General features: G+C 42.6%; 44 protein-coding genes and 1 tRNA gene (2 of these 45 only partly in view). 33 read left to right on the forward strand and 12 right to left on the reverse strand.

Annotation, left to right across the window (positions count from 1 at the left end; all coding sequences use genetic code 11):
- The 4 genes from FLL45_RS19305 to FLL45_RS19320 form a co-directional block, all read left to right on the forward strand.
- A protein-coding gene (locus tag FLL45_RS19305) for a tetratricopeptide repeat protein (RefSeq protein WP_185964556.1) crosses the window boundary here: on the forward strand, positions 1-283 show its end. 422 nt of this gene lie to the left of the window's left edge; 283 of the gene's 705 nt are visible here — the last part of the coding sequence; its start codon lies beyond the left edge, outside the window; it ends in the stop codon at positions 281-283.
- Positions 284-419: 136 nt separating this feature from the next.
- Positions 420-1121: a tetratricopeptide repeat protein gene (locus FLL45_RS19310; protein ID WP_142943694.1), complete on the forward strand. Its 702-nt coding sequence runs from the start codon at positions 420-422 to the stop codon at positions 1119-1121.
- A 207-nt stretch (positions 1122-1328) separates the two neighbouring features.
- Complete coding sequence (locus FLL45_RS19315) at positions 1329-2045, forward strand: tetratricopeptide repeat protein (protein ID WP_142943695.1); 717 nt, start codon at positions 1329-1331, stop codon at positions 2043-2045.
- A 110-nt stretch (positions 2046-2155) separates the two neighbouring features.
- Positions 2156-3103, forward strand: a complete 948-nt coding sequence (locus tag FLL45_RS19320) for an SDR family oxidoreductase (RefSeq protein ID WP_142943696.1) — start codon at positions 2156-2158, stop codon at positions 3101-3103.
- A 48-nt stretch (positions 3104-3151) separates the two neighbouring features.
- Here FLL45_RS19320 and FLL45_RS19325 read toward each other — a convergent pair whose 3' ends face one another.
- Both FLL45_RS19325 and FLL45_RS19330 read right to left on the reverse strand, forming a co-directional pair.
- Complete coding sequence (locus FLL45_RS19325) at positions 3152-4816, reverse strand: S8 family serine peptidase (RefSeq protein WP_246075860.1); 1665 nt, start codon at positions 4814-4816, stop codon at positions 3152-3154.
- A gap of 245 nt (positions 4817-5061) precedes the next feature.
- A complete protein-coding gene (locus FLL45_RS19330; protein ID WP_185964557.1) occupies positions 5062-8079 on the reverse strand; it encodes a response regulator in 3018 nt (1005 codons plus the stop codon).
- Positions 8080-8807: 728 nt separating this feature from the next.
- On the opposite strand from FLL45_RS19330, the gene FLL45_RS19335 reads away from it, so the two are divergent.
- Both FLL45_RS19335 and FLL45_RS19340 read left to right on the forward strand, forming a co-directional pair.
- A complete protein-coding gene (locus FLL45_RS19335) occupies positions 8808-10514 on the forward strand; it encodes a S8 family peptidase (RefSeq protein WP_142943698.1) in 1707 nt (568 codons plus the stop codon).
- A 51-nt stretch (positions 10515-10565) separates the two neighbouring features.
- Complete coding sequence (locus tag FLL45_RS19340; protein WP_142943699.1) at positions 10566-13790, forward strand: ligand-binding sensor domain-containing protein; 3225 nt, start codon at positions 10566-10568, stop codon at positions 13788-13790.
- A 15-nt stretch (positions 13791-13805) separates the two neighbouring features.
- Here the strand turns inward: FLL45_RS19340 and FLL45_RS19345 are convergent, their stop codons facing one another.
- From FLL45_RS19345 to FLL45_RS19380, 8 genes are all read right to left on the reverse strand, one after another.
- A complete protein-coding gene (locus tag FLL45_RS19345) occupies positions 13806-15056 on the reverse strand; it encodes a hypothetical protein (protein WP_142943700.1) in 1251 nt (416 codons plus the stop codon).
- A gap of 7 nt (positions 15057-15063) precedes the next feature.
- Positions 15064-17385: an EAL domain-containing protein gene (locus FLL45_RS19350; RefSeq protein WP_142943701.1), complete on the reverse strand. Its 2322-nt coding sequence runs from the start codon at positions 17383-17385 to the stop codon at positions 15064-15066.
- Between the two features lie 55 nt (positions 17386-17440).
- Positions 17441-18088 carry a cupredoxin domain-containing protein gene (locus FLL45_RS19355; protein ID WP_142943702.1) on the reverse strand — a complete coding sequence of 216 codons (648 nt, stop codon included), beginning with the start codon at positions 18086-18088 and terminating at the stop codon, positions 17441-17443.
- Between the two features lie 219 nt (positions 18089-18307).
- Entirely contained in the window at positions 18308-19597 is a 1290-nt protein-coding gene (locus FLL45_RS19360; RefSeq protein WP_185964558.1) for a glycoside hydrolase family 2 TIM barrel-domain containing protein, read from the reverse strand.
- Between the two features lie 630 nt (positions 19598-20227).
- Positions 20228-20303 (reverse strand) — tRNA-Phe (locus FLL45_RS19365).
- Positions 20304-20464: 161 nt separating this feature from the next.
- A complete protein-coding gene (locus FLL45_RS19370; protein ID WP_142943704.1) occupies positions 20465-20728 on the reverse strand; it encodes an oxidative damage protection protein in 264 nt (87 codons plus the stop codon).
- Positions 20729-20755: 27 nt separating this feature from the next.
- Complete coding sequence (gene mutY / locus FLL45_RS19375; RefSeq protein WP_142943705.1) at positions 20756-21799, reverse strand: A/G-specific adenine glycosylase; 1044 nt, start codon at positions 21797-21799, stop codon at positions 20756-20758.
- Positions 21800-21870: 71 nt separating this feature from the next.
- Positions 21871-23622: an SLC13 family permease gene (locus FLL45_RS19380; RefSeq protein ID WP_246075861.1), complete on the reverse strand. Its 1752-nt coding sequence runs from the start codon at positions 23620-23622 to the stop codon at positions 21871-21873.
- A gap of 351 nt (positions 23623-23973) precedes the next feature.
- On the opposite strand from FLL45_RS19380, the gene trmB reads away from it, so the two are divergent.
- Positions 23974-24657, forward strand: coding sequence for a tRNA (guanosine(46)-N7)-methyltransferase TrmB (trmB, locus tag FLL45_RS19385; protein ID WP_342778779.1), 684 nt, complete (start codon positions 23974-23976; stop codon positions 24655-24657).
- 17 nt (positions 24658-24674) lie between these two features.
- The gene (gene glpE, locus FLL45_RS19390) at positions 24675-24998 is read left to right on the forward strand and encodes a thiosulfate sulfurtransferase GlpE (protein WP_210247236.1); all 324 of its coding nucleotides are present in this window, start codon (positions 24675-24677) and stop codon (positions 24996-24998) included.
- 27 nt (positions 24999-25025) lie between these two features.
- Here glpE and elbB read toward each other — a convergent pair whose 3' ends face one another.
- Positions 25026-25676, reverse strand: coding sequence for an isoprenoid biosynthesis glyoxalase ElbB (elbB, locus tag FLL45_RS19395; protein WP_142943708.1), 651 nt, complete (start codon positions 25674-25676; stop codon positions 25026-25028).
- Between the two features lie 234 nt (positions 25677-25910).
- On the opposite strand from elbB, the gene tkt reads away from it, so the two are divergent.
- From tkt to FLL45_RS19475, 16 genes are all read left to right on the forward strand, one after another.
- Complete coding sequence (tkt, locus tag FLL45_RS19400) at positions 25911-27902, forward strand: transketolase (protein ID WP_142943709.1); 1992 nt, start codon at positions 25911-25913, stop codon at positions 27900-27902.
- Positions 27903-28010: 108 nt separating this feature from the next.
- On the forward strand, positions 28011-29009 hold the full coding sequence (gene gap, locus FLL45_RS19405; protein WP_142943710.1) for a type I glyceraldehyde-3-phosphate dehydrogenase: 999 nt from the start codon (positions 28011-28013) through the stop codon (positions 29007-29009).
- 163 nt (positions 29010-29172) lie between these two features.
- Positions 29173-30351: a phosphoglycerate kinase gene (locus FLL45_RS19410; protein ID WP_142943711.1), complete on the forward strand. Its 1179-nt coding sequence runs from the start codon at positions 29173-29175 to the stop codon at positions 30349-30351.
- A 105-nt stretch (positions 30352-30456) separates the two neighbouring features.
- Positions 30457-31521 carry a class II fructose-bisphosphate aldolase gene (fba, locus tag FLL45_RS19415; protein ID WP_142943712.1) on the forward strand — a complete coding sequence of 355 codons (1065 nt, stop codon included), beginning with the start codon at positions 30457-30459 and terminating at the stop codon, positions 31519-31521.
- Positions 31522-31867: 346 nt separating this feature from the next.
- Complete coding sequence (locus tag FLL45_RS19420) at positions 31868-32563, forward strand: RDD family protein (protein ID WP_142943713.1); 696 nt, start codon at positions 31868-31870, stop codon at positions 32561-32563.
- On the forward strand, positions 32560-33540 hold the full coding sequence (locus FLL45_RS19425) for a stage II sporulation protein M (protein WP_142943714.1): 981 nt from the start codon (positions 32560-32562) through the stop codon (positions 33538-33540). The genes FLL45_RS19420 and FLL45_RS19425 overlap by 4 nt, the downstream gene beginning before the upstream one ends.
- The gene (locus FLL45_RS19430) at positions 33541-35178 is read left to right on the forward strand and encodes a hypothetical protein (RefSeq protein ID WP_142943715.1); all 1638 of its coding nucleotides are present in this window, start codon (positions 33541-33543) and stop codon (positions 35176-35178) included. It abuts the gene before it with no gap.
- Positions 35171-36364, forward strand: coding sequence for a DUF4350 domain-containing protein (locus FLL45_RS19435; protein WP_142943716.1), 1194 nt, complete (start codon positions 35171-35173; stop codon positions 36362-36364). Before FLL45_RS19430 ends, FLL45_RS19435 begins: the two co-directional genes overlap by 8 nt.
- Positions 36361-37392 carry an AAA family ATPase gene (locus FLL45_RS19440; RefSeq protein ID WP_185964559.1) on the forward strand — a complete coding sequence of 344 codons (1032 nt, stop codon included), beginning with the start codon at positions 36361-36363 and terminating at the stop codon, positions 37390-37392. Before FLL45_RS19435 ends, FLL45_RS19440 begins: the two co-directional genes overlap by 4 nt.
- A gap of 22 nt (positions 37393-37414) precedes the next feature.
- Positions 37415-38758, forward strand: a complete 1344-nt coding sequence (locus FLL45_RS19445; protein WP_142943717.1) for a DUF58 domain-containing protein — start codon at positions 37415-37417, stop codon at positions 38756-38758.
- 198 nt (positions 38759-38956) lie between these two features.
- Positions 38957-39661, forward strand: coding sequence for an aspartate/glutamate racemase family protein (locus FLL45_RS19450; RefSeq protein WP_142943718.1), 705 nt, complete (start codon positions 38957-38959; stop codon positions 39659-39661).
- A gap of 376 nt (positions 39662-40037) precedes the next feature.
- Positions 40038-41390: a DegQ family serine endoprotease gene (locus FLL45_RS19455; protein ID WP_142943761.1), complete on the forward strand. Its 1353-nt coding sequence runs from the start codon at positions 40038-40040 to the stop codon at positions 41388-41390.
- 211 nt (positions 41391-41601) lie between these two features.
- Positions 41602-42687 carry a homoserine O-acetyltransferase MetX gene (gene metX, locus FLL45_RS19460; protein ID WP_142943719.1) on the forward strand — a complete coding sequence of 362 codons (1086 nt, stop codon included), beginning with the start codon at positions 41602-41604 and terminating at the stop codon, positions 42685-42687.
- Positions 42688-42998: 311 nt separating this feature from the next.
- Entirely contained in the window at positions 42999-43676 is a 678-nt protein-coding gene (locus FLL45_RS19465) for a response regulator transcription factor (RefSeq protein ID WP_246075862.1), read from the forward strand.
- Positions 43669-44940 (forward strand): sensor histidine kinase, encoded by a 1272-nt coding sequence (locus FLL45_RS19470; protein ID WP_142943721.1) that lies wholly within the window; start codon positions 43669-43671, stop codon positions 44938-44940. Before FLL45_RS19465 ends, FLL45_RS19470 begins: the two co-directional genes overlap by 8 nt.
- A 134-nt stretch (positions 44941-45074) precedes the next feature.
- The gene (locus tag FLL45_RS19475; RefSeq protein ID WP_142943722.1) at positions 45075-46145 is read left to right on the forward strand and encodes a type 1 glutamine amidotransferase domain-containing protein; all 1071 of its coding nucleotides are present in this window, start codon (positions 45075-45077) and stop codon (positions 46143-46145) included.
- A gap of 153 nt (positions 46146-46298) precedes the next feature.
- On the opposite strand, the gene FLL45_RS19480 is transcribed toward FLL45_RS19475, so the two are convergent.
- The gene (locus tag FLL45_RS19480; protein WP_142943723.1) at positions 46299-47492 is read right to left on the reverse strand and encodes a class I SAM-dependent rRNA methyltransferase; all 1194 of its coding nucleotides are present in this window, start codon (positions 47490-47492) and stop codon (positions 46299-46301) included.
- Between the two features lie 282 nt (positions 47493-47774).
- Here FLL45_RS19480 and FLL45_RS19485 point away from each other — a divergent pair, with 282 nt between their 5' ends.
- From FLL45_RS19485 to purH, 9 genes are all read left to right on the forward strand, one after another.
- Positions 47775-48671 (forward strand): GntR family transcriptional regulator, encoded by an 897-nt coding sequence (locus FLL45_RS19485; protein ID WP_142943724.1) that lies wholly within the window; start codon positions 47775-47777, stop codon positions 48669-48671.
- A 208-nt stretch (positions 48672-48879) separates the two neighbouring features.
- On the forward strand, positions 48880-49779 hold the full coding sequence (gene dapA, locus FLL45_RS19490; protein ID WP_142943725.1) for a 4-hydroxy-tetrahydrodipicolinate synthase: 900 nt from the start codon (positions 48880-48882) through the stop codon (positions 49777-49779).
- Between the two features lie 76 nt (positions 49780-49855).
- On the forward strand, positions 49856-51442 hold the full coding sequence (locus tag FLL45_RS19495) for an aldehyde dehydrogenase (NADP(+)) (protein WP_142943726.1): 1587 nt from the start codon (positions 49856-49858) through the stop codon (positions 51440-51442).
- A gap of 51 nt (positions 51443-51493) precedes the next feature.
- Positions 51494-52429 (forward strand): proline racemase family protein, encoded by a 936-nt coding sequence (locus FLL45_RS19500; RefSeq protein ID WP_185964560.1) that lies wholly within the window; start codon positions 51494-51496, stop codon positions 52427-52429.
- Positions 52430-52541: 112 nt separating this feature from the next.
- Entirely contained in the window at positions 52542-53432 is an 891-nt protein-coding gene (gene prmA / locus FLL45_RS19505) for a 50S ribosomal protein L11 methyltransferase (protein WP_142943728.1), read from the forward strand.
- A 124-nt stretch (positions 53433-53556) separates the two neighbouring features.
- Positions 53557-55164, forward strand: coding sequence for a zinc-ribbon and DUF3426 domain-containing protein (locus FLL45_RS19510; protein WP_142943729.1), 1608 nt, complete (start codon positions 53557-53559; stop codon positions 55162-55164).
- Between the two features lie 280 nt (positions 55165-55444).
- On the forward strand, positions 55445-56449 hold the full coding sequence (gene dusB / locus FLL45_RS19515; protein ID WP_142943730.1) for a tRNA dihydrouridine synthase DusB: 1005 nt from the start codon (positions 55445-55447) through the stop codon (positions 56447-56449).
- On the forward strand, positions 56446-56739 hold the full coding sequence (gene fis, locus FLL45_RS19520; RefSeq protein ID WP_142943731.1) for a DNA-binding transcriptional regulator Fis: 294 nt from the start codon (positions 56446-56448) through the stop codon (positions 56737-56739). Before dusB ends, fis begins: the two co-directional genes overlap by 4 nt.
- A 175-nt stretch (positions 56740-56914) precedes the next feature.
- A protein-coding gene (gene purH / locus FLL45_RS19525) for a bifunctional phosphoribosylaminoimidazolecarboxamide formyltransferase/IMP cyclohydrolase (RefSeq protein ID WP_142943732.1) crosses the window boundary here: on the forward strand, positions 56915-57671 show its 5' portion. 815 nt of this gene lie beyond the right edge of the window; 757 of the gene's 1572 nt are visible here — the first part of the coding sequence; its start codon is at positions 56915-56917; its stop codon lies off the right edge, out of view.

Here is a 57671-nt window from a genome sequence, read left to right on the forward strand (position 1 = left end):
CATCGATAACCGAGATCCGAAAGCGTTTACAGGAGAGTATATGGTGGTTACCACAGACACTCCAACGCTGACTGACTTTTTAGAATACTTGAGAGCATTAGGCTTCGGTAAAGACGGCCAAACGGGCTCTAGAATTAAAGGTCAGGGCTGTGCAAATTCCGCCTTTTCTTGCTTAACTTGGAACGTAAGTACTTCGTCGGGAAGAAAAAACTTTGACAATATGTTAATTCGTTTAAATGCATGGACTACCGCATTAGAAATGCAAGCACGTAATAGAGGATAAATAAAATTGAAGAATGGGATGATGTAAAAAATAATTAAATTTTATGCGACCATAAACTAACTTTAATGCTCTTTAATGATGATATTAGTTGGGCTTACTTTGGTAAGCCTCATATTTATATTTTTAGGGGGATTAAATGAAACTTATGAAAGTAATTTTAGTGTTAGGAATGGTCGCTTTGACCTTTAATCTTAATGCGATTGAATCAGAGCAGTCGGTTAGAGCGACATTATCAGAGCTGTGCGGGGAAAAAAGCTGTAAAACGATTTTCAAAAAGCTCCGTAAATACGCAAGAAATGGTAGCCCTCATGCGCAATCAGTATTAGCGATGATGTATTTGGGCGGTATTGGTGTCGATCAGGATCTTGAAGCAGGTTATAAATATATGCGAAAGTCGGCGAAGAATGGACTGGCCTTTGCTCAATATCACCTGGCGATAATGTACAGGGATGGCGTTGTTACAGACAAAGATGAAGAAGAATCATTAAAGTGGCTCACTAAATCGGCAAGTTCAGGATATCGTCAGGCCAAGGCTTTACTAAATGGTGAGGGTAAATCAACGGTAAATCCAGAAGATTTTGAAGGTGAACACTTAGTCGTTACAGCAGAATCGCCAACCTTGACAGATTTTATGGAATACCTCAGAGCCCTGGGTTACGGCAAAGACGGGCAAACGGGTTCGCGCATAAAAGGGCAGGGGTGTGCAAACTCGGCATTTTCTTGTTTAACTTGGGATGTCAATACCGGTGGCGGTCGAAAAAACTTTGATAATATGTTGTCACGACTTCACTCTTACAATACCGCATTAGAAATGAAACGTTTAGGCAATACCAAGTAAGTTACTGATTAAATAATTAGATCGAATATCAAGTTGAAGTAACAGAATTAATTTTCGGTTAGTTTGACTTGATTTATCTACTTTTTTAAACTGGTTAAAAAAATTTTGCTGCGAAAAAAAGTTCTATTGGTGGTTTGAAGTCTGAATTGTGAATTGTGAATTGTGAATTGTGAATCGAGAAGTGTGGTGAACAAAACGAGGTAAAACATGAAATTGATTAAAATAATTTTTATCGTCATCGCATTAATTATGTCGTTTAATGCTCAATCTGAATCAAATGAGCTACTTGCTAAGCGAGCAGAGATAGAAGCTCAATTATGCGGAGAGAAGAGCTGTAAATTTGTCTTCAAGAAATTGCGCAAGTTTGCACGAAATGGCAGCATGCATGCTCAGTCAGTGCTTGCGATGCTTTATCTCGGTGGTATCGGTACAGAGCAAAACATTGAAGTAGGCTTAAAGTTTATGCAAAAAGCGGCTCGCGGCGGCTTAGCCTTTGCGCAGTACGAACTAGGAATTATGTATCTCAAAGGTAGCGCTGTCGAAAAAAACGAATCCAAAGGGAGAGCCTGGATCCAAAAAGCAGCGGATGCAGGTTTTGATAAAGCGATTGCTTTTCTTAACCCTCAACAAGAGCGGCAGCAAGAGGTTGTTGTTGATCCGAAAGATTTTGAGGGCGAATATATGATTGTCCGATCAGATACGCCAAGCTTAACCGATTTTGTTGCCTTTTTGAGAGCACAGGGATTTGGTAAAGATCTTCAAACTGGTTCTCATATTCCTGGCAGAGGCTGCCACAACAGTGCTCAGTCCTGTTTGTCGTGGAATATTAACACCAACACGGGCGGAAACAATTTTAGGAACATGCTGACTCGGCTCGGTGCCTACAATACGGCGCTTGAAATGCAACAGCGTAACAGTGGCTAACTAGAAAACCGATTTTTCGATAGAAAGCTCGTTTAGTGCGTCTAAACGAGCTTTTTTATTTTTCAGAGCGTATATTATTGGAAGTCCAGATAATAAATGCAGGCATAAAAATGAAAGTTTCGTATTGGATAGTTTTTTTTTCGTTCATCTTATTTCACTCCGGCTCGGTAAATGCTAGTGAGCAAAAAGCAGTTTTAGTTACTGGCGCAACCAGTGGTATCGGTCTTCGAATTACCGAACACTTGTCTTCACAAGGATATTTTGTATACGCCGGAGCAAGAAAAGATGAGGATATGCAACGGCTCAACAAATTAAAAAATGTTCAAGCTGTTCGGCTCGATGTTAACAAACAAGCGCAAATTGATGCTGCTGTTAAAACGATTCAAACTGCAGGGCGAGGTTTATATGGTTTGGTTAATAACGCTGGCGTAGCGATATTAGGTCCGTTAACAGAGACTCCAGAAAATGATTTTGATTTTCAAATGCAAGTTAACTTATACGGTCCTTATCGCGTGACCAAAGCCTTTGCGCCAATGATAATCGAGTCAAAAGGGCGGATATCAACCATCGGCTCTATTTCCGGAATTTTGTCTGGCCCTTTGTTCGGCCCCTACTCTATGAGTAAGCACGCGATTGAAGCGTTTACCGATTCACTCGCTGCAGAAATGGCACAGTTTGGCGTGAAGGTCAGTGTTATTGAGCCAGGCAATTACAACTCTAAAATTGGCGAAAACCTGAAAAGACGGTTTAAGGGCAAAGAAAAACTGCTTGAGCAATCACGCTATAAAGAAGCGTGGACTGGCGTTATGGAACGAGTAGGGAGTAGAACGCAATATAAGGATCCTATTGATGTCGCAAAAGCGGTAGAAGAGGCATTGTTTAATGCTGCGCCTAAGAAACGTTATTTAGTGGTGCCCAATCAACGAGAGGCAGATATCACTGTGCGACAAGCCATTAGGGAAGCGGTTCAACTTAATTTTTCACATGAATATTCGTTAGATCAAGAAAGTTTAATGAAGGTGCTTGATGAGGAGATCAAGCGCGTAAGTAAAAAATAAAAAGCCAAAAAAAAAGCCAGCATTGCTGGCTTTTTCATTAAGGATTTATTAACCACACTTTTTAGGGCCGCCTTTACATGGCTCTGGGTCACCACCACCATCGCCGTCACCGCCATCAACTGCACCGGTACAAGCGTTAGCATTTAAGTAGTTACTCGCTGCTGCAGCTTTAGCAATACCATACCCAAAGTAGTCGTCTCTTCCGCTCGCCCCTTGGTCTTCGGCTGTTGCTTTAAGCGCCGTGCGAATTTCCTCGCCAGAGCAGGTTGGATGATTTGACCAGACTAGTGCCGCTACCCCTGCAACTGCTGGAGTTGCCATGGAAGTTCCTGACATGTAGCCGTAATCGCCTGCGCTAACGTCCACCGATGCAGCGGAAGCAGCTTCTAATGCTGGCCCGTCTGCTTGAGTTGCACCAACCGCAGGAATACTGGTGTTATTTGGGCTACCTAATGTGCCGTAAAGCATGCCTGGCTCATTATTGTAGATGATGGCACCAATCCCACCGCTATTTTCGCAATTGGCGACTTTATCTTGGAATGAAATGTTGCCGCGAGCAATAATACAAATTTTGCCATTAGCACCACTATCAGTGGCTTCTGCGGTGCCCATATTATAGGTAGCGCCTGCAGCGAAACCTTGGTTTTCCATAGCAGACGAAGCATATGCGGTGTTATCCGCTGACATCGAAGACAATGTTGCTCCACCAGCCGGGTAGGTAGATAGCGTATCAACCCCACCTGCAGTGACTTCAACACCGAAGCCATCATGTGTTTCCGTCGTTGCTCTTTTTCCGCGACCAGAGGTTTTAGTATTACTTGGGAATTGAGAGAAATCAGCAATATTATTGTCTGCGTCATTAGCCCCAATCATCATAACTGATTTGTAGCCCGCAGGATAAGAGCGCATATTGTTACCGTCGTTACCGGCTGCAGCCAATACTAATCCGCCGTTTGCTCGGAAAGTGTTAAAAGCATTTTCTTCAGTGCTATTAGCGCCACCGCCACCTAAACTCATAGTGATGATGTTTGCACCTGCGTTAGTACATTTTTGCGCAGCGAATGCGAGATCTGAAGAGTATCCCCAACCTGCCGCATTGAATACTTTGATAATATGCATTGGCACACCAGGAGCCATACCGATCACGCCGAATCCATTGTCAGCTGCGCCAACGGTTCCTGCAACGTGAGTACCATGAGGCCCACCATCTTCGTTCCAGTTGCCAGTGCCTGAGTCGTTATCGCCAGTGATCACGCTCCAGTCAAAGTCATAGTTGTAACCGCCTGTTTCGCCAGTTCCACCTGCGATCCCAGAATCGATAACACAAACTTTTTGACCGCTTTGTAAAGTTAGTTGGTTCGCTTGTGATTGGTAGTAAGCATAGGGTGCGAGCTGCTCAACCGCAGGATTACCTACATCATCTTGATAAGCCGCTAAAAGCACACGTCTAGGATCTTCCTCAATCAAACGAATGTGCGGATTATTTAAAAGACCTTTGACTTCGTCTAAAGATTTTCCATCAAATGAGGCTGCGATAAACCCGTCAGCGTCTACTTTGATTTCGCCGCCCATTTGATTGGCTAAAGCTTTAACGATGCCTTTTTTCCCTGGCTCAACTTGAATAACAAATCGACTGTCGTCGGCCATTACCGCCGTCGATGTTCCAAGTGCAAGCATGGTAGCAACAGAAATTTTTGAAATTTTAGATACCACTTTGACTCTCCCAATTGAGTTAATTTTGAGTTGTTTCGTCGTCGTAAGAGACTCTTCTAGTTTTGTTTTAAGTTGATAGAGTTCCGCAGGGGACAACCCTTAGACGTGCTAAGATTATTGGAATTATTTGCTTGCTGAGATAGTTAGAAAGCGACAAAGATTCGTACAAAACCGACAAATTTGGCTTGTTTGTGTAAAATTCACACGGAAAATGCGCCGCTTAATAAGAGGTCAGGCCAGCAGAGCTATGATTGCTGGGCGCGCGATTGCTGATAGGCTTTAGGAGTGATTTTGTAGGTTTCTTTGAAACAGCGGCCAAAATAGGACTGGGAAGTAAATCCACAAGTTTGTGCGACAAAGCCAATTTGATCACCACGATCGAGCATTGGTTTGGCTTGTTTCAAGCGAAATTGTTTTAGTGCTTCTAGTGGACTTAAACCAAGTACTGACTTTACCTTTCTTTGGACTTGGCGGTCACTCATCGCCAGGATTTTTGACATCGATTGCAGCGAGAATTCGCAGTCTTGGTAATGTGTTTCGAAAATTTCATTCAGTTTAGTGACAAATTGATCTTCGATTTCTGTGGTTGCTTCAATTTTTGAAGAGTCAGCTTGCCACTGGCTCGCGAGCTTTTGTTGGAGTTTCGCTCTTGAGTTTAGTTGGTTATTTACTCTCAACAGCAACTCCTTACTATTAAAAGGCTTGCTTAAGTAGTCCTCTGCTTCGGATTCTAAACCTTTAATCTTGCTTTCATCATCGCTTCTCGCGGTCAGCATGATAACTGGAATATGAGTCGTTAACTCGTTGTTCTTTATTGCTTTCAATAGCTCAAACCCATCAATACCGGGCATCATTACATCTGAAATAATAATATCGGGAAGGTAATCAAGCGCAAGCCGCAATCCCTCATTTCCGTCGCTTGCAACCAAACATTGATGATGTGATGATAAAATTGCTTCAATGTGTGCCTGCATGTCGTGATTGTCTTCCACGATTAGGACGGAAAATTTAGACTTTTTGTTTTGTTCAGCTTTGATAAATTCTTGTGATCGGATTATTTCTTCAGCTAAAGTCTGGCTATTTTTATCGCTCGTTAATCGGTCAACTTGTGCCTTGTTATCCGCGCTGCTGGGAACTGCCGCTGGCATAACGATATTAAAAGTACTGCCTAAATTAAGCGCCGAAGTGACATGGATAGTCCAGCCCATGGCATCGCAAAGTTCTTTGACTAACGCTAAGCCAATTCCGACTCCCTGGATTGCTTGAGTTTGAGCAGAATCTACACGATGAAAACGCTCAAATATTGATTCTATTTGTGATGTCTCTAGACCAATTCCAGAGTCTTTGACCGTCAGAGAATATTGACCGCCTAAGTGATTTAAAGTCACGCTAATTTTGCCATTTTGAGTGTACTTGAACGCATTCGATAACAAGTTAAATAAAATCTTTTCCAATGCATTTTGGTTGCCTTCAACCCAGGCCGATTGGCTGATGCTAACGGCAAATTCTAATGATCGATCAATCGCCATTTTTTCGAATGATTGACACGAGAATTTTATGGTTGGGATGATATCGATTGCTTCAACCGGCAGAGGTTCGTGACCAATTTTTGATAGGTCGAGTAGTTGGTCGACCATTCTTATCATTCTTAGACTATTACGTTTCGCCGTATTGAGCTGTTCAATATCCTCCGCATATTTATTTTTGTTGGATAAGTTATCTAAAACGCCATTAATGATGGTTAATGGGGTCCTGAATTCATGTGACATATTGGCTGTAAACTGGTCTTTCAAATGATGTGCTTCTTCCTCAGCTTTTTTCTGTTTACTAATGTTGATAACCGAAACCACCATTAACCCCTGATGATTGTTGATATCTTTTGATAAAGTGATATGGACCGGAATATGCTCATTATCACTGTTACAAATAGTTGACTCTAACTCGATACCATCATTCTCAACGTTAAGCTTCCGCTGATAGCTTTTGTAATTGAAGTAGCGTGATAATTCACCTTCTGCATGCGTTACTTGCAAGAATGACTGACCAATGATGTCGTCTTTGGTCAGTCCGAGAATACTACATGCGGCTGGGTTGCATGATTGCACGACATAGTCAGAATTAAGCGTAAAAATTGCGTTGTTAGTCGTTTCAAGAATTGATTTGTTAGACGCCGCTTGCTCCTTGAGGCTCTCGGTTTGTTGAAGTAAGCGTTGCTTCATGACATCAGTTTCGAGGCGATTGTCTGTAATTATTTTTTGCTGATGACGAAGTTGTTCGGTAAATAAATTCAATTGAACTATGGCGAGTAATAACAACAGCGAAAACCAAAGATAAAATATAGTCGATTGAGTTGCTGAGAGTGGGCTGAACCATTCATTAGTGTTATTAATTAAAATATATAAAATAAAGCACAGTGAAACGAAAAATAGCGGGCTATTCAACAAATGTGATTTTGAAAAAGTGAGGTTTTGGTTCTGTTCAATAGAACTACTTTGGCGCACTTTTAAGGCGGCTATCACTAATAAGTATGGTGTGTACCAAAGCCAGTCCTGCCATGTCCCAGAGTTAAGTTGATTGGCGTTGGTCACATGCAGGCTCTCGACAAAATCGGCTATTGCCCAGTTAAACATGGCAAGCGCCATCAAAAAGTAGCTCACCCAATAGAATTTACGGCAAACCCAAGCTAGCTGCAGCCAACGTAATGTCAGATAGATGTCCATCAGCAAGTAGAAGGAGAAGTCTGCACTGATTAAATAGATTGGTTGTTGAATTGTTGGTGCCGGTGCTAACACTAGAAATACAAAAGCACCTACCGCGAAAGTAAATGTGCTCACTAAAACTAATAAACTTTGTCCGCTCAAGAGCTCTCTAGCTTCTCGGTAGCTTTTGACTTCGATTGCCGCTGTCATAAGGGCATAAAACAAGAAGTAAGCCGTGTTGGTCAGCAAGCTTTGTGCTTGGGGGCTCAATTCTTGCCAGTAAAATAATCTTAAAAGGGTTAAAAGAAACCACGCTGAGAATGCGCCAGCGAGTAAGAGCCAATAGACCGGATCAACGATCGACTTTGCATCACGCACCTTTAAAAAGATAGCCATGATGACAAGCCCGAGAAATACAGGATCTGCGAACTGTCGGCTAAACAAGGCTTGCGAAAATAAACTATCTCCAGGCAGCAAATATCCAACAAAAATAACAAGAACAACGATAGCTGCAAAAATAGAGGTAAGATTTTCGCTATTTAAAGACTTACTACTTTGATTCAAAAGCAAACTCATTTTGTCTTGGTTACTTCTTATTATAGGTTGTTATTATAGAATGATAAGGAAACCGACAAACAGCTACTTGTTGACTGAAAAGTTGTAAAAAAAGCCACCCGAAGGTGGCGCAGCTGTGGACGAATTAGCTTCAAGGAGGTTTTTAGCATTTTTTATAAGAACAAAAATAGTACAAGAGCGACAGAAATTCTTACGACAGCGACAAGGTGTTCACAATCGCTAAAAATTCTATATTAATCATTCATTTATGGTTTTTCAGCTATAATAAAAGTAGTACACTTTTAATACTGAGAGTCGAATAAAGCCAAAAGTTGCTGTCTTATAAGTGTCGTAATGGCGTAAGGGGTTTTGAAGTCTGTTTACCAGCGGCTTTAGTGTGTAAACCTCGCTTGATAAAGCTTTTTGACCTACAGTTTTTTGATTTGAAGTCGTTTGTTTAAAAAAGCTGCGTTTTCGAAATGGCATAGAACGAGAACAAATGGACTATGCAAATCAAACCAAGCTTAGATCAAAGACTTAGAGTGAAAATGCGTGTTAACACAAGGTAATAGTTTACAAAGACACAAAAATTGGCTGCATTTTAATCAATTTGTGGTTAGTATCAGTGACTCTTGGAAGAAAATAATAAGAGCAATCTTCCAAATCAATTTATAAGATAATATTTCAAGTGTAGATGTGGCTTGAGATGGAGCTTTTGTCTTAAAACGAGGTGAATAATGAAATACCGATCAGGCCAGAGTGGATCGAACCTATTCACAAATACGATGTTGGCAGTGTTATTGATCACTGCTTCAGTTGCCGTCTGGATGACCGCAAAAGACAAAGCTGATATTGCCCACCCAACCGCCAGTTATATTGTTCAAGGTGACAAGGCGTTTGAAACTGTCACTCATTTAAATGCGTTAATCACACACCAACTTAAATTCATTAATTCGGTAGCTGCTAATCTCAGCAAAAAACAAGTTAATGACCTCCTCGTAAAGGGCTTTAAAGTCTCGCCGAATTACTCGGTAAAAGCTGACGGCTGGGCGGTAGGACAACGGCTTGGATTTACTCCAGCCTCCGCCTCTCGGATGACCAAGGCTAATCAACTTCATGAAATCGGTGTTTTTGGTAATGGAGTTACGATTGTCGTACTGGACACCGGGGTAAAAAGTATGAGCGGTATTCGTCATGATGCATACGGTAACCACCGGGTCTACGGTACCTACGATGCAACACGAAACAAAACATCGGTCAACGATGATGAGGCTAGCGGACATGGTACCCATGTTGCGAGTGTGACTGTTAATAGTGAGCGCGACCTCAACGGTGATTTTTATGGTATGGCACCGAATGCTCGACTGATAAGCGTTAAAGCTTTCAATAAATTTGGTCAAGGAAACTATGCCGATGTCATTCGAGGAATAGAATGGGCGATTACCTATCGTGAGACCTACAACATTCGAGTGTTGAATTTATCGTTTAGCAGCGAACCTAAATCCTATTATTGGCAAGATCCGTTGAATCAAATTGTCATGAAAGCTTGGCAGTCAGGAATAACGGTTGTCGCGTCCGCTGGTAACCGAGGACAGTCTCCTATGGGTATCGGCGTTCCCGGTAACAACCCATATATCATTACTGTCGGTGCTACTACCGATAACTATACGCCAGATGACTACAGTGATGACCGTCTCACCAGTTTTTCATCAGCGGGACCAACGGTAGAAAGATTTGTAAAACCTGACCTAGTCGCGCCAGGCGGACACTTAATGGGGTTGATGGAATCCAAAATGCAAGTAGCTAAGGATCACCCAGAATTTCATGATGGTGGCAAATATTTCACTATGTCAGGGACCTCTCAGTCTTCCGGAATAGTGAGTGGCATTGCTGCACTGATGATCAGTATTAACCCGGATTTGACACCAGACGATGTTAAATGTCGATTGATGGCGACCGCACAGCCCGCCATCGATGAAAACGGTGATTGGGCATATAGCGCTTTTCAACAGGGGGCTGGTGCGGTTGACGCCTACTCGGCTGTGTTGAGTGATGCAGTCGGATGTGCCAACGTTGGACTCGATATTAGTAAAGACATTGATGGTATTGAGCATTACGCAGGCTCAGTAAAAATCAGTGAGAACGGTGAATACTTCATTAAGGACCGCCCTGAATTAAATTGGAATGGCTCTTTTGATAGGAATCAAGGGTATACTTGGAATAACGCAATCACCTGGAACGATGCAATCACCTGGAATGATGCCATTACTTGGAACGATGCGATTACCTGGAATGACGCGATCACTTGGAACGATGCGATTACCTGGAATGACGCAATCACCTGGAATGATGCCATTACCTGGAATGACGCCATCACTTGGAATGATGCCATTACTTGGAATGATAACTATATATCGATTAACGTATGGGTTGAACAAGAGTAGCGCTGCTCGTCGATACTAACATAATAATTTAAGTTCTAGTTTTTCTTATTAATGAAAACATTTTATTTTAAAGCCCGATTAAAACTACTATTTTTCCTTACCTTCTTTACTTTATTTTCCCAAACACAGGCTAAGAACCTGTCGAGTTTAGGCTTTAAGCATATTTCGACAGAACATGGACTTTCGCAGAAAACAGTGCAATCGATTTATCAAGATAAGCATGGTTTTTTATGGATAGGTACACAAGAAGGCTTAAACCGATATGACGGAAAAAATATAGAAGTATTTCGTTACTTAAGTAGTGACAGTACTAGTATTTCCAATGATGTTATTCGAGACATTGTACAAGATAAAGCGGGGAATCTTTGGATAGCGACCAATGGGGGACTCAATCGTTTTATAGGTAGGTCTCAAACTTTCGATAGACTTTCTATACAAGATAAGAATCAAGCCGTCGAAAGACTCAATACTTTATTTAGCGATAGTTCGGGAAATCTGTGGATTGGTTCCGATGGCAATGGGCTCTTTTTCCTTAATTCAACTAATCCAACGACGATTAAAAAATTTACCCGCGTACCGCAACTTGAAAATGCAGATGTAAGAGCTATTTTCGAAGACTCGCGTGGAAGATTGTGGGTAGGAACAGACAGCCAAGGTTTGTTTTTGATTGAGGAGGGGGCGGATAACTTTCTCCATTTTCAAGCCAGCCAATCCAGTGAAAATAATTTATCTCACAATAGCATAAGAGCAATTCTAGAAGACCATAAGGGACACCTATGGATAGGTACTCGAGGGGGCGGATTAAATCGATATAATGAGCTATCGAGTTCATTCGAGCACTATAAAAGCTCACCCAGGGATTCTAAGTCTCTCGGTCATAACCGTGTTTACAAAATTCTCGAAGATGATCTGCAAAGACTATGGATTGCTACTGATTCTGGTGTCAGTGTATTCGACTCAGCAAGAAAAGAATTTCAACGAATTCGTCACTATTCATCTCAAAATTCTAGCCTTAGTCACAATAGAGTACTGTCCATTTTTCAAGATAAAGGCAAATTGATTTGGATAGGTACATCATCAGGATTGAATCAATGGAACCCGCATAGTGCTAGTTTTATCCACTATCGTAAGATTAGTGAGATATCTGAGAGTTTGTCTCATAATCATATTCATGGGTTCGCAGAAAATAAGCTAGGCACTGTATATGTCGCCACTTTTGGTGGCGGCCTAAATTATTTGAAAGAAGGCGAATCTCAATTTAACAAGTTATCTGTCTCAGGCAAAAACACTGATGAGATCATCGATGAATATTTAACTACCTTAATGGTTGACAACAATAATCAACTTTGGATAGGTAGTGTTTCACGAGGCGCTTTTGTTTACTCTGAAGATCATAAGCAACTTAATAATTTTAAAAAGGAGAATGGAAATCCACAGAGTTTATCCGATAACGGCGTTACTGATATCCTTCAAGATAGAGATGGAGAAATTTGGATTTCGACTTATCGGGCTGGATTGAACCGAAAAAATAAACAGGGCGATGGATTTAAACACTACCGTAAAAGTGAACAACCCAATGGACTCGTTAATGAAAATATTTTACAGATGATGGAAGATGACGATGGTTATATCTGGATTGCGACCTATGGAGGAGGGCTGTTTAAACTGGATAAAAATAGCAATACATTTACTAATTACGCGAACGATCCAGATGATCAAAAAAGTCTTTCAGGAAACAATGTAACCGTCATTTTTCAGGATAAGATGGGGCGCTTTTGGGTTGGTACTCAAGGTCACGGTTTGAACAGGTGGGAGCCAGAAGCAAGAAGAAGAGGAATAAACCAATTCAAACATTATACTACAGAGTCGGGTCTAAATAGTAGTACCGTCAATGGCGTCACTGAAGATCAGTTTGGATACATTTGGGTGAGTACAAACCGAGGTGTGAGTCGACTCAATCCAGAAACTAACCAGTTTAAACACTACAATTTAGCTGATGAAATTCACTATAATGAACTGAATCTTGGGGCGATGCTAAAGTCGTCTAGCAATAGAATTTTTCTTGGCGGATTAAACGGAATTAGTACTTTCTTGCCGGATAAAATTAGTGAAAACTTAGTTGTACCCAATGTCGTCTTGACCTCGATTGAAAGTGAAAACCGCATCTTGGAATTTGATAAAGCGCTCACTGATATTAGCCAAGTAACCTTTGACCATAACGACTACTTAATTTCCTTTGAATTTGCGTCTCTAGATTATGCGAGGCCATCGAAAAATAACTACCAGTATAAGCTTGATGGATTTGATCCTGAGTGGGTTAACAATGGGACTCTCAATCGTGCAACTTATACCAATCTACCCTCGGGAAGTTACCTTCTACGCGTGAGAGGGAGCAATAATAATGGTGTTTGGAGTGAGGATGAAATCAATCTGACTGTTAATATTTTACCTGCGCCCTGGCTATCTTGGTGGGCATTTACTTTTTATGCCGCAGGTTTCTGCCTACTGTTAATATTCTTAATTCGACTTCAGGCCAGAAGGCTTGCAAGTCAAGAAGTATTTCAGACGTTAGTTTCTGAAAAAGTCAGTGAAAAAACAGAGCTCTACAATAAAAACACGGACTTTCTTAGTGCGAAGTTAGAGCAACTTAAACTCAAGACTAATATTGATTTAGAAACAGGTTTATCCAATCAAAAGTATCTGAGTGAGCTAATATTTAACTTACTTCAGTGGATAAATTTAAATGATCTTTCTCAAATTAGACACCAGTTCTGTGTTCTTTTAGTTCGTCTTCCTGAACTCAATGATAATGAGAGTACAAAAAACGAAATTTATAGTAAAACTATCAAACAAGTAGCCCACCATATCCAAGAGAAGAATGACCCGAATACGATAATCGTTCGTTGGGGGATGCGCGACATGGGGATTTTAACACTTGTTACCGAGGGTCCTGATGAGCTTCATCGATCGTTGACTGTTCTCTCTGACGAAATTAAAACCATGTTTGAAATAGAGAGTGAGCAGAGCGAGAAACTATCGATCAAAATGAGCTTTGCTTTAGCCCCTATTTTAGGTGTCAATCAGCACTTCTTTGATGGTGATCGAGTACTAATGATGATTGAGCATTTACTCCATTTACAAGAAGCGAATTCTAGCTCAAAAATCATTGGTATTGAAAAACTGAATCAAATCATGAGCGAAACACTTTTCACTCAGCTATTAGAGTCAGAAGAGATGACTGATTTTGAAAAAGTCTTTGATATTTACAATGGCTAAATAACCCAGCCATTATTAAAAACGATATTGTAAAATCGCCTGCATTTGGTGCTGCTTTTCCCTTGCTGGCCAATTCCATAAGGTGCGGCTCTGATTAGTACTATCAACCCATAAACTTTCTATGCCGAATTGCGTTTGCGCAGTCAAATTATACCGCCAATTGATGGTCCACGCGTCTCCGTCACTGTTATTAGGATCTGATAGTGGATAAGCATCTTCATCCTCAACTTTAAATTTATCGTAGCGGATGCTAAATCGATGCTCACCTTGTTTGTGAGATGCCAAGAGATAAAATGCGTTGAATGGCGCTTGTACGACATAATCATCGCCTGTTTCAGACCAACCCATCACAGTTTCGCCGTTCATGTACTGGGTGAGAATTCTCGTGTGTTTATTAAATCGATATTGCCAGGCGATGGATACGAAGTTTGTTTCCCATGCATACTGACCTTGCGGACTTATTCTTTCTGTCTCGTCGGCGTTATTGTCATAGAAATAAACTCGTAACTCGCTGTTGGTTTTATATCGCCAGTGAGTACCTACGTAATAACCTATGTTATCATCGATCTCTTCAAATGGTTCAACCCATGGTGGCTGAAAAGAGAGAACCGTATCCAATGAAGGGTAATCAGCAAACTCAACCCTTTCACCCCAAAAGGTTTGTCGTTGACTCAATCCCCAACCGCGCCAACTGAGTATTGTTCCAATGGGGTCATTCGCGGTGTAAAGGGAAGCGACAAACTTGAACGTGTGCGGCGAACGAAATGCTTTTCCTGGACGAGTGAGGGACCATTCTCCGCCAAGTATACGAAGCTCTTCTGCAACCCAAGTATTGATTGCTGAGAACGAGTAAGTGTATGGACTATTCCATGCGGTATCTGGATTTTCGAAACTAAAACTGGGATAAAACAGACCGATACGGCCGCTATTTTTCCAGCCTTCGGCGATTGGATTTATGTCGACAAAAGCTTCCGTGATACCAAACCTTTCTTCTCCGTCCGGGTAATAGATCCCTGAAAGCTGGATACTGGTGCTGTCGCTAAAATCTGTCGTGTATTCGAGCGCAAGTAAGTTAATATCTAAACCGTCGTTTTCGCTATCAAATCGTGTGACACCTGTACCGTTTCTTAGCCAAGATACCAACCAGGGTTTGTCGGTATCACTATAACTTAACCCGACTTGTAACAGGCCATTAAACTCGTTGCTATTTGCCGAACAGCAAAATAATATTAATAGAAAAGATATTAACCCTCTGTGCTTTATCAAATTTTAGCTACCTCGGCCTGTAGTTTGAGTTGGAATACCACTCGTTAAAGTCATCGGCGGGCATCGGCTTGGCGATAAAATACCCCTGGGCTTGTTCGACATTGTATTCTTTCAATTTTTCTAAGGAGTCTTTGTCTTCGACACCTTCGGCGACAATTGTCATATCTAAGTTATGCGCGAGATCAGCAATTGATTTAACAATTGTGGCATCGTCTTCATTGGTTGCTAAATCAAGTACAAATGATTTATCAATTTTTAGTTCGGAAACAGGCATGATTTTAAGCTGAGCCATTGAAGAATAACCGGTTCCAAAGTCATCGATCGATAGTTTAATTCCCATACGTTTCAAAATATCGAGCGCGCGGATTGCTTGATCCGGCTCTGACATTATAGCACTTTCGGTGACTTCTAAAGTAATCGCTGTTGTATCCAAAGAAAGCTCAGAGAGTTGTTGAGCGACGTACGCTGGTAATGACAAGTCGATTAGGTCGAGTGCCGAAATATTGATTGCAACACGAAAAAAGTTGCCTTGCTCAGTCCATGATTTATGTTGCGAAAGCGCTGTTTGAATCGCCCATTTGGTTAAATCTCTAATGGCTCCGGTTTGTTCTGCCAAAGGAATAAAATCGTCAGGGCCGATAAATCCATGTTCTGGATGTATCCAACGAACCAAGCATTCCACACTGACAATTTGATTCGTTTCTAGATCGAGTTTTGGTTGATAGTAAAGGGATAGTTGACTGGTTTCGATTGCAGATCGTAATTCCGACATTAAATTGAGTCTTTGGATCGAATGTGTATTTAAGGTCTTATCATAGACGACAAACCCTTTGTGAGAAGCCTTACATTTGTTTAAGGCAATATCGGCTGCTTGAATTAATGCTTCCGATTTAGAGGCTTGCTCAGGATACAACGCGACACCGGCACTAATATCGATATCGAGTAAAACACCATCGATTTCGAAAGGTATTTCAAAAAAACTGAAGAACTGCTCGACTTGCGTGTTCAGTTCAAAATCAGAAAGGTTGTTTAACAGTATTGCAAACTCATCACCACCAACTCGACTATAAAAAGCATGCTTGGGTTGAAAGCCTTGCATACGTCGAGAGATTTCACATAAAAGCTTATCGCCGAACTCGTGTCCCAAAGTATCATTGACCTCAGTAAACCGGTCGATATCGAGCAACATGATCGCGCAGGGGGTATTCGGCTCTGTGCTGATTTTTTTATCCAGTTGTTGACGAAAAGCAGTACGATTGGGTAAGCCCGTGAGCTCATCATAATAAGCCAGTTTTTCGATTCTTTGCTCTCTGTGGTTAATTGCATCACGCATAGCGGTAAAGGCTTCTGAAAGATTATTAACCTCTTGCGAATTAAAAGAGGGAACCTCTGTGTCGTACTCTCCCACTTGAATTTTGTTAGCAATCCCTGAAAGCTGCCGAAGGGGGCGGGTAACACCTTTCGCAAAATAGAATGCGAGAAAAAATGCAATTAAAATTGAAACAAGCACTACGACAATCAGTTGCCACATTAGTTTGAAGAAATTTAAATAGGCGGAACTTTCCGTAATTGAGAACACTAAGCTTATCGGTTCTGATTGGATAGAATTAAAGCCAAAATGATAGGAGTACTTTTCAGTGCCTCCAACCATTAACGGTGCGGCAGCTTGTAGCGGCAAACGGCTTAACTCCGAGGCAATTTTAAGATATTCCTTATTAGTTGTTGTGTAGGTCTTGTTGCGAGCAACGACGCTTAGTTCGAATCCGGTAAGTTCTCTAACTTGGCTGTCTATGATTCGTGATATATCCATTCCCATAACCATCCAAGCATCAGGATTAGGTTGATTTTCAAGAAAACGAACTTCCTCAAACTCAATGAGGTATATCGTTTTTGACGTCACAAGTAGTTGTACTTCTTTGTCGAGTATACTGGTCAACTCTAAATTAACCGATTCTGCGGTAGCGGTTAACGGACGCTTTTGCTCATCAAAGATTATCGTGAAATCAGTGTTGAGCCGGTTCTGAAGATTAATTAAAGCGAGTTTAAGTGATTCTGGATCGTCTTGGGCGCTGGCAATCAGCTGCTTGGTGTTAAAGTCTTTCGCTGCACTATTTAAAGCGCCTTTAATTGTACTTGCATCATTGAGCAGTTTGTAAGTGAAAACTTGTTGTGAGGTTTCAAATCTTTTTAATAGTTGCTGTTCTGAGTGGCTAAATGCGGCCTGAAGCGTAGTCCCGGCAACTAGCACAGAAACTATGGCGAGCAAAACTGCGAACAGAATAAGAATTCTTCGTAAAAGAGAAGGTCGGTTTGATTTAGAAATACTCACTGAACGCCAATTCTCCCACTATTATCACCAAAATTGAGGTTTCGCAGTTTTGTCATTAGTAGTCGCCAAATTCGTCAGCATCTTGGGTTATATTTGGATACAGACTCTCTGTTAGTTTGAAGGTTACATTGGCTGAGTCTTGTTTCGAGGTGATATCTAAGTTTTGAACAACCCCTATGTCGGCTTCATTGAATCGCGGATGCCAGACTTGATAGGTGTAATTGCCTGGTGGTAACTCGAATGTGACCTTACCCTGTTGGTTAGTTTGCTTAACAAATTTTGATTTAGCCACATAGATAAATCCCGACATCCAATCATGAATATTGCAGCCAATGGCAACAACACCATCTTTATCAAATGTAATCGGATCAGGGATCTGCTCTTTATATAGTCTCAGCTGAAACCTTTTCGCCTTAGAAAAGGAATATACATGATGCTTAACTGAATCAGAGTTAGGAAAAATGACTTGACTGTTCTGCCGCACAATTAGAATCAGCGGTTTAAATTGTTGGTTGACTTGTTCCATTACCGCAGGTTTATCGGTTGAAGCGGAGACTACATTAAAGTTTGGATGAAATATCTCAACGACTGCGCCGCTGAATGGCTCGCCGGCTGTATCGACGACGGTTAACTCGGTCGAGGCAATACAAAATGGTGCAACGAGCAACAAACAAATCAAAAACATATGTCGGTATTTCTGCATAGTAACGTCCGAATCAGATTGATTTAAAAGGAAAAAGGCAACTTCCTAAGTATAGTCGGTATTTTGGATTAATCCGTTGGATCCTCAAATTGGTTAGTGTTTGAGAGAGGATTTGGCTCTAGATGGGCAACATCTAGAGATAAGACCGAACGATGACTTGAAAACTTTCAGGTTAAGAATTCAAAAAAGTCATTGTTAGGCGTGTTCATTAAACAGCGATTAGTTTTGTTCGCAGATAAATGGGAAGTTGGCATAGCCCACTTTTCCATCGCGATCATAAACATAAACGAAAAGTCGATACTCGCCAGGCATGGAGGGTGCACTAAAATTTATTGAACCAGAGGCCGAACTATCCGAAATGAAATCTATCGAGAGCGTTTCCGGTTCTTCTTCGTGTGCCCCTCCTTGACTCAACTCACTGACTTCCTTCATAAGTTCCCAACGATATTCCAGTTTTGGTTGGTCGAGGTTCTTACCGAATACTTTGGCGGTTACTGGTTGTTGGGGCGTGAGTTTCAAACTAGTTTCCGCTTCTGCATCGTTGAGCGTTAGTGCTTCTACGTTGGGGGCGCGATTAGACGGATACTCGCCGGTCCAAAAAAGAGTCATTTCATCGACTCTAGCATCGGCATAGCCGTTTTTGGTAAACATGCCGTACCAAGTAGGCGTTCGTTCTTGCTTTTGCCCCCAAAGAAAAACGAAGTGACCAATATTAAGGCCTAATAAATCGCCTCTCAGGCCTTTTATCATTCTTTCACCGAGCGAAGAGGCTTTGATACCACTTGGCTCTTCGATTTCTCGCCCCCATTCAGTGGCCGGTCTTTCCCAATGGCCCAGCGGACCAAACTCGGTTACCATAAATGGCTTAGTGATTTCCGCTTCTTTAACTAACTTTGGTATGTTGAGCAGGTCCCCATAGACTTGAAGGGAGACGAAGTCCACTTGAGGTGTTCTGGCGAGAGCGACATCAAGATGTTCTTTTAATACGCCCGCAAAAGTGTACGTAACCGGATGATTAGGATCATGTTCGTGAATATAATCGATAATCTCAGAGATGGCGTCATAGACTTTAGGGTTGACTGCCTTCAATGCGCCCTTTTCATCAAATAAGAGGTTTGGTTCATTCGCGACCGCCCAAGCCAAAAGGTTAGGGTTATCTTTGTATTGATTTACAATCGCTTTAACTTCTTCGAATTGTTCTTTCACAGCGTTGGCGTCGTCATAATCAAAGCCGTGAAGTTCTTTACCGAGTTCAATTCCCATAACAAACATTAAACCAAGCTTGTTGACGTCTGGTAGCGCTGCTTCGGCACCTTGGTGAGTCCAAGTACGAAAAGTATTCCCACCTGATTCTTTTAAGGCGCTTAGCTTGTCTTTCTCATCCCAATTGAGACCCGCACCTTTTACTTCGAATGGCTGCCCGTCGACAAGAAGTTTGTGCTTACTATTCTCTGTTACGATCTCGACTTTAGAGGGCCCTAATAGGTTTAATGCTGGTTTTGGATTCATTGAAAATGTAATCATCAAGGGAGTTTAGTATCAATATTAGCAAGATTTCTCAAATCCGGGGACGCGTTAAAAATCGAACATAAGAAACATTGGCAAAAAACGCTTTTATCGCTGGGTTAGCAATCTGGAGCAGCCAGAGCAGAATACTACTACGCGGTACTCTGTCATGCGGCACCCCGGTGGAGACACGTGTGTAGACAGTTTGGTTGAAGACATAAAAAAAGCCCGGATCTTTCAATCAAGGCTTTTGGAATAATGGTGGCCCGGGAGTGAATTGAACTGGGCGGCACACCGTTGGCCGGCGCTCCGGTGGAGACACATGTGTAGACAGTTTGGTTGAAGACATAAAAAAAGCCCTGATCTTTCGATCAAGGCTTTAGGAATAATGGTGGCCCGGGAGTGAATTGAACTGGGCGGCACACCGTCGGCCGGCGCTCCGGTGGAGACACGTGTATAGACAGTTTGGTTGAAGACATAAAAAAAGCCCTGATCTTTCAATCAAGGCTTTTGAAATAATGGTGGCCCGGGACAGAATTAACCGGCCGGCGCTCCGGTGGAGACACGTGTGTAGACAGTTTGGTTGAAGACATAAAAAAAGCCCTGATCTTTCAATCAAGGCTTTTGGAATAATGGTGGCCCGGGACAGAATTGAACTGTCGACACAAGGATTTTCAGTCCTCTGCTCTACCAACTGAGCTACCAGGCCGGTTTGTCCTTTCAGGTCCCTCGTTTTGAGGCTACCCTTGGGGAGCGCGCTATTAAACTAGGATCAGGATTTAAAGTCAAGCAGGTTTTCGCAAATTTTTTAGAATTATTAATGGTTGTATTTTAATTAACCAATAACCTGCTCATTGTACCTAAAAACCGCTATTCAGATGGCGGTACGTAGCCTTCTACCTTATCGTAATCACCACCAAACAAGAATTTTTCCATTTCCCCAGTCAAATATGCCCTGGCTTCGGGGTCGGCCAGATTAAGGTGCTTTTCGTTGATTAACATTGTTTGATGATTCATCCATAGTTTCCAGCCTTCCGCGGAAATGTTCTCCAATATACGCTGACCGAGTTCACCTGGTACAGGAGCGAAACTCATCGGCGGGCCTTCTTTCTGTAATTTTTGACAAAAAACCATAGTGCTTCTCTTGATTGAAAGCCTTAATTAAGGCTTGTTGGGTTGGTTTAACTGAAAATAGCGAAATAAAAACTTTTTAATCGGCGTTGGAAATGCCAATTTATTTAACTGACTAATATTATGCCACTCGAGATGAATATTATCCGCTAATTGTGTTTTTGAATTCACTGATACAACCTGCGCCTGCAGCTTGTAGTGAGTGAATGTATGCTCAAACTCATCGACTAATCGTACGTTTTTCGTATCAAACTCAACTTCCGGAAGGCTCCATAAGCCGCCCCAGATTCCTGCCGGAGGACGTTTTTCGAGTTGGATTTGATGCTTCTCATTGATTTTTAATCTCAGTTTAGCCTGTTTAGTGGGGATGATTTTTTTGGGTTTCTTATGAGGATATTCTGCAGTTTTGTCTTGTTGAAAGGCCAAACAATGTGAGCTCAATGGGCAGGCTTGACAATGTGGTTTGGTCCGGGAGCATAAACTAGCGCCCAAATCCATCATCGCCTGGTTAAATTGGCCGGTGCGTGATGAAGGTGTGTATTTCTCAGTCAGTGACCATAGGTGTTTTGCAACTGCCGATTGTCCGTACCAGCCCTCAACTAAAAATACTCTTGCTAATACTCGCTTCACATTGCCATCAAGTATTGGGGTTGGTTTTCCCATCGCCAAAGACAAAATTGCTCCGGCGGTGGAGCGACCAATACCCGGTAGTGACTCCATCTCTTCAAGATTGTCGGGGAACTCGCCAGCGAAATCATTAACGACTTGTTGCGCACATTTGTGTAGGTTTCTCGCTCGAGAGTAATAGCCTAATCCTTGCCAGTGATGTAATACATCATCGGTAGCTGCAGCGGCTAAGCTAGCCACATTGGGGAAGCTCGCCATAAATTTTTCGTAATAAGGTATAACAGTCTTGACTTGAGTTTGCTGCAGCATTACCTCCGACACCCATACTCTATATGCAGTTGGGTTCTGCTGCCAAGGGAGATCTTTTCGCCCGTGCAAGTCATAGAACTTGAGCATTCTTTCAGCAAATTGCTTTGGCGTAATGAGTAATGATTGAGGTTTGCTCATTGAAGAAAAAGGCCGTTAATTCGGTTTAAAATAATTCCAGTTCTGCCTACTGATACGTCGATTAGCAGCGGTTAGATGATATCGTAATAGAAAGGTATGAAGATAGAAAGCGTCAACCACATTGCCAAAGCGAGGGGGATACCGATACGCATAAAGTCAGCAAAGTGATACCCCCCGGCGTTCATAACCAGTAAATTGGTTTTGTAAGCCATCGGCGTTGCATAACTAAAGTTGGCGCCAAACAAAACCGCAACAACAAACGGCTCGGCTGGCAGGCCGAGCTGACTGGCAACACTGATTGCGATTGGCGTACCAATTACCGCTGCCGCATTATTAGAGACAATGTTGGTCAGAATTGCCAACAATAACATTAGTGCACTGAGAATAACTGGCGGTGGTAATCCTTTGGTAAAAAATAGAAACAGCTGGGCGAGATAGTCTGCGCCGCCGGTTTTCATCAGCGCCTCACCCAATGCCAAACTCGCGACGACGATGAGTATGACCTGTGTACTCAGCGCACGACCTGCATCAGCCCAATCTAGGCAGCGAGTAACAAGCAAAATCATGACGCCGAGCAGTGCCGAAATCGCTATCGGTAACCAGCCAATGGCTGCAAGACCAATAACGAGCGCCATTATGCCCAGTGCAATAGGCGCTTTATTGGTGTGCGGCAAATCCATGGTCGCATCAAGAACCAACAAATCGCCTTTCTTTTTCATTTCGGCAATTTTTTCTCGAGCACCTTGAACCAATAAGATATCGCCAACATGCATGCTGACACTACCGAGCTTTTTATAAAGATCGATTTCTTTGCCCTCTCGGTGCAAGGCGACTGCGACGAGTTGGTACTGATCGATAAAACGAACATTCTTCAAAGTTGATCCCGCCAGAGGCGAACCTGGCACGACGACAACTTCAGCTAATTGCTGGTCTTCTGCCACTAACGGGTGCTCGGCATCGACCTGCTGTTTACCAACAAACAGTTTTGCACCGAGCGATTTTTCATAATCTTTCAGGTTTTCAGCAGTATCCGAGACTCGAATGCGATCGCCTGCCTGCAAAATTACATCCGGCATGGGCATAATCCGAATGTCAGACGACTGGCTTCCTAGCCGCTGTATTCTTTCTGCTTTCAGATTGCCGTTAGTATGCTCAATCAAGTCGGCGAGGGTTTTGCCGACCGCGAAGCCTTTTTCTTCAAGCGTTAAGTGAGCGGTGAAAAGTCTTGGGGCAGCACTCTCTAATATTGAGTCTCGCTGCGGCAACATTCGGGGAGCGATCAACCAAAGGTAGATAATGGCTACCACGCCAGCCACGCTGGCTGGAATCGCAAAGTCGAAAAGCCCCAACTTACGCATGCCTTGCTCGGCTGCGACCGCTACCACCAACAAGTTAGTTGACGTTCCTACCGTTGTTGACATGCCGCCTACTAAGGTTGCAAACCCCATGGGCATCAGCATTCCCGATGGTGAAGTATTGTTGCGCACTGAGACGCTTATTAATATTGGAATGAGTAATACCACAATCGGCGTATTATTCATAAAAGCTGAGAGTATTGCGGCGACAAGTAAAGTGACCAGCAATGACAGCTGAGGGCTAGCGCGCCATAATCTTCCCAACATTCGTCCTACAGGTTCCAGCGCACCAGTTCTTACCAAGCCTTGACCGGCGATCATTAGAGCACACACCGCGACAAGCGCTTCGTGTCCAAAGCCGTAGAAAAAATCAATCGACTCTAATCGGGTGCCATCGGGTTGCAAATAGGGAAAAACCTCAAACCCAATGGCCACCAGTAACAATACCGCTAAGCAGCTTGATTCCAAGCGAATATCTTCCCGCCGGAAAAGGTACAGGGCAATGACTGTCAGAAGCAGCATAGCCAAGGCGTGATAATTCGGAATTTCAGGAAACATGGTTTGGGGGAAGTAGTTAAAAAAGACGTTGGTATTTTTCTATTTCATTTAAAATTAACATCTTTTTGGTAGAGGTCAATGTTTTTATTGCGCTGTCAGCGAGCTGTCTGATGTCGGAACAGCCCCCTCAAAGGGGCTATTTGCCGCGAACCGTTAAGAATTGAAATTTTTTACTCAAATCGGTTTTTTTCGTCATCCGTAGCCTTGTGTGATTATGCACTGATATAATTGGAGTCAATCTTAAGTGCAGGTATTGATATTTTGCAGGAATTTCAAAGAAAAATACGCAGTTTTGTCCGACGCGAGGGAAGAATGACTGCTGGGCAAGCTTCAGCCTTTGAAGAGCTTATGCCCAAATATGGTTTTGAATATAGGTCCGAGGCATTGGATTTGAAGGATTTATTTGGCAATGACCATCCAGTGGTGATGGAAATTGGTTTCGGCATGGGGGCCTCTCTTGCAGAACAAGCGGCCAATAATCCTCAGCTAAACTATTTGGGGATCGAGGTTCACCGCCCAGGGGTAGGCTCACTGCTCGCGAGGGTGAGAGAGGGCGGCCAGACTAATATTCGAGTTGTTTCGCATGATGCTGTTGAAGTGCTTGAGCATATGATTGCAGACAACGCACTCGACCGAGTGCAACTTTTTTTTCCAGATCCGTGGCACAAAAAACGTCATCACAAGCGCCGTATCGTCAAGTCGGACTTTGTCCAACAATTGTATAGAAAGCTTGCCCAAGGCGGTATTTTTCATATGGCTACCGATTGGGAGAATTACGCACAACATATGCTTGAAGTCATGCAAGCTGAACAAGGCTGGGTTAACCTATCTGAAACCAACGACTATGTTCCAAGACCTGATGACCGTCCTATCACTAAATTTGAAAAACGAGGCGAGCGCCTCGGTCATGGTGTTTGGGATTTGATGTTTAAAGCGGACAAATAACTGTGGCAAAAGAGTAAATGATGAATCTATTTGAGCGTATTTCGATAAACCAGGCAGAAGAGCTAATTAATTCACAGGAAGCATTGGTCGTCGATGTGCGTGATCCTAATTCATTTTCTCAAGGCCATATTGAAGACGCGGTGCGGATAGACAACGCAAACGTCCAAGCGTTTATTGATTCTGCCGATAAATCTAAACCCTTAGTGGTGGTCTGTTATCACGGCAATTCCAGCCAGCAAGCAGCAGCCGTCCTTGCTCAACAAGGTTTTGAGAAGAGTTACAGTATGGACGGTGGAATGAGTGAGTGGGCACTTACAAAGCCTGTTGTCAGCGGTGAGTAAGCTCACCGCCGCCGATTAATCGATCATTCAGCTTAATTCGAGCACTTTAGCGACCAATTTGCGAATGCCTGATGCCGCTTCTAAAACATTACCTGCTAGCATGTAAGCGGGTGTACTAACCACTTTTTTAGTCTCGTCGACAATAAATTCGTCAACCGGACAGCTGATGTGTTCTCCGCCCATCGCATTGATCGCAGCGGCTGTTTCTTGGTCGGTGCCAATAGTCAGTTTTGCGGTCTCTCCGTAAATTAAGGGAATCATGGCTGGCGCGATACAAATAAAACCAATCGGTTTGTTGGCCACGACAAATGTTTTGGCTGCGGCAAGAACATCTGCTTGGACCTCGCATTCTGAACCCTTGATTGCAAAATTACAGAGATTTTTGGCAGCCCCAAAACCGCCGGGAAAGATTAATCCATCAAAGTCTTTCGCATCAAGCTGAGTGATAGGTTGGATGTTACCGCGTGATATCCTCGATGCTTCCACCATGACATTACGCGTTTCATTCATTTCTTCACCCGTCATGTGATTCAACACGTGATATTGATCCATATCTGGTGCAAAGCACTGATAATCAGCATGATTTTCTTCTAGCGCGAGCAGGGTCAGCACACTCTCGTGAATTTCTGCGCCATCAAAAACACCGCACCCCGATAAAACTACTGCAATATTTGCCATTTTGATTCACCTGTTTGCCTTGGTTTTGTGAATTTATCCTATGCCTCAATTAATAATTGTGCAATTGGATATCGCGGATATTCCATTGTGTTTGTGACAATTCGATTATGTAGCTGGTTTGAAGTGAAAATTTGCCCAATATTTGTCCATAAAAGGGGTAAATGGTTTGATCCTGAGGCGCTCCTCTGAGAAAATACGCCCCGTTTAAAAACGGCCCCTCAATTAGGAGTATCTATGTCATCTCGTTTTCAATTGGCGAACGCTATTCGCGCGTTAAGTATGGATGCGGTTCAAAAGGCCAAATCAGGTCATCCAGGCGCACCGATGGGAATGGCTGACATAGCTCAAGTGCTCTGGTGCGATCATTTAAGACATAACCCCAGCAATCCAGAATGGTTAAATCGAGACCGCTTTGTCTTGTCAAATGGCCATGGTTCGATGTTAATTTATTCATTGCTCCATTTATCTGGATACGCGCTCAGTATTGACGATTTAAAGAATTTTCGTCAATTACATTCAAAAACCCCAGGTCACCCGGAGTACGGCTATACGCCTGGTGTAGAAACTACAACCGGTCCCCTCGGCCAAGGGATTGCAAATGCGGTCGGAATGGCTATCGCGGAAAAAACTTTAGCGGCTCATTTTAACCGCCCAGGATACGATGTTATCGATCATAACACCTATGTTTTCTTAGGGGATGGCTGTTTGATGGAAGGTATCTCCCATGAAGTTTGTTCCTTGGCTGGTACTCTAGGTCTGGGTAAACTGATTGCCTTTTACGATGACAATGGTATTTCGATTGATGGTGAAGTTGAAGCTTGGTTCAGCGATGACACAGTTAAGCGATTCCGCTCTTACGGCTGGCATGTTATTGGCGGTGTTGACGGCCATGACCCGGACGCAGTTGAACAAGCGATTCAAGCGGCAAAAACCGAAACTGGTAAACCAACGTTAATTTGTTGTAAAACCACGATTGGTTTTGGCTCGCCGAACAAATCTGGTAAAGAAGATTGTCATGGTGCACCGCTTGGCGAAGATGAAATCGAACTAGTTCGTAAAGAGTTAGATTGGCCTTATCCAGCGTTTGAAGTCCCTCAAGAGATCATGCAAGCATGGGACGCGCGTGAAGCAGGTAGTCGTTTGGAGTCTGATTGGAACGATACATTTATTGCTTATCGAGAGGCTTTTCCAGAGTTGGCAAACGAGTTAACTCGGCGATTTAATCATCGACCAACGGCAGAGTTTGAAGCGGCTGCGAAGTCCTATATTGCGGAAACTCAAGCCGCCGCCGCATCTATCGCAACCCGTAAAGCTTCTCAAAATGCGATCGAAGCCTATGCGCCTCACGTCCCTGAATTTATTGGCGGTTCTGCTGATCTAGCAGGTTCAAATCTGACGCTTTGGAGCGGCGCTAAAGGCATCACTGCCGATGATGCTGATGGCAACTATATCTACTATGGTGTTAGGGAATTTGGAATGGCCGCAATCATGAATGGCTTAAAATTGCATGGTGGGTTCATTCCCTATGGTGGCACCTTTCTGATGTTTATGGAATATGCGCGTAACGCGGTCCGAATGGCAGCGTTAATGAAGCAACAAGCTATCTATGTATTTACTCATGACTCAATTGGGCTTGGCGAAGATGGCCCGACTCATCAACCAGTTGAGCAGTTGTCGTCGATGCGAGCAACCCCTAATCTAGTCAATTGGCGTCCTTGTGATGCCACCGAAACAGCGGTTGCATGGAAACTCGCAATCGAAAATCAATCAGGACCAACGGCGTTAGTCTTAACACGTCAAGGTTTGCCGACCCAGCCAAGAAGTGACGAGCAAATTGCAGCGATTGAAAAAGGTGCTTATATCCTCTCCGATTGTGAGGCAACACCTGACTTAATCATGATTGCTACAGGTTCAGAAGTTCAATTAGCGATGCAAGCTAAAGAGGCCTTGTCTGGCCATAATATTCGCGTTGTTTCGATGCCAAGTTGTGAAATATTTGAGCAACAAGATGCTGACTACAAGCAAAGTGTTCTGCCTGCTGAAGTGACTGCGCGTTTGGCTATTGAAGCTGGCCATGGCGATTTTTGGTACAAATATACAGGCTTAAATGGTGCCATCATTGGCATGTATCAGTTTGGCGAGTCAGCACCTGCTGCAGACTTGTTCAAAGCGTTCGGATTCACAGTAGAAAATGTGATCGACAAAGCACAATCACTGTTGGGCTAACCCATCCCAACATTGGATTAACAGGAAGTTAACCAGATTTAACAATAATAAAAAAAATCAGGTAGCGACATTACGCCGTAAGGCATTTATAACGTTTGAGGTAAAACAATGACAGTAAAAGTAGCGATTAATGGTTACGGCCGGATTGGCCGAATGGTTTTGCGTGCCATTTATGAGTATAACCGTCAGGATGAAATCAAGGTTGTCGCCATTAATTCATCACACCCAATTGAAACTAACGTTCATTTAACAAAGTTTGACACCACTCACGGTCGTTTCACTGCCACTGTCGAAGGTGATGCAGAGAATATGTATGTTAACGGTGACAAAATTGCGATGTTAGCTGATCGCAATCCAGAAAACTTAAAGTGGTCTGACTATGATGTAGACGTCGTGCTTGAATGTACGGGACATTTTAAAGACCGTGCTGGTGCTTCAAAGCACTTTGTTGGTGGCGCGAAGAAAGTATTAATTTCTGCACCTGGTGGCGACGATATCGATAAAACCATCGTGTATGGCGTTAATCACGACACGCTAACTGCAGACGATAACATTGTTTCTAATGCCTCATGTACAACTAACTGTTTAGCACCTGTCGCTAAAGCATTACATGACGGCTTAGGTATCGAAAAAGGATTAGTCAACACAATCCACGCCTATACTAACGATCAAAAAATTATCGATAATCAGCACAAAGATTTACGTCGTGCTCGTGCAGCTGCAATGTCGATTATTCCAACCAAAACTGGTGCGGCTAAAGCGGTTGGCTTAGTACTACCAGAATTACTCGGTCGTTTAGATGGTTTTGCGCTTCGCGTTCCAACAGTGAATGTTTCTGTTGTTGATTTAACTTTTGAAGCGTCTCGCGATACAACGGTTGAAGAAGTTAATGAAATCGTTAAGAAAGCAGCTGACAATTATGTATTAGACTACAACACTGCACCACTTGTTTCGATTGATTTTAATCATTCGCCAGCATCTTCAAGCTTTGATGCAACTCAAACGCGCGTTAATGGTAACCTAGTTAAAATATTGACTTGGTACGATAACGAGTGGGGCTTTAGTGTTCGCATGATCGATACTGCGATCGCGATGATGAAGGCTTAATTGCGAGCTGAAGTCGACATAAAAGACCGATAAAATCTGAATAATTGCGACTGCTAGACAAACATTTGAGTTGTTCATTTAGCAGTCGCATTTTAGGTTTTGTCACCGAAGTTTTATTATTGATCAACTAATCGACAGCGGGTCGAATGGAGCGAAAAACACCATGTCTGTTTTGAGAATGACTGATTTGGATTTATCGGATAAACGAGTTTTGATTCGTGAAGATCTTAACGTACCTTTTAAAGATGGAAAGATAACTTCCGATGTGCGCATTCAAGCAGCGTTGCCAACGATTAAATTGGCTTTGGAAAAAGGCGCAAAGGTGATGGTGATGTCCCATCGTGGCAGACCGACCGAAGGTGCCCTGACTGCCGATGAGTCGATGGCTCCGGTAGTTGATTATTTACAAAACTTATTAGACGCACCGGTTTCGTTAGCGAGTGATTATCTTGATGGCGTGGATGCTAAAGCGGGTGAAGTCGTTGTGTTTGAGAATGTTCGAGGCAACCTGGGCGAAAAGAAAAATGATGATGAGTTAGCAAAAGCTTACGCCAGCTTGTGTGACGTTTTTGTAATGGACGCTTTTGGTACCGCGCATCGAGCGCAAGCATCAACACACGGTGTCGCTAAATATGCGCCTATTGCATGCGCCGGCCCGTTGCTTGCTGCAGAATTAGATGCGCTTGGTAAGGCTTTAGATAATCCGGCCAGACCGATGGTGGCGATCGTAGGTGGCTCTAAAGTATCTACTAAACTGACTGTTTTAGAGTCTTTGTCCAATGTTGTTGATCAGCTGATTGTTGGTGGCGGAATTGCTAATACCTTCATCGCATCAGAAGGGCACAATGTCGGTAAATCGCTGGTTGAACAGGATTTAACTGAGGAAGCAAAACGCTTAAGCGAAGCCGCTCAAAGCCGAGGTGGTTCAATCCCTAAAACTGTAGACGTCGTTGTCGGTAAGGCGTTTTCTGAATCAACCCCTGCGGAATTAAAAGCCGTCGATGCCGTCTCTGATGACGATATGATTTTTGATATTGGTCCACAAACCGCGACGCATTTATGTGAAATTTTAAAGAATGCTGGCACCATCGTTTGGAATGGTCCGGTCGGCGTTTTTGAGCTTGATCAATTTGCCGAAGGTACTAAACAGATTTCCATGGCAATTGCAGAAAGCGATGCATTCTCTATTGCTGGCGGTGGTGATACACTAGCGGCAGTCGATAAATTTGGTATTAAAGACAAAGTCTCATACATATCAACTGGTGGAGGGGCATTCTTGGAGTTTTTAGAAGGCAAAAAACTACCTGCAGTTGAAATTCTTGAACAAAGAGCAAACGGCTAGTTTACCAAATTAATAAAGTTTACCGATTTAATAAAAGGAATAGCACCGAGTGAATTTACCCCTGGGTGCAAAGCAACGACACTAATTAGAATTGGAGAGGAACCAATGGCACTTATTTCAATGCGACAGCTGCTTGATCATGCAGCGGAACATGATTACGGCGTACCGGCATTTAACGTCAACAACTTAGAACAAATGCGAGCGATTATGGAAGCGGCCGATCAAACCGATAGTCCGGTTATCGTGCAAGCTTCTGCAGGTGCTAGAAAGTATGCGGGTGCTCCCTTTTTACGTCATTTGATCTTAGCTGCGATTGAAGAATTTCCGCACATCCCGGTCGTCATGCACCAGGACCACGGTACTTCACCGGCAGTTTGCCAACGCTCCATTCAACTGGGCTTCTCTTCGGTGATGATGGATGGCTCGCTAGGCGAAGATGGTAAAACACCAACGAGTTACGAGTACAACGTTGATGTTACTCGCAAAGCCGTCGATATGGCGCATGCGTGTGGTGTTTCTGTTGAAGGTGAACTCGGTTGCTTAGGTTCACTAGAAACTGGTGAAGCTGGTGAAGAAGACGGCATCGGTGCAGAAGGTAAATTAACCATGGATCAAATGCTCACTGATCCAGAAGAAGCGGCTGATTTTGTTAAGAAAACCAATGTCGATGCGTTGGCAATTGCCATTGGTACATCTCATGGCGCTTACAAATTTACTCGTCCACCAACGGGCGACGTCTTAGCTATCGACAGAATCAAAGCGATCCATGAGCGTATTCCTAATACCCATCTCGTTATGCACGGTTCTTCATCAGTACCGCAAGAGTGGTTGGAAGTGATTAATCAGTTTGGTGGCGAAATCCCTGAAACTTATGGTGTGCCGGTAGAAGAAATTTGTGAAGGTATTAAGCATGGCGTGCGTAAAGTCAATATCGATACTGATTTAAGGTTAGCATCGACTGGCGCAATCAGAAGATTTATGGCTGAAAATCCCTCTGCATTTGACCCGCGTAAATTCTTGGCAACAGCCACTATGGCGATGAAAGATATTTGTATTGCCCGATACGAAGCCTTCGGGACGGCTGGTAATGCAAGTAAGATAAAAGCTATTTCGCTTGAAGAAATGTTTGGCCGCTATGAAAGTGGTGAACTAGACGCAAAAGTAAAATAGTCAAAATCAATGAGTTAGATTAAAGGACCCCAAGGGGTCCTTTTTTATTGTCAGCGTATTTTATCTCTGATGTGGTAAGGTTAAGATGCAACACTCTTTTTATGCATATTTTTGCATAAATATTGACCACATCTTAAAAATAGTTAGCTGAATTGCGCAAATTGTCGGCTTTCAATTTGACCCAATAAATACTTTGCCGGCATACTGGCGACTCGTTAAGTTTTCAGCGTGTCGATGCGCATAAACCAATCAAGTCGCGGCAATGGGCATTTGCTTGGTGATCCGCACGGTGTGATTATCCAAGGTAATAATCTGTGATCAATCTGGAATAAGAAGTTTCGAAGGAATGCTAGACACCACCCGCGAAGTAGAAGTACCTGAAGGTATTACCCTGTCATTACCCGTAGCGAGCCTCGTTAGTCGTTCGTTGGCATTTCTTATTGATCAAGTGATCAGCTGGTTGTTAATTTTTGTTGCGATACAAATTTTTCAATTTTTGGGAAGATTCGGCGATGGCATGATTCTCATCTCAATTTTTGTTATTCAATGGTTTTATCCTGTACTTTTTGAAGTGTTCTACAATGGTCAAACTTTAGGAAAGAAAGTCGTCGGTGTTATGGTCATCAATGATGATGGTACACCAATTGATTGGTCTTCATCGATCGTTAGAAATTTGTTACGCGTGGCAGATTTTTTACCGTTTTTCTATGCATTTGGGTTTATCTCGATGATGTTTAGCCGAGATTTTAAGCGTTTGGGAGATTTTGCTGCAGGCACCTTAGTCGTGCATAAGATGGAGCAAATAGAAAAAGATCAAAAAATTGCCCTTGATGGATTAGCACCTAAAGTACCGCTTACTTTAGAAGAACAAAGTGCGATCATTGGTTTCGCTGAGAGAACTTCGAGGATGTCGAATTCTCGTGTGAACGAGCTAGCCGGTTATTTAGGTCCTTGGCTAGATCAGGAAAAAATTAAGCAGGGGGCTGAATCGTCTGCCGTTCAATTAACTAGAATTGCTAAGTGGCTAAGAGGTCACGCATGAGGCAGGAAGAATTTGAGCAACGCTATCAGCCGGAATGGAAAGCCTTTCAAGATTCTATCGAAATCGCTGAAAAATTTTCGCGTCGGCGCGGTGATAATCAGAAGGTCCTCGATGGATTTGCCGAACATTATCGACAAGTTTGTTATTGTTTAGCTTTAGCCAGAGAGCGGCAATATAGCCCCTATCTTATCCAAAAGCTTGAAACTCTTGTGTTTCGCGGGCACCAAATTTTTTACCAAAAGCGACTTGGTATATTCAAACGGATTTACCAGTTCATTGTTTTTGGCCTGCCCAATGCAGTGAGAGAGCAAGCGACTTTTGTCTGGATAGCTACGGCACTTTTCTATTTACCTGGTCTTATCGTTTTCGCCATCGTGCTGGTTTTTCCAGAACTTGTGTACGCGGTTGTTGATCCGGATATGGTGTCTAATATTGAAAGTATGTATGACCCAACTGCGGATAGACTTGGTCGTGAGCGCCAATCAGACACCGATTTCATGATGTTTGGTCACTATATCCGAAACAATATTGGGATTGCATTTCAATCATTTGCTGGTGGCATTATTGGAACGCTGGGGACTCAGTTTTTCCTAATTTATAACGGTGTCTTTTTTGGTGCTATTGATGCACACATAATCAATATCGGTTACCAAGAAACCTTTTATGGATTTGTTGCAGGTCATAGCTCTTATGAATTAACCGGCATCGTGTTAAGCGGAGCAGCCGGTTTACAGCTCGGTTGGGCGGTTATTGCACCAGGACAATTTTCTCGTAAGCAAGCCTTAATTAATGCCGGAAAGCGTGGAATGGTATTGATGTATGGCGCAATATTTTTATTGCTTATCGCGGCTTTTGTTGAAGCATTTTGGTCGTCGATATCCAGTGTACCACCGACTACTAAATATTGGGTAGGTGGAGCAGGCTGGCTGATAGTTATTCTTTATTTCACCTTACTAGGGCGTGGTCGGAGAGTCTAGATGGATCTGGAAAAAATGACCGCTAAAGTTCGTCCAAGAAAAGGTTGGGAAGCTATCGACCTGGGAGTCGCGTTAGTTCAGCAGCATGCAATTTCATTATATAAAATATGGTTCTTGATTACATTGCCTTTCTTTGTTGTGGTGGCCATATTACTGTTTGATTATGCGGTTTGGGCTTATGTTGCTTTTTGGCTTTTGAAACCATTTTGGGAAAGGCCATTACTTCACTTTTTAAGCCGTGAATTATTTGGAGAAAGATTATCGGTCAAAGAGTGTGTTAAGAGTTTTTTTCAACTCGCAAAGATTCAATGGTTTCCGAGTATCACATGGCGAAGGTTGAGTTTTACGCGGTCGCTCGATCTGCCGATTATTCAGCTTGAAGGGCTTAGCGGAGGTCAGCGAAGCCAACGCTTAAAAGTGATTCATTCTATTGGCTCTGGCAGTGCCGTATGGTTAACAATCTTCTTTGTCTTTTTAGAATTGGTTTTTTACTTCGCTATACTTGCACTCGCATTTTTGCTTTTACCCACTCAGTTTAGCGAATCGTTAGATTTTTGGAATTGGGTTGCAGCCGATAGTGAGGAGCCTTGGGCCGCGATGGTGCTTAATTTTGTTTACTATTGTGGTGTTAGTATCGTCGCACCATTTTTTACTGCCTGTGGATTTGCCCTATACATTAATCAAAGAACTCATCTCGAAGCTTGGGATATTGAACTTTCATTTAAACGATTAGCAAAGCGTTTAAATGAACAAGGTGAACCGCCCTTAGTGAGGCTAGCAAGCATTGTTTGTGCAGTTGGCCTAAGCGTGATGTTATTAATGAATCAGCCGGTAAATGCGTATGAGTCTACAGAGCAACAAAATGAATTAAGCAGTGAACAGCAAGTCGTTCAGGCTGAAATTGACCAAGATAAGAGTGTACCGGAAGACGAAACCGTTGATAGTTATTCAATCGATAACCTCGACCATGCTAGCGCCAATCGATTGATTGACGAGATTATGGATAGCGAGGATTTTAATGAAACACTTGAGGATTTCCGCTTTGAGCGTCGCTTCGACTCTGATGAAGAAAAATCACTCGAAAACTCCTCTTCACAATTTTCAACTTGGGGGCTTTTGTTTGCCAAGTTTATTTCGTTTATTGTCGAATTCGCGCTGTGGGTAGTTGTTGCGGTCGTTATCATATTTTTGATCACACGTTATCGTCACTTAGTCACTGGCTTATCCCCTAATTTGAAAAACAAAAAATCTCGTCCCAAGCAATTATTTGGCTTGGATATGTCAAGTGAAGAACTTCCAGATCAACCTTGGCAAGTTGCTAAGTCGATGATTCAGGCAAAACAATATCGAGAAGCGATGAGTTTACTATACCGAGCCAGTTTAATTTGGTACATGGATAACACCGATGTTGTCATTCGAGAAGGTGATACCGAATTAGAGTGTCTCAAAAAACTGAAAACATTTGGAAATCAATTTTCTGGAGACTATTTTTCTCGGCTTACCCAAAATTGGCGACGCTTAGCATATGCTCATCAACTACCTGACTCAAATGTGTTAACGGAGCTATGTGACCAGTGGCCTGATGCTTACGTAAAGCCTATGGGTTTAAACCAGGACGAGGAGCAAACTAATGAATAAGTTTGCCATATCTCGAGTAACCTGGATTATCGTCGGTAGTGCGATTATGTTTACCCTCATTTGTATCTGGTTCTTTAAGTCTTTCAACAAAGTGCCAGTAGAAATACCACTAGGTTATTCGAGCGAAGCAAAGCGCAATCCTTTTTTAGCAGCTGAAAAATTTTTGCAAAAAGTTTCGATCAAATTCGAGTCACGTAGTGATTTTGGTTTGTTTGATGAATTGTCTGCTCGCGATGACACTAGCGGTGAACAAAACGACTCTTTTCTGGGCGAATTTGATACAGTTTTGATTAATGGTAGTCGGATCGGTATGTCAACATTGCGTAGAGAAAATATGAAACGTTGGATCGAGAATGGTGGGCATTTGGTTCTAGTGGCAACTGAGTTATATGAGTATGAGTTTGAGTCAAGTCGAGATAAATTTTTAGATGAAGTTGGCTTACGATACTATGAAACAGGTTCGGATTATGATTATTATGAGGATGAAGGAAACCTCACGCTACTCAATTTTGAAGATGCGGAACAACCGACAGAAATCCATTTTCATGGAACCGGGTATATTGAAGATACCAGTGGAGACGCATCTTTTATCGCCGGCCCTCAGGATGTTGATCAGTTTATTCAATATCCGATGGGCGAAGGATTATTAACGGTCGTTATTGATTTTTCGATTTTCCGTAATGGTCGAATTCGACAACACGACCATGCAATGTTTTTGGCGCAATTAATTGGAAACTCGCCGAAGGCCTGGTTGGTTTACAACCGGGAACAACCCTCTTTACTCAGTATGATGATTCAACACGGACCTTTGATGTTGATTTCTTCATTAGCGCTCTTGTTTCTGATATTGATTGGACAGCTATGGCGAAGAGGACCTGCTAAACAAGACACGCCGCCAGTTCAACGAGAAATTATGCAACATATTGCAGCTGCGGGTGAGTTTTCATTTCGTACCGATCAGGGAAATAGACTTTTACATGATCTGATGGAGTCAATTCACAATCGAATGGGACAGTTAGTATTTGGCTACCAGAGATTGACGCCGCAAAAGCAAATTATCAAATTGTCACATATAACCGGAATTGATAAAAATGAATTGGCTGGTTTGTGGCAAATTGAAAATGAAAATCAAGATACCTTTGTACAAAAAGTACAACTTATACAAGAAATTAGGAAACACTTATGAGTGATCTAACTTTTGATAATAATGACGAATCAAATAATGTTGAAACAGCAAAGGCTGAGAACACAGGAATGAATTTACAACAGGGAACAGAACTAATAAAAACGCTCAGCGAAAATATAAACAAAACTTTGATCGGTCAAAGCGAAATCGTTGAAATGGCTTTAACCTGTTTACTTGCCGGAGGTCACTTATTGATTGAAGGGGTCCCTGGATTAGGTAAGACCTTGTTAGTCCGCTCAATCGCAAAAAGTTTTGCAGGCGAATTTTCAAGAATCCAATTTACACCTGACTTAATGCCGAGCGATGTTACTGGTCATGCAATGTTTGACCCAAAATCAGAAAAGTTCCGCATCCGTAAAGGACCGGCATTCACAAATTTGTTATTAGCGGATGAAATTAATCGAGCACCTGCGAAAACGCAATCGGCATTGCTCGAAGTAATGCAAGAAAAGAAAATTACGATTGAAGGAAAGTCACAGCCTGTGAGCTCTCCTTTTATGGTGCTAGCGACACAAAACCCATTGGAGCAAGAAGGGACCTATCCTTTACCGGAAGCGGAACTTGATCGCTTTTTAATGAATGTCCTAATTGATTACCCTGCTATAGAAGATGAAGTAGCATTAGTGAAAACAATTACAACGGGTGAAATTGATGATTCAATTTTAATGAGAGAGTTGACTGCCGTAACGGACCCAGACTCGATAATCGCGCTCCAAAATCTTGCCTCTTCAATTATGGTCGATGATGCATTGTTCGATTATGCAGTGCGAATTGTCGCAGCCACACGAGAATGGTCAGGTGTCCAAATGGGCGCAAGCCCACGAGCATCCATTGCCTTGATTCGTGCCGCTCGTGCATTAGCGTTAGTGCGTGGTAGCGAGTTTGTAACGCCCGATGAAATAAAAGCAGTGGCTTTGCCTGTCATGCGCCACCGAATTGTTTTGTCGGCGGAACTTGAAATTGAAGGCATTGGTGTATCGCAGGTTATTGCTGATATTCTCGCTCAAGTTGCCGCGCCTCGAGACTAAGTCGTTTATTGAGATCTAAATTATGCGACTAACTGCTCAAAGTATTGCGTTATTCACTATCTGGTTGATGATAGCCATTGCCGATGGTGTACTGAGGCTACTGGCTTTTTTGGAAACAAGAGATTTATCTGCGAGTATTCTTGCTGATGTTTGGTTTGTTCTTTCGATATTAATAGTTGCGTTGTTTTGTTGGGAAATATTTTCAGTTAGAGACCTCGCCAAAATAAAAGTGTCTCGTAAAATTGCCCATACATTACCAGTAAACAGTTTCTGTGACGTGCGACTCGTCATCGAGCAGCAAATGAGTCGCGGTTTTAAAGCGGAAGTCATTGACCACCTTCCCGATTTTTGTGTGGCCGATGGGCTTCCTGCGAAAATAAACTTATTACCCCATCACCAAGTCACTGTAGATTATAAAATTAAGGCCGTAGAGCGAGGTGATCTCAAGCTTCAACAATGCGAATTTTGGGTTAATTCTGAGCTGGGCTTTTTAAAGCGAAGAGTTATCTTACCGTGCGAGAGTTTTTCGAAAGTCTATCCAAACTATCGCTCAATTATGAATTATACATTGTTGGCAACAGAGCAGAAAACACGCCAATTAGGGATACGCCAAAGACAACAGCGCGGTGATGGACTCGAGTTTCATCAATTGAGAGAATATCGGATGGGGGATAGCCTACGTCAGATTGATTGGCGTGCTACCTCGCGTTTACAAAAAATAATTTCTAAAGATTACCAGCAAGAAAGAGATCAAAATATTATATTCTTGCTCGACTCAGGGCGAAGAATGCGCACCAAAGATGGCGACCTATCGCATTTTGATCAGGCGTTAAATGCAACATTATTGGTCGCTTCAATTGCGCTGCGACAAGGCGATGCGGTGGGGTTAAAAGTGTTTGGTGGACGAGACCGTTTTTTACCGCCCAAAAAAGGGCCCTCTAGCATTAATGCGATGTTAAATAATGTTTATGATTTACATCCAACTAATAAAGCATCTGATCTAATTGGCGCTGCCGAGTCATTGAATCGCCAGTTTAAAAAACGTTCTTTGGTGGTCATCGTTTCTAATGTCAGAGTTGAGGACAAAGCTGAGCTCAAGACCGCAGTCAGTTCTTTAAAGAAACATCACCTCGTCATGTTAGCGAACTTAAAAGAACAGGTATTGCAAGATGTTTTGACTGAGCAAGTTTATGATATTAATGACGCACTTAAGTTCTCGCAAACGATTAGTTACCTACAACAGCGTGACAAGTTGCATCAGATGTTAACGCATGATGGCGTTATTGCTGTTGACAGCTTACCCAGTCACTTAGCGGTCAACATGGTTAATCAATATTTTGATATCAAGCGCAGCGGTCAGCTGTAGACTTATTAACTAGTTAATTATTTTATGAAAAAAATTTATCGGCTATTAGTAATTTTGATGGGCTTAATGGTCTTTATTACCGCTTATGTGCTTATTAAAAAAGATCAATTTTCAAATATCCAACCACCTGAGCAATCGACTTCTACCAAACAGCAAAAAGAGTAGCTCCGATTCGATGATGCAATGGGCGAATGTGTTATGAGTGAAAAACCTATCAAATCTATTGGTATCGTCGCTTGTTCTTCAGAGGGCGCAGCACTTTGTTACCGGACAATCTGCAATTATTCCGCTGAGATATTTGGCGAGCATGCCCATCCTGAAATAGCCATTCATAGTCATTCTTTAGCAAAATACGTTGAATATTTAACCGTCGGAGATTTGGATAAAGTTGCTGAACTGATGGTGTCCTCCGCAAAAAAGTTGAAGGCATCGGGTGCCGATTTTGTAATATGTCCTGATAATACGATTCATCAAGCTTTTGATACTGTGGTTGAAAGTTCGCCATTAGAATGGCTGCACATCGCCGAGGTTGTCACTCAATTTGCGCACGCAAAAGGATTTAAAAAGTTGGGTATCTTGGGAACTCGCTGGTTAGTTGAGAGCCAAGTTTACCCCGAAAAGCTTGAGGCAAATAATATCGCTTGGATGAGACCCAGTGTTGCCGATAGAAATGAAATCGATAAAATTATTATGCATGAGTTAGTTCACGGTATTTTTAAACAAGACTCGATTAATTATTTTGTTAAGGTGATCGAGCGATTGCAGTCTCAAGGCTGTGACAGTGTTATTTTGGGATGTACCGAAATTCCGCTGATTATTTCTGATACAAATTCTCCTCTCCCAACGTTAGATTCAACCCGTTTACTGGCCAAGGCTGCTGTTGATTTTGCATCATCTCAATAGCTGAAGTCTGCATTTGCTAAATTAAAGTATGAAATGCTGCCAGCGAGTCTCGGTGGTGAAAGCTGAGGATGCCAGTGATTAATAACTGTTGTTCGAAGAATTTGTTAAAAAGTATGTCGCTAATGGCCCTTTGTTTCATCTGTAAAATCAATTAACTTATTGATTATAAACGCTTATTTCTGCATGGTTTTTCTTTTTTAGGTTTTTCGTCACTGGTTATTTACACGGAACCTTTAGTCCCCGCCTAGTCTAATTTTGCTAGGAATTACTTGAAAAATAAGTCTCCCATCACAATATTATCTTGCATCTTTTTCATGTGATTGGTTAGTAATAAAGAATTTAGACACTTAAAAATAAGGAGTTTTCTGTGAAGAAAATGTATCAACTAAGTCTTTTGGTTGCGACGTTAGTGTTGTCTACCTGGGTTAATGCATCTTTGCCACAAGCTGACCCTCAAGGGCGACCACTACCTTCGCTTTCTACAATGCTAAAAGAGGTTAACCCAGCGGTAGTTAACATCGCGACTTTCTCTGAACAACAAATGAGTAATAACCCATTACTCAACGACCCATTCTTTCGTCGTTTTTTTAATATCCCAGAACAACAACCCAACCAGCAGCCGCGTAAATTGCAACGTAGTGCGGGTTCTGGAGTAATCATCGATGCTGATGAGGGGATTGTCGTCACAAATTACCATGTCATTAAGGACTCGGATGAGATACGCGTCTCACTGACTGATGGTCGTCATTACGTCGCTAAACTACTAGGCAGTGACCCTGAGTTAGACGTAGCTGTCCTGCAGATCAAAAATGAAAATCTTTCTGAAGTGCCATTAGGTGATTCTGAAGCGCTCGAAGTGGGCGACTTTGTTGTCGCTATCGGTAATCCTTTTGGGATAGGTCAAACAGTTACTACCGGTATTGTTAGTGCATTAGGCAGAACCGGCCTAGGTATTGAAGGGTATGAAAACTTCATTCAAACCGATGCGTCAATTAACCCTGGTAATTCGGGCGGTGCATTGGTAAATCTTAATGGCCAATTGATTGGAATTAACACGGCTATCATTGCACCGGCTGGCGGTAACGTCGGGATAGGGTTTGCTATACCGATGGATATGGTGAAATCAAGCGTCGAGCAAATTATTGAAGATGGTGAGGTGAAGCGCGGCCAATTAGGAATAGGCATTCAAGATATAACCGTTGATTTACAAATTGCTTTTGACCTTAAAAATGGCCAACAAGGTGTGTTGATTACTGGCGTAGCTGAAGATTCAGAAGCGGCTAAAGCTGGTCTTAAACCCGATGATATTATTGTTGCTATCGAAGGCGAAAAAGTCATTTCAACTGGCAATCTTAGGAGTCAAATTGGCAAGCGCAAGATTGGCGACAAGGTAAAAGTGACATTTTTACGAGATGGTAAAGAAAAGTCATTGCGAGTCAAAATTGGCGATCCTATTCAGCAATCGGCAAGCAGTGGCAACCTTCATCGCTTATTAGATGGCGCTCGTTTTGAGAATAACACTGAAGGACGAGGCGTTGTAGTTGCTGAGCTTGAACGTAATTCGCTTGCCGCTTACAGTGGATTGCGTCCCGGAGATATCATTCTGGGGGCTAACCGTTTACGGATTAACGATATGGATGATTTTAGAGAAGCACTTAGACGTGACGATGATAGAATCTTGTTGCGAGTTCAACGGGGACGCTCCTCTTTTTACGTAGTCATTCAGTAGCTAAGCTCAGTATTTTAGAGGTTGGATAGTGGTCTTATCCAATTGCTAAATAAAAACGTATTATAAGCCGCTTACCAGAGTCTTTGAGACAGTCGGTAAGCGGCTTTTTAATTGCTTAACAGTATGTTGAGATAGTTTTTCGTCACTGGGCTTTTGACCGTATTTCTGGTTTAATGCCCATGAATTCATTTCGCCAGGTTTTATTTATTCCATGACAGCGACAGTCAATCAGCAAGAAGATGGCAGCTGGTTTTATCATAATCCCGCTCCATTCAAACTCGAAAAAGGGGGACAGCTCCCAGAGCTAGAGCTGGCTTACGAAACTTACGGAAAGCTAAATGATGATAAGTCGAACGTCGTTGTTATTCATCATGCTCTCTCGGTTGGTGCACATGTAACTGCGACAGAGTCTAACCCTGCGAAGGGCTGGTGGAACGATATGCTCGGCTCGGCTAAAGCGATTGATAGTGACCGCTATTTTGTTATTTGTGTTAATAATCTCGGTAGTTGCTTTGGATCCACCGGTCCAAGCAATCTAAATCCTGTTTCTGGGCAGTTGTATAATGCGGATTTTCCAGAAATTACCATCGGCGACATGGTCAATTCGCAAAAGCAGTTGCTGGAGTTCCTTGGGATAGACAGCGTTTATGCCATTATTGGTAACTCAATGGGAGCAATGCTATCTTTGATCTGGGCCATCGAGTATCCACAAATGGTTCAACGGGTTATGCTGAGTTGTACGGCATATAAAGCTTATCCGGCAAATATTGCTAATCGTAATATCCAACAATCAGCAATTCGTTTGGACCCCGCATGGAATAATGGGAACTATACTTCCAATGAAGACTTAGCAGGATTCAAATTAGCGAGAAAGCTTGGCCTTTATACTTATCGTAATTCTGCGGAATGGAATAGACGTTTTAACAGCCACTTGGATAAGAATACCGCTGATGGTGAAATCACCAAGTATATGGACTACAACGCCGAAAAATTTGTCAAAATATTTGACGCGAATAGTTATCTAGTGATTACAACAGCGATGGATACTTACGACGTCACTCAAAATTATCCCTCGAACAAAGCGGCCTTTTCGAGGATTACTGCAAAGGTCGTGGTAATATCTGAAGAGTACGATATATTGTTTACGCCACAACAACAAGAAGAACTGTTTGCCGCGCTCCAAGAAGCCGGCGTGGAATCAGCATTTATTCAACACTGTTCTCAATATGGACATGATTCTTTCCTGGTTGAGACTAATCGTTTTGGTCAATATATTGAAGATTTTCTCAGTATATAAAGATCGACAAGCATACTTATATGTGGCTTTTCGATTCGCTCAGAGACACCCTTAGGCGATAGTATTTGACGATAGATGTTATCAAACTATGCGCAGTATCTATTGTCGAATAAGAGAAGACTACCGTATTCCCTGTGGGGATTCTTTTATTTTCCGTTAACCTTATTTTTGCCGTTGTTGAATGTACTTTTCAGTGACAGTTTGATAAGCGCAACTGACTTCGATTTAATCGAAGTTGAATTCACGCCAATTTCACTTTATTTCTGCTAATCTAGACAACAAACGCCTAGCTTTTAGGATTGTGAATTAAATTGAAAATCTTGCTTATTGAAGATAATCGAACAATTGGTCAGCAAATTGTGACCTTTTTAGAAGGTCATCAATGGAGTGTCGACTATGCTGACACCGGAGAACTGGGAATCCAGTTGGCGATTCATGACTGCTATGATTTAATTTTACTCGACCTCAATCTACCGGATAAAGACGGAATTGATGTCTGCCAAACGATAAAAAAACAAGCTCAAACAAACGTTCCCATACTGATGATAACTGCGAGAGATCATTTTGATGATAAAGCACAAGGATTTTATGCAGGCGCCGATGATTATTTAACTAAACCGTTTGATTTGCGTGAGTTAGTTCTTCGCTGTCAAGCATTATCGCGCCGACAGCAGTTGCACCTCGACAAACAACTAACCATTGGAGAACTTGTCATCGACGTTGCCATGCATCAAGCTTGCCGTAATCAAATTGAACTACAACTTACCAATGTAGGATTTAAAATTTTATTACTCTTAGCACAAAGTTTTCCTAAACCAGTGCCGCGTAGCAAAATTTTACACACAGTTTGGGGGGACGAATTACCTGATAGTGATGCACTTAAGTCACATATCTATAGTCTGAGAAATGTGTTAGATAAACCATTTGAAAAACCAATGTTAAAAACGATAACTAACGTTGGCTATCAATTAGTCACATCGAATGAATAATAAAATCAAGCAACCTTTAAAGAAACGAGTATTTGTTTTATTTGGCGGTTTTACCGTTTGTTTATCCGTGTTCTATTTAGGCGTGATTTTAATGACCGCCTATATCGTCGAAGATGACATTATGGCGAGATTACTGATGAATGAACGGGCATACATTACCGAACATTATAATAATAGTGGAAAACTGATTACAACGAGAACCGATAACATCCGAGTGTATTGGCAAGAGGACGGGGATTATCAAGAGTTGCCTTCTGAAATTAAGAAAATAGTACAACAATATCCCAGTAGTGATGAAATTTTTACACCCAATGACAAAACGCATTTTCATTTATTGCCAATCTATCTTGAAGAAAATATTAGAGGGCTTTTGGTTGGCAATGTAACTCCCTTCTTGGTCGTGACGACTATGTCAAAGAAAATGTTAATACTTTCACTCTTTCTGGTAATTTTTTGTTTAGGTCTCTCCTTACTTTTAGCTTATCGCTTATCGATTTTTATCGTTGCGCCCATCGAGCGGTTTTCTCGAGAATTAAATCAAAACACTGAAAGAGAAGAGCAGTTACCGGAAGCGAAAATTCAATTTACAGCGAGTACTTTGGACAATGAAATCGGATACCTAAGTCGCTCACTAGAGAATGCTATTAATCGAGTCAATGAGTCTTATTTACGAGAGTATCACTTTACTCGAGATCTCGGTCATGAACTTAGGACACCGTTGACGATAATTAAAAACCAAATCACACTAATTAAAATGGAAAATAATCCAATAACTTCTAATCAAAATGAATCGATTAACTTGCTTGAAGCCGAAATAGAAAAAATAAAGCAGACTATTGATGTTTTGATCGCTCTTGCTCGTGAGGATTCAATTAATACCGAAGCAGTGAGTTTACGAGCAATGTTTGAAGAAGTTGTAATTACTACACTAACGGTTTATCCCGACTTTATCGTAGAGATGAAAATTGATGAAGGGACTAAAGTGGTTACCAATAAACAATTAATGTTGCTGATGCTGACTAATTTACTAGAAAATGCAGCGCGATACAGCCATAACCAAACATTATCGGTTGAGTTTAAGTCCGGCAAATTAATATTTGAAAACCCAATATCAAAAGAAACAAAACAAAAATCACTTAATACTCACACCTCTCTGGGCCAGGGATTGTTTATTGTCGCTCGAATCTGTGAAAAACAAGGATGGCAGTTATCCAACCATTTTTCTGAAGATTACTTTAAAGTCTGTATTAAAGGCCTCGCCTAATTCGTAACCTTTGATACTCAGTTTTCTTAAACGAATAATAATAATAAGTTGTTGATTACTGAGTGAGCAATTCACCTGCAATTGACCTGGCGGCTGATAGTCTTGAACTAATCAACACTGGCAGAGGACTTTCTATGAAGTTAATTAAGCGAATCTTATTGGGTATCTTTACACTGACACTCGTTTTTGTGGGGTTAGGTTTCGGTTTTTTTCAATTGATTGATGATGGAATTGATTTTGAGCAAGTGAGATCAGCTAAAGCCGACGACATTGACTATATACGAACCGGATTATTACCGACCCGAGGCAAGATTCTGGCGGTCGTAACCAGTATCAATGCTAAACAACAAGCGGGTTTTACAACCGGATACGAGCTTACGGAACTCGCAAGACCTTACTGGGTATTCAAAGCAAACGGGTTTGAAGTAGATATTGCGAGTACTCTTGGCGGTGAGCCGCCGGTAGTCATTGATGGTGACGATATGACCGAGTATGACTTCGCCTTTTTAAATGATCCGGTAGCGCAAAAGAAGGTCAAAAATAGTCTGAAAATTGAACTGGTTAATCCCGATGACTATGAGGCGATTTTCTTTGTTGGTGGTAAAGGCACTATGTGGGATTTTCCTGACAACAAAACAATTCAATCAATCGTAAAGAACTACTACCAGAACGATAAAATCATTGGGGCGGTATGCCACGGTCCGGCTGCGCTAGTCAATGTGATCTTGGATAATGGTCAGCCATTAGTCGCAGGAAAATCGATTAGTAGTTTTACTAACTCTGAAGAAATATTTCTGAAAAAGGATGCGAAAGAAGTCTTTCCCTTTCTTCTCGAAAGTAAATTGATTGAGCGAGGCGCTAGATTTGAAAAATCTCCCAATTATCTTGAGCAAGTAAGTCGCGATGGCAATATTATTACCGGTCAAAACCCATGGTCTACTTGGAAGCTTGCTGAACAAATGATAGTGGCCCTCGGTTATAAACCTGTTCCTAGACCAATTACAGGAGAAGAAATAAGTGCAGATATCTTGTTAACTTACGAAAAATTTGGCTATAAGGCCGCAAAAGACCAACTTGAACAACAAGTGACTAAAGACCAACAACCAGTAAGTCGTCTTTTAATTGGGATGCATGTTATTGTTGCTGGAATGGGAGGGGAGGTCGGTAAGTCGTTTGATTTAATTGCATTATTGATGAATATTTAAAGACCTTGTTTGTGATGATTATAATTGGTTAGATGACTGGTATGCTGGGCCAAGCCGCTCAGTATTTATTCTATGGGGAACGATTCGTCGGGATAAACTGATTCGTAATGATATACCTGGCACTTCAGTGATTGAACTGCCGGGTATTTAGCTTTAAGCAGATAACACTCGACTAATAAAACCCTTTATGTAGCGTGTCTCTGGGATAGCGGGGTGAATTGGATGGTCTTGTCCTTGATGACATTGTTCGATTATTTGTAATGTTTTGTCTAAGTGGCGGCTACCTGCGCGCAGACAATCCTCCAGTTCGGATTCTTTTAAATGCATCGAGCAAGAAGCGGATAATAAAATTCCATCCTTACTGAGTAACCGCATCGCCGCATCGTTAACTTTTCGATAGGCGCGAAGTCCTTGCTTATGATCTTTTTTCTTTTTAATGAATGCCGGCGGATCAACGATAACGACATCGAACTTTTCACCTGCTTGTTTTAACTCTGTCATCGCTGAAAACGCATCACCTTCAATACAAGTGACCTTTTCTGCGACTTTATTTAGCTCAGCATTTTGTTCCAGTTCATCGAGAGCTTTACCCGAAATATCGACACACCAAACGGAGTCTGCGCTAGCGTTAGCCATCTGGATACCAAAAGCACCAATGTAACTAAATACATCGAGGACTCGTTTTCCTTGAACATATTGAGCGATCTGTTGACGGCTGACTCGATGATCATAGAACCATCCAGTTTTTTGACCGCTATGTGGATGAATTAAAAACTGCGTATCGTTTTCCTCGATCGATAGAACATCCGGTGTATTTCCCAGCGCTTGCTCTAATTCGTTGGCCAAGTTTTCCGCTTTACGACTGTTGGCATCATTTCTTAATAAAATAGACTGAGGTTTGAATACTTTGGTTAACGCATCGATTATCGAGGGTTTCAATGCTTCCATGCCGGCAGTTGTAATTTGAACAACAAGATGTTCACCAAAGCGATCGACAATTAGGCCGGGTAAGTTATCGCTTTCTCCATAAACGGCGCGATAAAAAGGCGTTTTAAATACGCGATCTCTGAGTGATTTGGCAATGTTAAACCGATGGACGAAAAAAGAACGATCGATTGTTGAGCGATGATCTCGACTCAGTAAGCGCGTGCATAGCAAGTTGTTTGGATTAATATAGCCAACACCGAGTGGCTTACCGGTATTTGCAACAACTTTAACAAGTTCACCGACTTGAAAGTCTTTCAATGGCGAGATTTGGTTGTCGACTTCATTACTATACACCCAGAGGTGTCCATTTTTAATTCGACGTTCCTCGTTTTTACGAAGTCTTAAATTTTTTAGTTCCATGAAATGAGATGTTGGCAAAGTAAATATTGTTAGAATTGTACCAGTCTGATTTACGCTTGCGAATCAAAAAGATGATTTTGGCGATCTATTCAAATTCGATATATTTGTGACATGTCACAAGGCACTTAGGGAGTGGTTCCGCTAAGCTGTTGCTGCAGTATGCAACAAGCTTTGTTTAATAAAGTAACAAATTGACATCTTAAAGGCTGTTATAAGGTCTATTATTAGTAGTGTTGTAGTCCCCAAATAAACCAGAGTTTTCTCTAACAATCGAAGCGATTTATGAACCAAAAAATCACTGAAACCATAAAGCAAGATCTAAAACATCAATTGTCGACATATAGTGAGCTGCCTTTCAGACTTACCCTGGGAGCGATTGCCGAGCATTATTCAGTGAGTTTAACGCCAATCAGACAAGTGATTGAGCAACTGATTGAAGAAGATATTTTGTTGCGCAAAGAAAACGGACGATTGCATCGATTAACTAAGCCTGAAGCCACGAACGAAGCCGAGCAAAACAAATCCGCCAAAGCTACGATAAATTTTGAGTCGGAGCTTGATGAACAGGTTGCGAGTGATGTCATTCGACTCGTTTTGGAAAATCATACGGATTACTTAAGAGAAGAGGCAACAGCAAAAAAATATAACACTGGGCGCACGATTATGCGTCAAGTGTTTTCTCGTTTAGCGGGAGCGGGCCTCATTGAGCATGTGCCGCGGTGCGGCTGGAAGGTGAGGCAGTTTCGTGAGAAAGATATGTACGACTATCTCGAAATTCGAGAAATCATGGAGGTCAAAGCTCTGCGCTTGGCGCGTCCTCGGTTGGAAGACGACGATCTGAAGCGAATTCTAGAAGGTAACATCGCGAGTGAAAATCGGAGTATGTCAGAAATTGACAACGACTTGCATCAATACTGGATATCTCGCTGTGACAACGTTTATATCCAAGACTTTTTTCAGCGGCATGGTAGTTTTTACTCTGCAATCTTTGATTTTGCATCACTTGGTGAGCACGTTAAAACGGAAATGGCGCAGGAGCATATTGATATTTTAGAAGCATTACTCGACCAAGATTATGAGCGCGCCGAGCTAGCATTGGTCAAACATATCCGGGACCAAAAACAAAATGTACTCACCTTTATCGAAATGCGTGCGCAGACACTGAGTGAGTCTGATTAACTGCCTGAAATTGCAAAGCAATTGGGTTTTACGTTCAATGCCCTTACATCGCTCGCAGCGAGAATTTGCCTGCATCTGCTACTCGCCATGACCAAAAGTTGTTTTATTGTATACAATAACATGTTATTGTCTTGCCAATTTTTCAGAGAGGAATTAGGCTGGAAGTCATTGCAGTCCTTTTTCCCATCAATATTTAAAAGGAGCCAAAATGCAGGTTGATTGGCAAGGGGTATACCCAGCGGTAACGACTCAATTCAAAGAGGATTTCTCTATTGACCATCATGCTAACGGAGAAATGCTTGATCGACTGATTAATGAGGGAGTCCACGGGATTGTCGTTTGTGGCACAGTCGGAGAAAACTGCTCGTTGAGTAGTGCTGAAAAACGCGCGGTCCTTAAGCACGCCATTGAAGTTGCTGATGGGCGAGTACCGGTGATATCGGGAGTTGCTGAGACCACAACGGCAGCAGCTGTTGCGTATGCAAGAGATGCTGAGGCACTTGGTATTTCTGGCCTAATGGTGATGCCAGGAATGGTTTATCGATCCACAGAGAGAGAGGCGATTTACCATTATCAAACAATAGCCAGAGCAACCCAATTGCCCGTCATGATTTACAACAACCCAGTCTCATACGGGGTTGACTTATCGGTTGAGGGCATGGCGTCATTGGTCGATGAACAAAATATTGTTGCGGTAAAAGAGTCGACAGAAGATACCAGGCGGATCAGTGAGCTTTATACTGCGTTTGGTGATCGTTTCATCGTGTTTAGCGGCGTCGACGATGTGGCCTTGGAGTCGTTAATGCTCGGCGCTACCGGGTGGATCTCAGGACTCACTAATGTTTTTCCGAAAGAATCTGTAGCAATTTACAATTTGGCGATGCAAGGAAAGTTCGAACAAGCGCGAGAGTTGTGGCGGTGGTTTTTACCGCTATTGCGCTTGGATACCGTGCCGACTTTGGTTCAGTGTATCAAGCTCGCCGAACAACTGGCGGGCCGGGGATCTGAACGAGTCCGTGCGCCAAGACTTCCTTTGCAAGGTGCCGAAAGAGCACACGTTGAAAAAATTTATAATCAAGCGATAGCGACTCGCCCGAAAGTTGAATAGCAATGATTCAATACACAGTTTTTGTGTGTTTTCAGCCAGTTTCAAGTGGTGACGTTTTATTTCGAGGTCAATCGATATGACTAAGCACAAAATATTTTTAGCAGGGGAATGGCGCCAGGCTGATTCAGAAGCTTGGTTTTCTCCCTACAACCCAACTACGGGACAGCCAATTGAAGACAGCTACCCTGTATCGAGTTGGCAAGATTGCGAAGTCGCTTTAAAAGCGGCCAGTGAAGCTTTCGAGCAGCTAAAGACGCTTGGCGAAAATAAGCGGGCATTATTTCTCGATGCATATGCAAATAATATTGAGGCAAACAAAGATGCGCTTGCCGAGATAGCCCATCAAGAGACCGGCTTAGCGGTGGTTCCGCGTCTCTCTGAGGTGGAGTTATCACGCACCACCATGCAATTAAGAGAGGCGGCTAACGCAATTAGACAGTCTAGTTGGCGAAACATTGTTATCGACTTTGCCAATAACATTCGTAGTTGGCTAGAGCCGATCGGCCCAGTTGTGGTTTTCGGTCCAAATAATTTTCCGTTCGCATTTGGCAGCATTTCTGGTGGGGATTTTGCTGCGGCAATTGCGGCTGGTAATCCGGTAATTGCTAAAGCGCACCCGAGCCATCCTGGAACAACTCGTCTATTTACTGAGCTGGCACAACAGGCGGCAGTCAGTGTGGGTCTGCCGCTAGCAAGTATTCAATTAGTCTATGCGATGTCGCCAGAGAACGGTTTAAAGTTGGTTTCTGATCAGCGGACAGCCGCGACAGCGTTTACCGGATCCAAAAAGGCTGGGTTAGCTTTGAAAAAGGCCGCAGAAGATGCGGGAAATTTAATTTATCTGGAAATGTCGAGCTTAAACCCAGTTATCTTGTTAAAGGGGGCGCTCAGTGAGTCGAGTGAATCGATTGCGGACGAATTTACTGCGAGCTGTACCATGGCTGCCGGACAACTTTGCACTAAACCGGGATTAGTCTTTGTCCCCAACAGCGAGTTGGGTGATATATTTATCGCCCAAATTAAATCCCGCTTTGAATCGGCACCCGTTGCGACCTTGTTGTCTCCGGACTCGGCAACAAATATCGCGAAAACATCGCGAGAACAAATTAGGCTTGGTGCCAGAAGGTTAACGGACTTGTCCTCAGAAGAGGGAGAGCGTTTTTGCAACAACAACTTGTTACTCTCAGTCGAGGGTGAGCAGTTTTTACAAAATGTAGAAATGTTTCAGGCTGAGATGTTCGGAAATGCGGCTTTAGTGGTCCGTTATCGTGAAGTCACTCAACTGGTAACGATAATCAATAAAATGGAAGGTAACCTGACGGGTTGCATTTATTCTCACTCTCAAAATATTGATGAGTCTGACTATCAGTTGCTTGAACCATTATTAAGACAAAAAGTGGGCAGAATTCTAAATGATAAAATGCCAACTGGCGTCGCTGTTTCACCTGCAATGAATCACGGCGGACCATTCCCTTCAACCGGGCACCCTGGGTTTACCGCGGTTGGCTTACCTGCTTCAATACAGCGATTTGCCGGACTTAAATGTTATGACAATGTGCGCCAGTCACGGTTACCTGATTTGCTAAAAGATACACCCAAGCAAGAAGGAATCTGGCGTCATATTGATGGGCAATATCAACAGACTGAAGACTCGACTAAGTAAAATAAGATATTGAGTTTTTGATTGGGTCGGCACAAATGAGAATTTATTGGCGTGACTAAACTAACAATTATTGATTCCCATACCGGTGGTGAACCAACTCGCACAATTGTTTCCGGTGGCCCAGATTTAGGTACTGGTTCGATGGCTGAGAGAAAGCAAGTTTTTGCGGAAAAGTTTGATCATTTTCGACGCGCTCTAGTGAACGAGCCACGTGGTTCTGATGTTATGGTTGGCGCTATCCTTTGTGAGCCTGCAGATTCAAGCCACGCTGCAGGTGTCATCTTTTTTAATAATGTCGGCTACCTCAACATGTGTGGTCATGGAACCATTGGCGTAGCTGTCACGCTCTATCATTTGGGAAAAATTGATTTAGGAAAGCATATTCTCGAGACTCCTGTCGGTCTGGTCGAAATCAATCTTTTGGAGCCCACTAAGGTCAGCATTGAAAATGTCGCTAGTTTTCGTACCCGAAAAGATGTCGAAATCGAAGTGCCACACTATGGGGTTATTACAGGAGATGTTGCATGGGGAGGAAACTGGTTCTTTCTCATCAAAGCGCATAATCAACGAATTGGTCTCGACAATACCACGCGACTCATCGATTTTTGTTCACAAGTGCGTGACACGCTTAATCAGCAAAATATTACTGGCGACAATGGCGCGGAAATCGATCATATAGAATTATTTGCTGAACCTACCAACGAATCCTTAGCAGATAGTCAAAACTTTGTTTTATGTCCTGGGCGAGAATATGATCGCTCTCCTTGTGGTACCGGCACTTCTGCTAAGCTGGCCTGCCTTTATGCCGATGGGCATATTAAAGAAAATGAAGTTTGGCGACAACAGAGTATCATTGGCAGTATTTTTGAGGGCGCTGTGACTATTCGTGACGGCCAAATCGTGCCAACGATTAGCGGAAGCGCTTTTGTTAACATGCAGGCTGAAGTTTTGTTTGATCCAAACGATCCCTTTCAGTTTGGATTTTAATATTTAGTCAATACGCTCAAAGGCTCGGCTGCAATATCGTTCGATCAAAAATACCGCGATTGAGTTTATTCGGGTAAAATAGCCAGAATGATAAACTGGGTCACTATACAATATGCCTTGGCTTCAACTAAGACTTAATACAACGGAAGAATTTGCGGATACTATCGGTGATGCCTTGATGGCAATGGGAGCGCTATCCGTTACTTTAATGGACGCAGAAGATATTCCCATCCTAGAACCGGCACCTGGTGAAACCCCACTCTGGCAAAATATTCAAATGATGGTTTTGTTTGATGCGCAAACCGATACGGATCATTTGCTTTGCGCTTGGAGAGAAAATACTTTATCGCAGCATTCTCAAGATGAAAAATTCGAGTTACTAGAAGATAAAGATTGGGAAAGAGAATGGATGGACCGCTTTGAACCAATGAAATTTGGTGAAAGGCTCTGGATTTGCCCAAGTTGGAAACCGATTCCGGACCAAACTGCGGTTAATGTCATGCTTGATCCTGGTCTTGCATTTGGTACTGGAACACATCCAACTACCGCGTTGTGTCTGAACTGGCTCGACTCGTTAGATTTGCAGGGAAAAACCGTAATCGATTTTGGCTGTGGTTCTGGCATTTTAGCAATCGCTGCACTCAAGTTAGGGGCAAAAACAGTTTATGCGGTTGATATCGACCCTCAAGCAATTCTTGCGACCGAGGAAAACGCAAAGCGCAACGATGTGTTTGACGAGCGACTAGTGATCGGCAAGCCAGAAGCCATTGAGGGCGTGGTCGTGGACGTGATCGTTGCGAATATTTTAGCTGGTCCTTTGGAGAGCCTTGCACCGCAAATTTCCGCACATTGCGATTCTCGTGGTAAACTGGCGTTGTCGGGATTACTGGATTCCCAAGCGGAAGCAATAAGCCAGACTTATGCGCAATGGTTTGAAATGGACCCTCCGACCTTTAAAGACGAGTGGACTCGTTTAAGTGGTACTAAAGTTGTTGGTGTTTAAATTGGCTAAGTAGCCATATGGGGAAACAAAAGTCGCGATTGGACAAAGCATCTTGTTGAATCGAAAAGACAGCTGAGAAAACAGGTTAAAACACAATACAATAATAAGGACAAGGAAACAGACGGTGACAGATAATTCACAATATACCCGTTGCCCACAATGTAAAACTGCGTTTAAGGTCAGTGAAAAAATGCTGGCTATGGCACATGGCAAGGTTCGTTGCGGTGCATGTTTAGAAGTATTTCAGGCAACCGACCATATTTTGAAGCCTCGCTCTTCAAGCCAGGCAGTAACTCCAAGTTCGCTCACTCAAGCGACTCTAACTCAGTCTCAATCGGCGACAACTTCATCGATAGCGTCGCCTACTGGCTATAGCGAGGTAAAGCCTGATGAGTCTCCGATTTCAGATTGGCAATTGCCTGATGCGAAAGCGACCAAGCCTACTCTCGATTTTGAACCGGCTGAGTCACCAGAGTCAGAGAATATCGAGCATCAATTAAATAGCGAGAAGAGTGACTCAGACTTCACTTCGCTCGATCATACTGAAGTCAGTGATACTGATGTAGAAAATGCAGACGTCACTGAGACCCATTTAGATGACATAGACGTCGAAGGTGAGCAGGTCGATCCTGAAATTTCCTTAAACGAGGAGTTTGAAGATGCTTTGGACGATCCTCTGCAAGATGAAGAAGTTGATATTGCCGAAGAGTCATTGGGGGCCGCTGTCGATGAACCGGACTTAAGTGCCTTGGATGCTGATCACTTAGTTGCGTCGAGAGATGAACTCGAAGATGAACACGGCCAGCCGTTGAGTGAACAGGACGATTCTAACCTAGATGAAGTCCTTGCGCGGATGGACTCCGTTGAGGAGTCGTTAAATGAGTCGCCATTAACCGAAGCGGATAATCCAGAATTTGAGCCAGAGCTTGAAGAGCAGATGGAAACATACGCTGCTGATCAAGCGGTTGAAAGCGACTTGTCTATCGACGAAATGATCGATGAAGCATTTGCCGACGATCCGGACATTTCCGAGCAATTGGTTGATGAGCAAGCGCTTGAGCAAGGAGGCTTGGATGATTTTGAAGATGGGGGATTCGTTGAAAGTGACGTTACTGATTTTGATGAATCGTTAGATAGTGATCAGTTGGCGCTGGCTGACTCTCAAGAGTTAGAAATCCTTTCCGATAATTTAGCGGAGCAAATCCACGACTCGGATGTTGAGCCCGACCCGCTAGAAGAATTTGAGGAGCGAGTCGAAAAGAAAAAAACGAGTTTGAGAACATTAATGTTAAGTGCCGTAGTACTCGGTGTTTTGGGCTATTTATCGGTAAATTTTTGGAGTAACCGCCAAACCCTTGCCTATGATGAAACTTGGGGAGGGCTCACTCAGACACTCTGTGGTGCATTGCCCTGTGACATTCAGCCGCGCAAAGATACTAATAGGATTTCTTTGCAACAACGAATAGTTACACCGTCCGAAACGCAAGAAAATTTTCTTGATATCAAAATCGTCTTAGTCAACCAAGCGAACTTTGCACAAGCCTATCCAGAAATTACCATTGATTTCACCAATGAAAACGATCAAGTGGTTGCGGTGAAGCAATTTAATGTCAGTGAATATTTCCCGGAGAAGCAAGGCCAATTAATGCCACCGAATGCTGAAATTCATATCGCTTGGACAATTGAACAGCCACATCCAGAGGGGCTCGGGTTTAGGTTTAGTTTCAATTAAATAGAATCTTAAGCCCTAAAAAACAAGACGATAATAGTTTTTTATGCAGAATGTTGTAATCCTGTTTCCCTTCAGTGTTCGCGGTTGTTGTGTGCCCGAGGTAGCCAAATAGCTGATTTATTAGCAAAATCTGAAATGCAAGCTTTTATTTGTCATAAAGGCGTAAAAAAAACATAAAAATTACGCGACTTGTCGTTTTCTTCCCGTTTGTAAACGTGTAAAATCTGGTGCTTTCTTGACCAGCCCCAATTTTAAGTAATATTGATTATAGGTTTCCAGAATGAAGATTGGTCCTCATATTTTGGATAACAATCTGTTTCTGGCGCCAATGGCGGGGGTAACGGATTTACCGTTTCGTCGCTTATGTAAATCAATGGGCGCGGGAGTTGTGGTTGGGGAGATGGTTTCTTCCGATCCTTCTCTTAGACAGTCAAGAAAAAGCCAATTGAGGTTACGTCACGACGGAGAGCCCGGACTGCGAATTGTTCAAATTGCAGGGGGTGATGCAGAAATGCTCGCTGCCGCTGCCGAGTACAATGTGCAGAACGGTGCCGAAGTCATTGATATCAATATGGGCTGTCCAGCTAAAAAAGTTTGTAAAAAAGCGGCAGGCTCTGCGCTGATGAAAGATCCTGAGTTAGTCGATGAAATTCTTAACGCAGTGGTCGCAGCGGTAGATGTTCCGGTAACACTGAAAATACGAACTGGCTGGGACCCAGAGAATAAGAATGCGCTGCTAATTGCAAAATTAGCAGAAAATGCAGGCATTCAATCACTTGCGGTGCATGGTCGTACTCGCGCGTGTAAATATTTTGGTGAAGCTGAATACGAGACTATCAAACTTGTCAAAGAGGCAGTGTCGATTCCAGTTATCGCTAACGGTGATATCGATTCGCCACACAAAGCCCGGCAAGTACTTGAGTACACCGGTGCAGACGGTTTGATGATCGGTAGAGCCGCGCAAGGTCGTCCTTGGATTTTCAGGGAAACCTTGCACTTTTTAGAAACCGGGGAACTATTGCCGGAAATTCATCTTGATGAAGTGGAACATGTCTTACTTTCGCACGTCGCAGCGTTGCATGAATTTTATGGTGAAATTCAGGGAGTGAGAATTGCTCGTAAACACGTTACTTGGTATGTAACGAACGATGAGCATTTAGCGAACCACCAAGACGAGAAGAATTTTCGACAGTTATTCAACCAAATTCAATCGGCCGAAAAGCAACTGAGCGTTTTAGCCGAGTATTTTAAACAAAGAAAAATCGAAAAGGCACAAGTGGCATGAATTTAGATAACGTTGAAACATTAGAACAAAAAGAAAGCGGTTCTTTTGAGATCTTAAATCAACAAACAACTTTAAGAGAAAGTGTAGAGTTAGCAATGAAAAACTACTTTGCACAGTTAGAAGATGAAAAACCTTCTGACATTTACGACTTGGTTATGGCTGAAGTTGAAGCGCCACTGATGGAATGTGTCATGGCATTCACTCAAGGGAACCAAACTAAAGCGTCGCAAGTACTGGGTTTGAACCGTGGTACTCTTCGTAAAAAATTAAAGATGTACGGCTTAAACTAAGCGGTATTTTATTGATTTTGGCAAAGCGGGCGAGAGCCCGTTTTGTCGTTTGTGGAAGCATGAAAACGGATTTTATATCAAGCGGTTCTGGATTGATAAAATCGCCTGGCGATTTAGATTATCGGGACTATTATTATTGCACTGCATAGCTGACGATTTGGAATAAGAGAGTAACATGAGTTCAATTCGACCCATCAAACGCGCACTCATTAGCGTATCAGACAAAACTGGTGTTTTGGAGTTTGCCCAAGCTTTAGCCGCTTCGGGCGTCGAGATTTTATCAACAGGTGGTACTGCGAAATTGTTAATGGAAAACAATGTACCGGTCAAAGAGGTTTCCAGTCATACCGGGTTTCCTGAAATGATGGACGGTCGGATTAAAACACTCCATCCGAAAATTCATGGCGGAATCCTCGCGCGACGTGGGCAAGATGAAGCGGTTATGGAAGAACATGGAATCGGTGGGATTGATCTGGTTGTTGTTAACCTATACCCATTTGAAGCAACCATTGCAAAAGACGATTGTTCATTAGTCGATGCCATTGAGAATATCGATATTGGTGGTCCAACTATGCTGCGAGCAGCAGCTAAAAACCACAATGATGTCGTGGTTGCAGTTGATCCTGCTGATTATCCGCAGGTGATTGCTCAGCTCGAAGCAAACAACGGTACAGACTATTCACTTCGATACCGTTTAGCTTGGAAAACATTTGCGCATACCGCAAAGTATGATGCGGCTATTTCAAATTATTTAGGGGCACGCTTAGACAACTTGGATGAACCACAAGAGTTTCCCGAGTCGTATTCCGTGCAATACCAAAAAGCGCAAACTATGCGCTATGGAGAAAATCCGCATCAATCAGCAGCGTTTTATGTGGAAGCTAATCCACAAGAAGCATCCGTTGCTACTGCAACACAAATTCAAGGTAAAG

The organism is Aliikangiella marina, assembly GCF_007004765.1.
GTDB classification, from domain to species: Bacteria; Pseudomonadota; Gammaproteobacteria; order Enterobacterales; family Kangiellaceae; genus Aliikangiella; species Aliikangiella marina.

Bases quoted from the DNA above. Each gene is read 5' to 3' on its own strand.
- FLL45_RS19310 (WP_142943694.1), top strand. From the start codon at position 420: ATGAAACTTATGAAAGTAATTTTAGTGTTAGGAATGGTCGCTTTGACC.
- FLL45_RS19315 (WP_142943695.1), top strand. From the start codon at position 1,329: ATGAAATTGATTAAAATAATTTTTATCGTCATCGCATTAATTATGTCG.
- FLL45_RS19320 (WP_142943696.1), top strand. From the start codon at position 2,156: ATGAAAGTTTCGTATTGGATAGTTTTTTTTTCGTTCATCTTATTTCAC.
- FLL45_RS19335 (WP_142943698.1), top strand. From the start codon at position 8,808: ATGAAATACCGATCAGGCCAGAGTGGATCGAACCTATTCACAAATACG.
- FLL45_RS19340 (WP_142943699.1), top strand. From the start codon at position 10,566: ATGAAAACATTTTATTTTAAAGCCCGATTAAAACTACTATTTTTCCTT.
- FLL45_RS19355 (WP_142943702.1), bottom strand. From the start codon at position 18,088: ATGCAGAAATACCGACATATGTTTTTGATTTGTTTGTTGCTCGTTGCA.
- FLL45_RS19360 (WP_185964558.1), bottom strand. From the start codon at position 19,597: ATGAATCCAAAACCAGCATTAAACCTATTAGGGCCCTCTAAAGTCGAG.
- FLL45_RS19370 (WP_142943704.1), bottom strand. From the start codon at position 20,728: ATGGTTTTTTGTCAAAAATTACAGAAAGAAGGCCCGCCGATGAGTTTC.
- mutY (WP_142943705.1), bottom strand. From the start codon at position 21,799: ATGAGCAAACCTCAATCATTACTCATTACGCCAAAGCAATTTGCTGAA.
- glpE (WP_210247236.1), top strand. From the start codon at position 24,675: ATGATGAATCTATTTGAGCGTATTTCGATAAACCAGGCAGAAGAGCTA.
- elbB (WP_142943708.1), bottom strand. From the start codon at position 25,676: ATGGCAAATATTGCAGTAGTTTTATCGGGGTGCGGTGTTTTTGATGGC.
- tkt (WP_142943709.1), top strand. From the start codon at position 25,911: ATGTCATCTCGTTTTCAATTGGCGAACGCTATTCGCGCGTTAAGTATG.
- gap (WP_142943710.1), top strand. From the start codon at position 28,011: ATGACAGTAAAAGTAGCGATTAATGGTTACGGCCGGATTGGCCGAATG.
- FLL45_RS19410 (WP_142943711.1), top strand. From the start codon at position 29,173: ATGTCTGTTTTGAGAATGACTGATTTGGATTTATCGGATAAACGAGTT.
- fba (WP_142943712.1), top strand. From the start codon at position 30,457: ATGGCACTTATTTCAATGCGACAGCTGCTTGATCATGCAGCGGAACAT.
- FLL45_RS19420 (WP_142943713.1), top strand. From the start codon at position 31,868: ATGCTAGACACCACCCGCGAAGTAGAAGTACCTGAAGGTATTACCCTG.
- FLL45_RS19425 (WP_142943714.1), top strand. From the start codon at position 32,560: ATGAGGCAGGAAGAATTTGAGCAACGCTATCAGCCGGAATGGAAAGCC.
- FLL45_RS19430 (WP_142943715.1), top strand. From the start codon at position 33,541: ATGGATCTGGAAAAAATGACCGCTAAAGTTCGTCCAAGAAAAGGTTGG.
- FLL45_RS19435 (WP_142943716.1), top strand. From the start codon at position 35,171: ATGAATAAGTTTGCCATATCTCGAGTAACCTGGATTATCGTCGGTAGT.
- FLL45_RS19440 (WP_185964559.1), top strand. From the start codon at position 36,361: ATGAGTGATCTAACTTTTGATAATAATGACGAATCAAATAATGTTGAA.
- FLL45_RS19445 (WP_142943717.1), top strand. From the start codon at position 37,415: ATGCGACTAACTGCTCAAAGTATTGCGTTATTCACTATCTGGTTGATG.
- FLL45_RS19450 (WP_142943718.1), top strand. From the start codon at position 38,957: ATGAGTGAAAAACCTATCAAATCTATTGGTATCGTCGCTTGTTCTTCA.
- FLL45_RS19455 (WP_142943761.1), top strand. From the start codon at position 40,038: ATGTATCAACTAAGTCTTTTGGTTGCGACGTTAGTGTTGTCTACCTGG.
- metX (WP_142943719.1), top strand. From the start codon at position 41,602: ATGACAGCGACAGTCAATCAGCAAGAAGATGGCAGCTGGTTTTATCAT.
- FLL45_RS19470 (WP_142943721.1), top strand. From the start codon at position 43,669: ATGAATAATAAAATCAAGCAACCTTTAAAGAAACGAGTATTTGTTTTA.
- FLL45_RS19475 (WP_142943722.1), top strand. From the start codon at position 45,075: ATGAAGTTAATTAAGCGAATCTTATTGGGTATCTTTACACTGACACTC.
- FLL45_RS19480 (WP_142943723.1), bottom strand. From the start codon at position 47,492: ATGGAACTAAAAAATTTAAGACTTCGTAAAAACGAGGAACGTCGAATT.
- FLL45_RS19485 (WP_142943724.1), top strand. From the start codon at position 47,775: ATGAACCAAAAAATCACTGAAACCATAAAGCAAGATCTAAAACATCAA.
- dapA (WP_142943725.1), top strand. From the start codon at position 48,880: ATGCAGGTTGATTGGCAAGGGGTATACCCAGCGGTAACGACTCAATTC.
- FLL45_RS19495 (WP_142943726.1), top strand. From the start codon at position 49,856: ATGACTAAGCACAAAATATTTTTAGCAGGGGAATGGCGCCAGGCTGAT.
- prmA (WP_142943728.1), top strand. From the start codon at position 52,542: ATGCCTTGGCTTCAACTAAGACTTAATACAACGGAAGAATTTGCGGAT.
- dusB (WP_142943730.1), top strand. From the start codon at position 55,445: ATGAAGATTGGTCCTCATATTTTGGATAACAATCTGTTTCTGGCGCCA.
- fis (WP_142943731.1), top strand. From the start codon at position 56,446: ATGAATTTAGATAACGTTGAAACATTAGAACAAAAAGAAAGCGGTTCT.